42 protein-coding genes are annotated in these 54,419 nt (G+C 39.6%); 16 read left to right on the top strand and 26 right to left on the bottom strand.

The window, feature by feature from the left end:
- The 3 genes from MR764_RS18795 to MR764_RS18785 form a co-directional block, all read left to right on the top strand.
- A partial coding sequence (locus MR764_RS18795; protein ID WP_247981001.1) for a T9SS type A sorting domain-containing protein occupies nt 1-1,659 on the top strand: 1,659 nt, incomplete at its 5' end.
- Between the two features lie 245 nt (nt 1,660-1,904).
- On the top strand, nt 1,905-2,441 hold the full coding sequence (locus MR764_RS18790; RefSeq protein ID WP_247981000.1) for a glutathione peroxidase: 537 nt from the start codon (nt 1,905-1,907) through the stop codon (nt 2,439-2,441).
- A gap of 93 nt (nt 2,442-2,534) precedes the next feature.
- Nucleotides 2,535-3,518 (top strand): lipoate--protein ligase, encoded by a 984-nt coding sequence (locus tag MR764_RS18785; protein ID WP_247980999.1) that lies wholly within the window; start codon nt 2,535-2,537, stop codon nt 3,516-3,518.
- A 224-nt stretch (nt 3,519-3,742) separates the two neighbouring features.
- On the opposite strand, the gene MR764_RS18780 is transcribed toward MR764_RS18785, so the two are convergent.
- The 22 genes from MR764_RS18780 to mnmE all read right to left on the bottom strand — a co-directional run bounded on the left by MR764_RS18780 (nt 3,743) and on the right by mnmE (nt 31,022).
- Nucleotides 3,743-4,141, bottom strand: coding sequence for a hypothetical protein (locus tag MR764_RS18780; RefSeq protein ID WP_247980998.1), 399 nt, complete (start codon nt 4,139-4,141; stop codon nt 3,743-3,745).
- 331 nt (nt 4,142-4,472) lie between these two features.
- Nucleotides 4,473-5,564 (bottom strand): PD-(D/E)XK nuclease family protein, encoded by a 1,092-nt coding sequence (locus tag MR764_RS18775; protein WP_348773091.1) that lies wholly within the window; start codon nt 5,562-5,564, stop codon nt 4,473-4,475.
- 397 nt (nt 5,565-5,961) lie between these two features.
- Nucleotides 5,962-8,946, bottom strand: coding sequence for a type I restriction endonuclease (locus tag MR764_RS18770; RefSeq protein ID WP_247980996.1), 2,985 nt, complete (start codon nt 8,944-8,946; stop codon nt 5,962-5,964).
- A gap of 6 nt (nt 8,947-8,952) precedes the next feature.
- Nucleotides 8,953-11,571, bottom strand: a complete 2,619-nt coding sequence (locus tag MR764_RS18765; RefSeq protein WP_247980995.1) for a DUF262 domain-containing protein — start codon at nt 11,569-11,571, stop codon at nt 8,953-8,955.
- Nucleotides 11,564-13,546, bottom strand: a complete 1,983-nt coding sequence (locus tag MR764_RS18760) for a DUF262 domain-containing protein (protein ID WP_247980994.1) — start codon at nt 13,544-13,546, stop codon at nt 11,564-11,566. The genes MR764_RS18765 and MR764_RS18760 overlap by 8 nt, the downstream gene beginning before the upstream one ends.
- A gap of 105 nt (nt 13,547-13,651) precedes the next feature.
- A complete protein-coding gene (rmuC, locus tag MR764_RS18755; protein WP_247980993.1) occupies nt 13,652-15,283 on the bottom strand; it encodes a DNA recombination protein RmuC in 1,632 nt (543 codons plus the stop codon).
- A gap of 13 nt (nt 15,284-15,296) precedes the next feature.
- Entirely contained in the window at nt 15,297-15,524 is a 228-nt protein-coding gene (locus MR764_RS18750; protein ID WP_247980992.1) for a hypothetical protein, read from the bottom strand.
- Nucleotides 15,525-15,528: 4 nt separating this feature from the next.
- Nucleotides 15,529-16,878, bottom strand: a complete 1,350-nt coding sequence (locus tag MR764_RS18745) for a restriction endonuclease subunit S (RefSeq protein ID WP_247980991.1) — start codon at nt 16,876-16,878, stop codon at nt 15,529-15,531.
- A complete protein-coding gene (locus MR764_RS18740; protein WP_247980990.1) occupies nt 16,878-18,695 on the bottom strand; it encodes a class I SAM-dependent DNA methyltransferase in 1,818 nt (605 codons plus the stop codon). The genes MR764_RS18745 and MR764_RS18740 overlap by 1 nt, the downstream gene beginning before the upstream one ends.
- Before the next feature lie 73 nt (nt 18,696-18,768).
- Nucleotides 18,769-19,842, bottom strand: a complete 1,074-nt coding sequence (locus MR764_RS18735; protein ID WP_247980989.1) for a hypothetical protein — start codon at nt 19,840-19,842, stop codon at nt 18,769-18,771.
- A gap of 3 nt (nt 19,843-19,845) precedes the next feature.
- Nucleotides 19,846-21,360, bottom strand: a complete 1,515-nt coding sequence (locus MR764_RS18730) for an AAA family ATPase (protein ID WP_247980988.1) — start codon at nt 21,358-21,360, stop codon at nt 19,846-19,848.
- Nucleotides 21,361-21,390: 30 nt separating this feature from the next.
- On the bottom strand, nt 21,391-22,404 hold the full coding sequence (locus tag MR764_RS18725) for a WYL domain-containing protein (protein WP_247980987.1): 1,014 nt from the start codon (nt 22,402-22,404) through the stop codon (nt 21,391-21,393).
- Between the two features lie 8 nt (nt 22,405-22,412).
- Nucleotides 22,413-22,697: a helix-turn-helix transcriptional regulator gene (locus MR764_RS18720; protein ID WP_247980986.1), complete on the bottom strand. Its 285-nt coding sequence runs from the start codon at nt 22,695-22,697 to the stop codon at nt 22,413-22,415.
- A 713-nt stretch (nt 22,698-23,410) separates the two neighbouring features.
- Nucleotides 23,411-23,692 (bottom strand): hypothetical protein, encoded by a 282-nt coding sequence (locus MR764_RS18715; RefSeq protein ID WP_247980985.1) that lies wholly within the window; start codon nt 23,690-23,692, stop codon nt 23,411-23,413.
- 202 nt (nt 23,693-23,894) lie between these two features.
- The gene (locus MR764_RS18710; RefSeq protein ID WP_247980984.1) at nt 23,895-25,247 is read right to left on the bottom strand and encodes a replicative DNA helicase; all 1,353 of its coding nucleotides are present in this window, start codon (nt 25,245-25,247) and stop codon (nt 23,895-23,897) included.
- Entirely contained in the window at nt 25,244-25,855 is a 612-nt protein-coding gene (locus MR764_RS18705) for a hypothetical protein (RefSeq protein WP_247980983.1), read from the bottom strand. Before MR764_RS18705 ends, MR764_RS18710 begins: the two co-directional genes overlap by 4 nt.
- An 83-nt stretch (nt 25,856-25,938) precedes the next feature.
- On the bottom strand, nt 25,939-26,250 hold the full coding sequence (locus tag MR764_RS18700) for a hypothetical protein (RefSeq protein WP_247980982.1): 312 nt from the start codon (nt 26,248-26,250) through the stop codon (nt 25,939-25,941).
- A complete protein-coding gene (locus MR764_RS18695; protein ID WP_247980981.1) occupies nt 26,243-26,611 on the bottom strand; it encodes a helix-turn-helix domain-containing protein in 369 nt (122 codons plus the stop codon). The genes MR764_RS18700 and MR764_RS18695 overlap by 8 nt, the downstream gene beginning before the upstream one ends.
- Nucleotides 26,612-26,707: 96 nt before the next feature.
- Nucleotides 26,708-27,433 carry a hypothetical protein gene (locus MR764_RS18690; protein ID WP_247980980.1) on the bottom strand — a complete coding sequence of 242 codons (726 nt, stop codon included), beginning with the start codon at nt 27,431-27,433 and terminating at the stop codon, nt 26,708-26,710.
- A gap of 17 nt (nt 27,434-27,450) precedes the next feature.
- A complete protein-coding gene (locus MR764_RS18685; RefSeq protein ID WP_247980979.1) occupies nt 27,451-28,629 on the bottom strand; it encodes a site-specific integrase in 1,179 nt (392 codons plus the stop codon).
- Between the two features lie 6 nt (nt 28,630-28,635).
- Nucleotides 28,636-29,253: a helix-turn-helix domain-containing protein gene (locus MR764_RS18680; RefSeq protein WP_247980978.1), complete on the bottom strand. Its 618-nt coding sequence runs from the start codon at nt 29,251-29,253 to the stop codon at nt 28,636-28,638.
- Nucleotides 29,254-29,627: 374 nt separating this feature from the next.
- Nucleotides 29,628-31,022 (bottom strand): tRNA uridine-5-carboxymethylaminomethyl(34) synthesis GTPase MnmE, encoded by a 1,395-nt coding sequence (gene mnmE, locus MR764_RS18675; RefSeq protein ID WP_247980977.1) that lies wholly within the window; start codon nt 31,020-31,022, stop codon nt 29,628-29,630.
- A gap of 143 nt (nt 31,023-31,165) precedes the next feature.
- Here mnmE and glf point away from each other — a divergent pair, with 143 nt between their 5' ends.
- The 6 genes from glf (at nt 31,166) to MR764_RS18645 (ending at nt 38,113) form a co-directional block, all read left to right on the top strand.
- Nucleotides 31,166-32,275: a UDP-galactopyranose mutase gene (glf, locus tag MR764_RS18670; RefSeq protein WP_282189251.1), complete on the top strand. Its 1,110-nt coding sequence runs from the start codon at nt 31,166-31,168 to the stop codon at nt 32,273-32,275.
- Between the two features lie 32 nt (nt 32,276-32,307).
- Nucleotides 32,308-33,279: a hypothetical protein gene (locus tag MR764_RS18665; protein WP_247980975.1), complete on the top strand. Its 972-nt coding sequence runs from the start codon at nt 32,308-32,310 to the stop codon at nt 33,277-33,279.
- A 39-nt stretch (nt 33,280-33,318) separates the two neighbouring features.
- Nucleotides 33,319-34,056 carry an NAD-dependent deacylase gene (locus MR764_RS18660; protein WP_247980974.1) on the top strand — a complete coding sequence of 246 codons (738 nt, stop codon included), beginning with the start codon at nt 33,319-33,321 and terminating at the stop codon, nt 34,054-34,056.
- A gap of 169 nt (nt 34,057-34,225) precedes the next feature.
- Complete coding sequence (fabG, locus tag MR764_RS18655; protein ID WP_247980973.1) at nt 34,226-34,972, top strand: 3-oxoacyl-[acyl-carrier-protein] reductase; 747 nt, start codon at nt 34,226-34,228, stop codon at nt 34,970-34,972.
- Nucleotides 34,973-35,280: 308 nt separating this feature from the next.
- Nucleotides 35,281-36,165: a PfkB family carbohydrate kinase gene (locus tag MR764_RS18650; protein WP_247980972.1), complete on the top strand. Its 885-nt coding sequence runs from the start codon at nt 35,281-35,283 to the stop codon at nt 36,163-36,165.
- Between the two features lie 31 nt (nt 36,166-36,196).
- Complete coding sequence (locus MR764_RS18645; protein WP_247980971.1) at nt 36,197-38,113, top strand: SpoIIE family protein phosphatase; 1,917 nt, start codon at nt 36,197-36,199, stop codon at nt 38,111-38,113.
- A gap of 30 nt (nt 38,114-38,143) precedes the next feature.
- Here MR764_RS18645 and MR764_RS18640 read toward each other — a convergent pair whose 3' ends face one another.
- Nucleotides 38,144-40,666 carry an ATP-dependent Clp protease ATP-binding subunit gene (locus MR764_RS18640; RefSeq protein WP_247980970.1) on the bottom strand — a complete coding sequence of 841 codons (2,523 nt, stop codon included), beginning with the start codon at nt 40,664-40,666 and terminating at the stop codon, nt 38,144-38,146.
- Nucleotides 40,667-40,935: 269 nt separating this feature from the next.
- Between MR764_RS18640 and gyrA the strand changes: the two genes are divergently transcribed.
- The 3 genes from gyrA (at nt 40,936) to MR764_RS18625 (ending at nt 46,154) form a co-directional block, all read left to right on the top strand.
- Entirely contained in the window at nt 40,936-43,446 is a 2,511-nt protein-coding gene (gyrA, locus tag MR764_RS18635) for a DNA gyrase subunit A (protein WP_247980969.1), read from the top strand.
- Between the two features lie 87 nt (nt 43,447-43,533).
- Nucleotides 43,534-44,709 carry a tetratricopeptide repeat protein gene (locus MR764_RS18630; protein ID WP_247980968.1) on the top strand — a complete coding sequence of 392 codons (1,176 nt, stop codon included), beginning with the start codon at nt 43,534-43,536 and terminating at the stop codon, nt 44,707-44,709.
- Between the two features lie 263 nt (nt 44,710-44,972).
- A complete protein-coding gene (locus MR764_RS18625) occupies nt 44,973-46,154 on the top strand; it encodes a tetratricopeptide repeat protein (protein WP_247980967.1) in 1,182 nt (393 codons plus the stop codon).
- A 226-nt stretch (nt 46,155-46,380) separates the two neighbouring features.
- Here the strand turns inward: MR764_RS18625 and rny are convergent, their stop codons facing one another.
- From rny to MR764_RS18610, 3 genes are all read right to left on the bottom strand, one after another.
- A complete protein-coding gene (rny, locus tag MR764_RS18620; RefSeq protein ID WP_247980966.1) occupies nt 46,381-47,940 on the bottom strand; it encodes a ribonuclease Y in 1,560 nt (519 codons plus the stop codon).
- A 90-nt stretch (nt 47,941-48,030) separates the two neighbouring features.
- Nucleotides 48,031-48,333: a cell division protein ZapA gene (locus MR764_RS18615; RefSeq protein WP_247980965.1), complete on the bottom strand. Its 303-nt coding sequence runs from the start codon at nt 48,331-48,333 to the stop codon at nt 48,031-48,033.
- 6 nt (nt 48,334-48,339) lie between these two features.
- Complete coding sequence (locus MR764_RS18610) at nt 48,340-48,633, bottom strand: hypothetical protein (RefSeq protein WP_247980964.1); 294 nt, start codon at nt 48,631-48,633, stop codon at nt 48,340-48,342.
- Between the two features lie 211 nt (nt 48,634-48,844).
- On the opposite strand from MR764_RS18610, the gene MR764_RS18605 reads away from it, so the two are divergent.
- The 4 genes from MR764_RS18605 (at nt 48,845) to rplS (ending at nt 54,238) form a co-directional block, all read left to right on the top strand.
- A complete protein-coding gene (locus MR764_RS18605) occupies nt 48,845-50,542 on the top strand; it encodes a M23 family metallopeptidase (protein ID WP_247980963.1) in 1,698 nt (565 codons plus the stop codon).
- A 122-nt stretch (nt 50,543-50,664) separates the two neighbouring features.
- Nucleotides 50,665-51,849 carry an aminotransferase class V-fold PLP-dependent enzyme gene (locus MR764_RS18600; protein ID WP_247980962.1) on the top strand — a complete coding sequence of 395 codons (1,185 nt, stop codon included), beginning with the start codon at nt 50,665-50,667 and terminating at the stop codon, nt 51,847-51,849.
- Between the two features lie 124 nt (nt 51,850-51,973).
- On the top strand, nt 51,974-53,662 hold the full coding sequence (locus MR764_RS18595; protein ID WP_247980961.1) for a C69 family dipeptidase: 1,689 nt from the start codon (nt 51,974-51,976) through the stop codon (nt 53,660-53,662).
- A 228-nt stretch (nt 53,663-53,890) separates the two neighbouring features.
- On the top strand, nt 53,891-54,238 hold the full coding sequence (gene rplS, locus MR764_RS18590; RefSeq protein WP_247980960.1) for a 50S ribosomal protein L19: 348 nt from the start codon (nt 53,891-53,893) through the stop codon (nt 54,236-54,238).
- Nucleotides 54,239-54,419: the final 181 nt, after the last annotated feature.

Raw genomic sequence — 54,419 nt, 5'->3', positions numbered from 1 at the left:
GACACGATAGTTGCGATGCGTACCTTCAAGGTAACAGCAGCACCTGCTATATCAGCGACTCCACCTGAAGATCTGACTTTGGGCACCTGTCTGAGCCAGGATTCAGTGAATGCGGCTTACGATGCATGGGCAGCCAGCGGAGTAGTGGAAGGCGGTTGTGGTCTTGTTGTGGATATCGACAAGCCGGCAGCACCTGATGCCTGTGGCGGCGAAGTAGTAGTCACATGGACGATCAGCAGTGACTGTGCGGACACGATAGTTGCGATGCGTACCTTCAAGGTAACAGCAGCACCTGCTATATCAGCGACCCCACCTGAAGATCTGACCCTGGGCACCTGTCTGAGCCAGGATTCAGTGAATGCGGCTTACGATGCATGGGCAGCCAGCGGAGTAGTGGAAGGCGGTTGTGGTCTTGTTGTGGATATCGACAAGCCGGCAGCACCTGATGCCTGTGGCGGCGAAGTTGTAATCACATGGACGATCAGCAGTGACTGTGCGGACACGATAGTTGCGATGCGTACCTTCAAGGTAACTCCTGACTTAGAAGCACCGGTAATTGCAGCCCCTGATGATTATGATTTATGTAATGGTGAACTTCCAAAATTCATCGTTGCAGAATGGACTGATAATTGTCTTGGTGCAGGTGTTGATACAGCATGGATGCAACCTAGAGAAGATGATGATATCTGCACTGAAACAGCAGACTACTTCTTTATGGTCCAAGATTCTTGCGGAAACGTTGCAATGGATACAACAACGATTGTGAATCGTACTGACAAATATGAAAACTGCGAAACTGCGTTTGCTAAGATAGACGGAGAAGGGGCTAATTGCTTCCTGGATAACGGTTTTAATCGTTGGGGATGGTCTAATTACATTGAAACAGGAGGTCAGGATACATCTGTAACTTTGGCACTTTGGGCAGGAGCTGCACATTGTGAAACAGAAAAAGGTGCTTATGTTGGAACTGTAGAAGTAACTTACGATGCGGTTGGAAAAACAGTAACCGTTGAGTATCTGATTGCTGAAGGTTATGCGATGTCTGAAGCTCACACCTATGTTGGATGTGGTATGTTCCCATTGCAGAAAAAAGGAAAGACCTACGTTCCTACTGTAGCTCCGGGACAATTCACTGCTAATGCCGGATCGCTTGAGCATTCAAATAACATTATTGTTACTTTCTCTAATGTTGTTGAAGAGAACTTCTATGTAATCGCTCATGCAGTTACCTGTGAAGAAGTTTGTACATGCACAGCTGGACCTGGTGTTGATGATGGAAATACTTACAATGCAGTATTTGATAATATGAATTGTGAAGACACAAATGTATCTTCCACTTCAGAGGAAAATACTAAAAATAAGAAATCAGTTGATACCGTTTTGCCTCAGACAATTGAGTCTGCAATGAAAGTATATCCGAATCCATTTAGTGATCAGGTGAATATCGAATTTGTATCACCGGTAAGCGGTCATGCAGTTCTCGAAATTCACAACATAACTGGTCAGAGAGTAGCCACATTAATGGATAAATACATCGAAGCAGGTGTAGAGCAAAAGGTTAAATACAGACCTGAATCTGCAGCTTCCGGAATTTATCTCTATAAGCTGAATATCGATGGAAACATTAAAGTTGGAAAGATCATTTACCGAAATAAATAATACTCGTGAAACTTTAAATAGATCAATTATTGCTAATATTAAGAGTAGTTGATTTCGGGAGGTTCTACTTTAAAAAGTAAGATTAGAGGTTGCTCAGAGGAGCAGCCTCTTTTCTTTTATAACCGATCGAAAAATGTGATATACCTCTTGCAAACTTTTATTTCGGCAACTTGTTTTTTTAGGTGTATTCATTTTGCAATAATGTCTTATAACAGAGTGTATCATAAAAATTAGAAAATAAAAAAATGAAAAAGTCGATATTATTAAGCTTGTTTTTAGTAACGATGATTGTTTCTTATGGACAATCAGGCTTTTATAGTTTTACAGTGAAAGATATTGAAGGAAACGATTTCAAACTTTCCTCTTTAAAAGGGAAAAAAGTACTGGTGGTTAATACGGCATCTAAGTGCGGATTGACACCTCAGTATGAACAACTAGAAGCATTGTATAAAACATATGGAGGCGACAATTTTGTAATCATCGGATTTCCTGCCAATAATTTCGCGAACCAGGAGCCTGGCTCAAACGAAGAGATTGTAGAGTTCTGTGAAAAAAATTATGGTGTGACCTTTCCGATGATGGAAAAAGTTTCAGTGAAAGGAGAGGATATTTGTCCACTGTATAAATGGCTGACTCAAAAAAGTCAAAATGGAATAAAGGACTCTGAAGTGGCCTGGAATTTTCAGAAGTACCTGATCGATGAAGAGGGGAGACTGGTTGATGTGGTTGAGCCAAAAGTGAAACCTGATGACATCAGAATTGTTAGTTGGATTAAGAATTAACAGGAAGTTTGTCACAAACCAAATTCCATTCTGTCTGGTTATAAAAAAGATACCTTTTCAATAAATTCTTATTTTTGGCGAAATTTTTTGTCCATGTTGATTATTGATTCTCCATCAAACGATGCCTATTTTAATATCGCATCAGAAGAGTACTTACTTCACCGGTTCCCCGACGAAGAAATATTTTTATTGTATGTAAATGCTCCTTCGATTATTGTCGGAAGGTTTCAGAATACCTTGGCTGAAATCAATTTGGAGTATGTTACTGAAAACAAGATTAAGGTAGTGCGAAGAATGTCGGGTGGTGGAGCGGTTTATCACGATCTGGGAAATCTGAATTTTTCCTTTCACTCTCCGGCAGAATCTGATGATTTTCTGGATTTCTCAAAATTTACACAACCGGTGGTGGATCTTTTAACCGGATTGAATGTTCCGGCAAAGTTGGAAGGCAGAAACGACCTTGTCGTAGAAGGGAAAAAATTTAGCGGTAATGCCAAACTGGCCCGAAACGGAAAAATCATTCAGCACGGTACCATTTTACTGAATTCAGAAATGAGTGTTTTAAGTGAGGCGTTGAAAATTAATCCGTTAAAATTCAGGGATAAAGCAGTAAAATCGGTTCGGGCACGTGTAACCAATCTGATTGAATATCTGCCAAAAGAAACCACGGTTGAGTCGTTTAAACAATTGCTGATCAATCAAATTTTAAACGAAAACAAAGATGCCCGCATTCATCATTTAAATCAGGACGAGATTATCGGGATAGAAACTCTGGCGAGCGAAAAATACAGTACATGGAAATGGAATTTTGGAACTTCGCCGGCGTACGATTTCAATAAAGCAATAAAAGTGGCGGCCGGGTTTATCGAACTTCATCTGGATGTAAAAAAGGGTGTTATTCAGAACATTAAAATTTTTGGCGATTTCTTTGCTTCAAAGCCCATCGAAGAGCTCGAAGAAAGACTGGTTGGCGAAAAGCATGATCCCGAAAATATTCACAAGGTTCTGACTTCTCTAAAATTAACCGATTATTTTGGCAACGTTACCGCAGACGAAGTAATTGATCTTTTTCGGTAAAGCATTTTTTAGAAATCTGTTCAATGGTGACAGATTTGGAATTTTTACTTTCCGATACAGAAAGTAATATGATTTGAAATTCAGTGTTTTATGTCTTACGGGTACAAATAGGGTACATTAATCGGTAAAATGTGAAAACTTAGAACAGAAATAGCGGTGAAACAAGTGGATCTGCCAGAGAGGAAAGTGATTCATTACTTTCCTCTTCTTCGTGAAACTGTTCTTTATCTATTGGGTAATTTATCTCCGAATAAGATGGACTTGATTTCTTTGTCATTCTTCTCTGTACCCAAATAAAAGTAAAAGAGTTTGTCTTCTTCGGGGTAGAAAAAGGAATTTTTCAGTTTGAAGTACTTTTGAAATTTGGTGTACTTGAGGCATTCTTTTTCCTGATCGCGGGCATTGGCCAGTGCTTCAAAATCTTGTTCTTTGAGCCTGGCAAATTTTTCGGCTGTCAACTTTGCTAAGTTTTCCTCATTGTATTTTTCGAAATCGAGAAGCTTGATGTGCGGACTAGATGTTTGCGATAATTCAAGCGCCAGTTTATTCAGCAATGGAATGTCCAAAGAATCAGTATTCAGGAGCATATTCAGTTGGTCGGCAATTTCAATTAAGTTTTTCATTGGATGCGTTTTTAATGTATTTTTGTAATGTTTGTTTTATCTGAGTATGGTTTTCGAGAGTAGATATTGTGAAGTAAGGATGACACCTTTGGGTTCGTATATTCCATGGGGTACGATTCCAAAACCTTTCGAAGACAGTTAACCTTGTTGAAAGTGTGTCAGCTATCTAAAGCTTACAGGCGAGGTTTGTCGAATTTGTTTGATTAGAAGGTTTTCAAGGCTATCGAGCGCCGGTAGGAAATTATAGACTCGTGCCTTCTTCATAACATTCCCTTAAAATTACACAGAATGGTCCGACCTAATTCTTTTACAATATGCTTGAACGCGTGTTTTAGTCTGAATTTCTCAGCTTTTCCAAAAATCGTTTTACGAATTCAATTACGGCAGTATCAACATCACTCATCGATTGATAAATTTTTCCTATCTCAAATTTCTTTAGAAAACCGCTTCCCCGGTAATGTTCCTGTTCAAATTCGCTCAAAAAATTGATTGCTTTTAGTTTTTCTTCCAGCGGTTTCCTTCCTTCTTTTGTCGGTTTACTTTGATTCCAAAAGAGGACATTTGCACTGCCATCCATTTCAAACCAAATATCCAATTTCAGGCTATTGTTTTTCACCATATAGTTATCATACAGGTAATAGTTATCTTTATGCCTACATGGTATTTTAAAAGGTGAGAAATCAGTAATTGCGTTTGCGAATACATCTCTTCGATATGCTGTAATTTTATCCCTCATTTCTGAGATGCTATTAACTGCTTCCATTCCGTTGTTCGTGCTCAGGAATTGATAAAATTGTTCCATTATATTGGTTTTCATATTTTTGTTTGCTAAGTGTTTTATTAGGCTGATATACTGAAATAAAAATGAACTGGCAGCCCTATTGTCAGTCCTATTCAAACATGGCGCAAGCCACCCTGCACCCAAGTCTGATTCAGTGTTTGTAAATGCGCCAATGTTTTTGACCAGATGCATTCGGTTATCCAGAGTAGCTGGAGCCTTTTTGTTGCCGTCCACGGATAAATAAACCATTGCCTGGACACTGTATTTACAATTCTCTGCATAATCAAAATACCTATCAAGCTGGTTATACATGTCCGGAGCATTAGTTATCTTGTTTTCAATGATAATAGACTGTTTGGACTTCTCATCTCTAATCCAAATATCTATTCTGCCGGTTTCTCTTATTACAATCGCGTGTTCGAAATCCTTATTGGCTATCGCCGTTTGATAATGTTGATTGAGAAACTGAATAAACAATTGAAGGAAACCATCTTTCTGATGGTGTAAACCACTAGGGTCCACCAATGACGCTAATATGTCGGAATGAAAATTCTCCAAATAACTATTGTAAGAAGAAATGGTAAATAAGTTATACGCAACTTGTTTTTTTTGACGCTGGGTAGTATTGTAGTTTTTTACGATTTCTTGAACATTCTTATTGTTGAGTAATTCAATTCAATTATATCCATGCTTTTCCATATTACTTTTGTGATTTCCTTTATGTGGTTGCAATTTTACGCTACTGCTCATAAGAACCACAAATTATCCTTTTCCAAATTGAGGGATGCGTTGCCGTCGAAGTGGGGAGCGATTTAGGCTACCATCTCTGGGTATTTGATTGTTACGGGTAAATTTTGCTGGCGTACTAACTTCCAATACATGCGGCAAAACTGGTACACTTGGTCGATTAGCTGTCTGATTATTTTGATGTCCTTCGCTGTTCCTTGTCGGTGCAATCGATGTTTATTTTGATGTTGAAGTATCGTTTTGTGTTGGTCCTAGTTTTCGGTTTTTTAGTTCATGGTACTAATTGGTTTATTTATATTGTAATCCCTCTTACCTTTCTGTCATACAGTTCATTAAACCAGAGTCTTTTGAACATGGTATTTGCACGGTCTTCGGAAAGTTTGTTGTAAAATTCCAATTTTGTATTGATGAAGTTTAGCAGTTCGCTGTCGATTTCTTCATTGAATTTCTCCTGAATATTGTCTTTCGAGTTATATGGATTAAAGAAACTCATCAATTCGTCGTTTGAGTAGATACTTTCTTTCATTCGCTCGAAATCCACACGGTCTTCATCGGTCAGGTCGAGGCCAAAAGTTTCGTTTAAAACCTTAATAATGTTAGTCAATAAATCCAGTTCATCTTCGGGAGACTTGCCTCCTCCTCCTGGTTTCATTCCCTCCATGCTTCCGTCGGCAGATGTCAATTCAAGGTCGGTTGTATATTTATGCTGGATTTTATAGCTGTGCAGTTCTACTTCACCCAAAACGTCCAACGGCAAGTTCGATTTGATGTAAGGGAGTTTCTTTATTAAAGCTGTCAGGAAAACGTAATACTTTTCCAGCTCAATATCTGTAAAGGTTATTATACCCCTTAGAAAACGGTATAGCTTGACAAAAGACTTGGCATCGGCTTTGAACCCGTTTTGCTGGTCTTCATTTAATTGTCCTTCATACCTTCGGCAGACTTCATTTAGAATAGGCTGAAGTTTCTCGTAATTATCGCCTTTTCGGAAAAAGATATTTGCAACGGCATCTATTTCATTTTGGTACAACAGGTTGTAACCATCTATTTTATTCTGAACATCATAAAGCGCGTTAGGGTTGGTTTGATGCTCTTCTTCCATGTAGTTTTTCCCGTAGAACTGCTGAAAATCTTCCTGCACCATTTCGGGGTCATTCACAAAATCGAGCACCATGGTTGAGTCTTTTCCGCGTGTTGTCCTGTTTAAACGGCTTAGCGTTTGGACAGTACTTGTCCCGCCCAACTTTTTATCAACAAACATAGTGTGTAACAATGGCTCATCGAAACCTGTCTGGAATTTGTTCGCCACAATCAGGATGCGGTATTTGGGTAGTTTAAGCGCTTCAGGGATGCTTATTTTCCCCTGAAGGTTATTCATGTTTACCTCGGTATAATCCATGCCGGTTTCATCGTCGCGAACAGTGCCGGAGAAAGCTACCAAAGCACCATATGGCAATTTCATTTCACGCATGATGTCGTCGAATTTGCGTTTAAACCGAACGGCGTGGAGGCGGGAACGTGTGATCAGCATAGCCCTTGCTTTTCCCTGAATTTCATTTTGCGTTTGAGAAACAAAATGCTCAATCATAATCCGGGCTTTCTTTTCGACAGCATGGTCTTGCAAATCGACATAGGAACCCAGTAAACGGACTGTTTTTTTCTTCTCGTATTCCTTGTCAGGTATTTCGCTGCGCTTTACAATTTTGTAGTAACGTTTAAACGATGTATAGTTTTTTAGAACATCGAGGATAAAGCCTTCCTTAATGGCTTGTTCCATCGAGTAGATGTCGAATGGTTCTTTCGTTCCATTTTCTTGCACCGTTCCAAATAGCTCAATGGTTTTTGGTTTGGGTGTAGCAGTGAAGGCAAAAAAGGAAATGTTTTTTTGAACTCCTTTGCTTTTAATTTCTTCTTCAATAATATCAGAAAGTGATTTTTCTTCGCTTTCAATCTTTTCGGCCACTTCAAGCGACAGCGCTTTTCGCATGTGTCCGGCGGCATCGCCAGATTGCGAACTGTGTGCCTCATCGATAATAACGGCGTAATTTCGATTCGGTAGTTTGGCTATGGTCTCGGAAATTATCGGAAATTTCTGAAGTGTGGTTACTATAATACGTTTCCCATCAAGAATAGCCTGTTTGAGGTCCTGACTCGTTTTACGTTCATCGATATACGCCACAACGCCTGGGGTATCGTCCAATTGACGGATGTTTTCCTGAATTTGCTTATCCAATACCCGACGATCGGTTACAACAATTGTGGAGTCGAATAGCGCTTTGTCGTCGGTATAGTTTTGATAAAAGCCCGATAAACGATAAGCCAGCCATGTAATACTGTTTGATTTCCCTGAACCGGCAGAATGTTGCCCCAGATAGCGGCCTCCGATACCCTCCAAACGAACAGCATCTAGCATGCGGTTAACAATGCGCCTTTGGTGGAAACGCGGAAACAGCAACTTGGTAGAAGATTTTTCTTTTAAAGAGCCCGTTTTATCGTCAAAGTATGTTTCCTTATCCGTCTGCAGACTGATAAAGTTCTGAATCAAATCCAACAGGGAATCTTTTCGCAACACATCTTCCCATAAATAGGCGGTAGCAAAACCATTTTCGTTTATATTTTCCAACTCCTGGTTAAATGGTAGAAAGAAAGTTGATTCACCTTTTAGCTGAGTTGTCATAAATACCTTTTCGGTGCCCACTGCAAAATGTACCAAACAACGCTGAAACTCCAGGAATGCTTCTCCTTTGGGATTCCGGTCTTTCATGTATTGCTTGATAGCATTGTGATGGTTTTGACCCGTTAAAGCATTCTTCAGCTCTATGGTAACTACCGGAATACCATTAATGAAAAGAACAATATCAATTTCATTGGTAGTTCTGTTCGAGTATTGCAATTGACGGACAATAGTCAGTCGATTCTTTTTATACCACTCCTCATGTTCGAGTGTTTTATTGTTGGCCGGTTGAAAATAGACTAAATCCAGCGCCTGCCCACGGTCTTTGATTTTGTGGTGCAACACATGCAAGGTTTTGTGCATGCTTAAATTACGTGCAACATTACTCACAATTTGGTTATCGACGTTTGCCCCGTATTGTTCTTCGAGTGCTTTGTATTTTTCGGGCTGCGTTTCTTTTATAAAAGCAATAATTTCTCCCGGAATAACACATAATTCTTTGTTGTAATCGGCAGGGGATATGGTGCGATATTCCTGTACTTCGTTTACCAGGTAGTTTTCGATATGTGCTTCAAAGTCTATTTCTTTTGTTCCTGTTGCCATTTTGTACTATTTAATCAGTTCTTGTTCACATGCGACTTGGCTTATTTCGTTGGTAAGTATATCAAGCCTAGTGATGATTTCCTCATCTGTTGGTACCGATATCCAGTATCCCTGCAAATCTTGATTGTCCTTCCAGGTAAAACCATTTCTTTCCAATGCCTCTCTAACAAAAGACGGATAATGCTGTTTCTCTCTCTTCATTTTATCTATATTGATAAAAGCTATTTCATAAGGAAAGGGCATAAAAGTATCTCCAGGTAACAGATTGTTGTGATCGAAGTGCAAATGCAGTTCATATTTAGAAGAATTGATATTAGCCTCCAGTCTAGCATAAGCATGGTGGCTGGCACTTCTAACATATTCGTAGTTGCCAATTCTAAACGGAGAAATATCCAAGTCTTTTGAATTAAGCAACTTCCGGATTTTCTGGTCTAAACAGTACGAGAAGAGTTCCGAATGGTAGTGATTTGTAGCCGAACTGCCCAGCAAGCGTATATTATTTTCACTCCAGTACCGGATCATTCGCTGTCTGCAAGCCGTTATGGCCTCTGGTGTTTTAATTAATTGGTATTTCCATCCGGGTTTGTCATAGCCATCACATATTTTTTGCATATCCGCTTCAATGCTGCTGATGTCTAGTTTGTCGAGTAAGCTTTTAATTGCTTTTAGCCTCTCAGTACTCCTGAAAACCTTTTTCTTCCATGAACTATCAGAATCACTTATGGTTCCAAAAGAAAAATTACTGTTGACCCAAAACAAATATCCCAGGGTACTATTTTCAACATCTTCAGTCAACAATGCTCGTTCAAATTTTGTGCTTTTGGGTTTTTCCAGTTTCAATTGAAAAATAGTCGCCATCTTTTCTGCATAATTTTCAAAATTGCCCATTGCCATTGGTTTTGAATCTAACTCTGCCAATTCCAGCAAAAATTTAATCTGCCCCTTGAAATACGGATGGTTCTCAAATTTCAGGAATAAACACTCCCAATTTCTATCTTCTAAAATATATTGGGCTTTAAATATTTCTTCTGCTCTTTGATAGCCGTCAAATCCGGTAAGAGTCACTTTATCATCAATCAAATATTCATATATATTTTGGCTTTGATCAGTCAGTCTGTTAATGGTAGTTATCGTTCTTTTGAAAAGAGGTACACTATCGATGGTCGAGTTTTCCACTAGATTTCGAATAACACGCATCCAACTTCTCAAAGCTCGAAGTTCGAGTTCCGATCCTAACTGATTTGTTTTTTGCAGAAAGACATGCAATGCGTAAAATAAGACCTTATCAGAATAATTTGTATTGTTGTCTATAAAACGCTTGAAAATAGATCCACGGCCTATACCACTGAAAAGGGAAATCACTTCATCTCCATGACTAAGGATTTCATCAATGTAATCGATTTTAAAACTTTGCTTACTCAGGTTTTGAATTGATGAAAATAATTCGTTCAAATTTTCCTGTGTTAGCAGGTTGTTTTCGACGTAAAATGAATTGGGGATATACTCATATTCGTTTGTCTCTTTGACTTTATCTGTTGCCAATTTTGATGCAATCTTGTCATGCGATTTTGCTCGTTCAATTTTCTCCGGCGTATCTCTTTTATTATCAGATTCGGGGGTAAATTCATTTTGTTGAACCAGAAAAATTTGCATCATGTTCCTGATGTAGCGCATTACCTCTTCATCAATCAACATATTGTCGTCATCCTTATTCGCCCAAAATAGGTCGGTCCAGGTGGTGTCCATCAACTCAACCCAACTTTTTCCTCCAAATTTCTCAAGCTGTATTTGATTACCCTGCAAATACTCGATCAACCAGGCTTTAAAATTTTCAAAAGGGGTTAACGCCACCCCGCGTGCATTCATTCTTACATACAATTCATCGGTCAGTTTTAAATTATCTAAGTCTAGAAATTCAAACGATATAGCCCGTTCATCAACCAAACGGCTCCAGTACTTAGCGCTGTTTTCGCCTCTAAAAATTTCATCCATTTGATCAAGCATGCGAAGCATCCCTCTTACAGTCGGGTCGTTTCTCCAATAGTCGTAAAACCACGATGCTTCATTTTTTATTTTTGCAGAAATGGTCTTGCCTTTCAAGAGGTGTAGCTCCGATTTGTTTTCTACGAGGGCTTCACAGAAATCTTTTGATGTGGGGCGAATTCGATAACTGAATTTCTTCAGGATGGTTGAATTTTCTTCACTTTCGGGCATCAAGTACCAGTGTAACAGAAAAAGGGTGGTTAGTCGTTGTTGTCCATCTAAAGGGATAAATGTAGTTGACTCATTTCCATTTTGTCCAATCTTTGGTTCTTTTAACTCGCACACGACGTCTAATTCCATGTTTCTTGAATAGGTTCTCACGGCTTCGAGCATGCTTTTTACAGCTTCCTTACTCTCAGCCAGCTTTGCAGCATTTTGTTTGCCATTTAATTTGCCGTAAACAAAATTGAGGTGTAAGCGAGCCTGCTCATTATCCAGTACCTCCTTAATTTGATAAATAAAATTTTTACGGATTTCAGCAGATTGCGGATTCTTCCGTCCTTGGGCATAATCGCGCTGTATAATTGGAACTTCAATACGATGCTGATTGATTAAATCCCAAAACGTATAGTTACTAGACATGGTACACCTCTTCTTCCTCGAAATATCGTTTTAACGTATTTTTAATAACTCCCAGGTAATTTGTTCTATCCTTATAGCCCCACAAATCCCATTGCTCAACTTCTCGTGTATGGTATTTCAGAAATACCTGGACAGTTGCAGGCGGAATGTACCGCTTTTCTTTTGATTCAGTTTTGTTGCTTGAAGCAGTCCAAGGTTGCTCGTCGACTCCGAGGATATAGTCGCGTTTTTGTTTAAAGGGTCGTTTGCCCAGACCGCTATTTGTAGAGCCATCTAACAGCGCCAAATTTCCCAGTTTATGTACATCCAAAAATTCTTTAGTGAACGTCATGACTTCATTTCGAATGTTTTTCAGTTCATCATTTAAAGTTTCTGAGTCTGCTATGTTTCTTAACTCCTCAGATAGCTTAGCCAGTTTGGGGGCGATATCTTTGTTGTAATCACTCTTTTTCTCTTCTAATGCTGATAGCTCGCCGATGTGCTCGAATGTTTGATTGTGTTTTTCTCTTTCCTGTTTGAGATTGTTTAATTGTTTTGTTCTGGTTTCAATCTCCTCGTAAATAGTAGCCACGTCGCTTATAAAAGCCTGTAATTCACCAACACTCTCGATATCATCAGCATTTTGAGCATGAATGTGCTCAATCGTCCAACGCGTGCTTTTAAACGCTTTGAATGGGAACCGAAATCCCGGAACATTCCGTTGGTATTGCTCAATATTAAAAAGTAAGAGAACATTCTTCACTTCATCGTAGTCATCTTCGAAGGTAATTAGCTCGAGATCGTGACTTGCTCTATTTTGTTTTTCTTTTTTAAATTTCTTTCGAATGATATCATACAGTTTTTTGTCAAATGCCGATTTTGATATACGTTTTCCATCGCTATTCACCTGACTCAAATCGATGAGTTCCTTTATTGTTGCAAACCGTCGGTCGATGATGTAACCGATGAGGTGATACCAAGACCGGTTATTGTACCATTCGCGAAGTTTTAAAAAATGGTTTTTTACCAGTTTCCAATCCAGCCGGCTTGCATCATTTGCATACCATCGGTACGTATACAACTTGTCTTTTTCGCTTGAGGGTTTTTGTGTCACAATATCGAACAAGAAGTCGATGCGCGTCTGGTATTTACTTGCATCGGTACTGTTGTTAATGAAAAACCAAAAATCGTCGTTCTGAAGTGTTTGTTCTATCTCGTCCCATTCGTTTGCAAAGGTGTTTTGCTGCAACTCTTGTATTTCTTTGTTTGGATGTTGATGGTTATTAATGAACAGGGCCTTAATGAGTTCGGCGTTTGTAAGCCCAATTTTACCGCTATTCAGGTTTCTGAATACCTTTTTCGCATCTGCCTCACTGGCATCGATGTACCAAATAAAATGGGTATCGTTCAATAATTTGGTTACAAAATCCGCGTTGAAATCATCATTCTTGTCAGCGAACCATGCTTTGATGGTTAGGTACGCAGCAAAAAAATGGTAGTTGTCGATGTTATCGAAATCGGTTTTATCGAACGTCGTTTTCCATTTCTTCAATATAATTTGATTCAATTCTTTGACAGCCTGTTCATAATTTTTGCCGTTGAAACTGAAAGGGAAGGAGAGTTCACCAATTTTTTCGTTGATGGACTTCAAAAATTCGGCGCTACTTTCCCGGGTTTGATAACTTATCTGGTATAGCTCTTTGCCCAAGGTTTTCAGTATCAAAAAAATGGTTGTCAGTCGCTGTTGACCATCAATCACTTCGAAACAATTGCTCGCTTCCGCACCGAAGTGTTTTTCCCTTCTCTCTTCATCCATTATTTTTACAGCCAGTGGTTGTAGACAGTAAAAATTCTCTTTGCTTCTATCGTATGCAGTGAGATCGTTCAGCAGGTCGAGTATTTGCACCGATGTCCACTTATAGCCACGTTGGTACTCATCGATGTAAAAGTGGTGTGCATTAAGCTCGCAAACCGGTTTAGTTTTGAAGTTAGTCATTGGTTGTTATGTGGTGATATTGGTTGTTTTTCAAATCTAATGTATCTATTTCAGGTTATAAATTAGATATACGACAATGCTAAACCTGATCATAGTTTCCATGCGCTAATTGTTTTCCGGGTCAATATCCATTTGATTTCCTTCCATTAATTCAGCAGGGAAGGTTTTCTTTGATTTAACTTTTAATGCTTTTAGCTTTTCAGCCTGGCGAATGAGATTATCATTGCCGGTTGCCAATTGTTTGGTAGCATCTGTGTAGGCTGATTGAGCCTTTACAATACTATCTCCAACCTTTTTAAAGTTCTCGGCGAAACCAACAAACTTATTGTATAATTTCTCACCACGTTCTACAATTGCCTGAGCATTTTTACTCTGGTGGTCTCTGTCCCAAAGGTTGGATATTAGTTTCAATGCAGCAATCAGGTTGGTCGGACTGATTAAGATAATTCGCTTTTCATAAGCGAAGCTCCATAAGTTCGGTTCTTCCTTTACGGCTACCATGTAAGCCGGTTCGTTGGGTATGAACATCATTACAAAGTCCAGGGACTTATCGAAATTCTCGTAGCCGCGCTTGCTCAAACCAACAATGTGGTTTTTTATATCTTGCACGTGCTGTTTAATATATCTGCTTTGTGTGTCGGCATCGTCAGCAGCTAAATAGTTGGTGTAAGCGATTAAGGATACTTTAGAGTCAATAATTACTTTGCGTTGGTCGGGGTATTGAATAATGGCATCCGGGCGCATTTTCTTTCCATCTTCTCCAATCAAATAACTGCCCTTATCGTCTTTGAGGTAATTTTCGAGGAAATATTCTCGGTCTTTGGTTAAACCCGATTGTTCGAGAATGCTTTCCAGAATCATTTCTCCCCAGCCTCCCTGTGCTTTAGGGTCGGCTTTTAAAGCGCGTGTGAGGTCGCTGGCTTCCTTGCTCAATTTCTCATTCAAACCAACCAGCTCTTTCACTTTTTCACCCAGTGAGAACCGTTCTTTGGCTTCCTTGTCGTACACTTCGTCCACTTTCTTTTTAAAGGAATCGAGGTTTTCTCCAAGTGGTTTTAACAGGGCTTCTAAGTTGGATTTGTTCGTATTGGTAAACTTCTCGGTTTTCTCTTCCAGAATTTTATTGGCAATGATTTCAAAATCGCTGTTGAATTTTTTGCCGATTTCTTCAATCTCCTTTTTCTGGTTATCCAATTTTTCTTCCAGGGCTTCATTGTTAGCCGACAGGGTAGCTACATTCTTATTAGCCTCGTTAAATTCAGTTGTTTTTTGTTCGAGTAGTTCTTCTGTTTTCGATAGCTTTAGGTTCAGTTTTTCAAGTTCCTTCGAGAGCCCGTCTTTTTCAATAGTCGCTTGCGCGAACTTAGAGTCAGCTTCCGTTTTCTGCTGTTTGGTTGTCTCCAATGTATCAGTAGCTCGCGTTAAATCCTGCTTTGCCTGTTTCGCGTTGTTTTTTGCTGTTTCCAGTTCGGCTTTTAAGGTGGCAACTTGCCCGGTAAAGGCACGCAATTCATCTTCTTTTTGTTGAATGCTTGCTTTGGTTGTGGTCAGTTCATCATTCAATCGGGAGCTTTTATCGGTTTCGGCCAATAGCTTTGACGATGCCTCGTTAAAATCAGTCTGTAATTTTTCAAATACCGATTTTTGCACAGAGGAAGTACCAAATTTTTGTTTGGCAATTAACCAGCCAATTAACCCACCAATAATTAATCCTATTCCGATAAAAGCAATTTCCATGTCTGTTGTTGTGTTAGATGATTGTTTTTACATATTTCGCCAGCTTTTTGCCCTTGCTGAGTTCGGTTGCGTATGATTTGTTGATGCCCGATGCTTCGATGATTTCGGCTGCAGTAAATCCTGCTCCATCTATTTGGCTGGCATATTTAATCCCGAATAAATGAATCATGGTTACCTGTTCTTTGCCCGGGGCGTTGTGATACATGTCTGCTAATATTTCTCCGAGTTGTTTTGCTGTCATCGTCTTAGTTTGTTTTAGTTGTTTCCCAATCCCGTACATCAATTTTACCGGTTACGGCTTCCGAAATGAGGGATTGACGGTAGAGTGTGAGTTTTTCTATTGACTGGCTCAGTTTATTTGTAACCTGTTCTGCATTTTGTTCTTTCTTGTCGAGATAATCAACGATTTGGTTTTGTTCAGTTATTGACGGAAAGACAATGAATGTGTTAGTAAGAAAATCTAATTCGACACTTTCAACAGTAGCACCTTGCTTAACAATCTCATTAAGTAGATTTAGTTCATTTCCTTTAACGAAATAAAACAAGTAATTAGAAGATACTCTGCCCCTCGAAGTAAATGCTTTGATGTCTTGATTAACGGCGACAGGTGTTCCAGTTATTGCGATTGGAATTGTACGCTGAAGTATTCCAGAGCGAACTACCATTAAAAGATTGCCTTCATCAATTAAGTTCGTTGCAGAGTTTGCCAAACCTTCATCTGTGATAAAGTCTTCGGTAGTGGTAATTAGGTCAACTTTCATGTCTTTGGGAGAAACCCATGGAATTGTTCCATTCCAAAAATCATCTACCTGTTTATTTGGTGTTCCACCACCAGTTATTTTAAATAAATGCTTCAGTTTAACCACTTTCCAATGCGTCGGAATCTCACCCAGCCACTCAATGCCGCTATCCTTCATGGGGACATTGGGATTTAAGCCTTTGGTGACGGCCTCGTTAATAATTGCCTGGCGTTGCAGTTTGAGCTTTTCAATAAGTTGCTCTTTTTTCTCAATCAGCGCATCGATTTGAGCGGTTTTGTGGTCGAGAAAAGAGATAATTTTATTTTGTTCTTGAATAGCAGGAATCGGAAATCCGAACCTATCGAATACATTTTGATATAAATGTAAAATTGTGGCGCCTGTACTATTGAAATCAAAAAAATCTGAAAACACGTTTGAAATCAAAATGTAATACAGATACCTTGATTGTAATTCTTTTAAGAGAGGTCTAACAACAAAAATACCGCTATTTAAACACGTGTACTTTGGCAAAGAATCGATATGTGCTACTTTACCAATTGTTCCATCTTTTGTAATTAGTAGGTCATCTTTTTTTATTTGAATAAAGGGGTCTTCATCGTACCTTTCTTTATCAATTGAATAGCAATTTTCCCAATTAATTTTCCCCTTCTCAAAATCAGTCCCAGTTACCAAATAAGCATATCCCTCGTCAAGAAACTCGTCAGATTTCAATCCTTTCCACCCTATCCTTCCTTTAACATAGGTGGCATATTTGATTTGTGACATAGCCCACTCTTCAGGAATATTTCCAATCCACTGAACTCCGCTAGCCTTATATTTCTCGTATCGTTTCATTAGGCCAGTAAGTCTTTTAAGAGGTCAACAATTCCTTTTTCACCGGTTTCCGGTTTACCATATTCAAGGATTTTAATGTCTTCGGCAATGATTTCGGAGCTATCCAAGCCTTTGTACTGGTAGAAATACTTGGTGAAGTTTATCTCGTAACCAATCCGGGTTTTATCGATGTCAATCCACGCATCGGGTACATGGGGCAGTACTTCTGCGTTAAAGTAGTCGTCAATATCAGCAGTTAAAGGCACGTTTTCCTTGTCGCGTTTTTTGCTGTCAGGTTTTGGGTTATCATTTCTATCGGTTTGCACACGGCCTTTTTTGTCGCGCAGCGGTTGTTCAATGGTTAGCTGGTAGTAACCAAAGTGGTCGTTATCGAATATTTTACAGTATTCGCCTTCTTCAAACTGCTCGTACAGTTCGGTAATTTGTGCGATGTACTGGTCGTCGATTTGGTTTCGTTTGTTGCCCAAACTCTTTTTCATGGGGTTGGCAAAAATGTGCTCCACCTTTTTGCTGCCGTTGGTGCCTTTTTCAATGTTGGCCGCTGCATTGATCAACTGCACCTTTCCTTTGCGTCTGGCCTCTTTTTTATTGGTAATAAACCAAATGTAGGTGTTAATGCCCGTGTTGTAGAAAAGGTCTTTTGGCAGTGCTACAATACATTCGAGCCAGTCGTTCTCGATGATCCACTTACGAATTTCACTTTCTCCACTTCCTGCATCGCCTGTAAACAGGGGCGAGCCATTGGTAACTACCCCGATGCGGCTGCCTTCGCGTTCCATTTTAGAAATCATGTGCTGAAGGAACAGGAGCTGGCCATCGCTGGTGCGTGGTAGCCCGGCATAAAACCGTCCGGCAGGGTTTAAGGCTTCATTGCGGATAAATTTCTCGTCCTTTTTCCAGGTTACGCCATAAGGAGGATTCGCCATCATGTAATGGAAATGCTTGCCCACAAACTGGTCTTCAGAAAAAGAGTTACCATGTTTGATGTTATTGGCATCTTCGCCGGTTATCAGGGCTTCCGATTTGGCAATGGCAAAGGATTGCTCGTTAATTTCCTGCCCGTATGTTTTAATCACAGGTTTATGGTCGCTGTCGCCAAACAGGGCATCTTCGATGTATTTTTTACCCAGGTTTACCATACCGCCGGTACCACAAGCCGGGTCGTAAATGGTACGGATGATTCCGGGCTGGCTAAGTTCAGCAATTTCGGGTGCAAAAATGATGGCGTTCATCAAGGCAATTACATCGCGTGGGGTAAAGTGTTCCCCGGCAGTTTCGTTGCTTTGTTCGTTCGATATACGGATGAGTTCCTCAAACACATAACCCATGCCGTGATTGTCAATCTTGTCGGTATTTAGGTTTACCCGACAGATGGCGTCAATCATTTCATAGAGCAGCTTGTTTTTAATCAAGCGAGCAACGATTTTATCGAACTGAAAGTTATCGAGGATGTCACGTACATCGGGGTTAAAACCATTCAGGTAGTTATTGAAGTTAATCTCGATGTTGCGCGGGTCGTCTTTCAATGAATTGAGGGTGTGCTTCGAGGTATTGTAAAACTTCAAACCTCCGGCAGCTTTACGCAAAATGGGGTCGAGTTTATCCTCAACTACTTTATCGTGAAAGTTGCTGTACGCATCGCGAACCTTTTGGTTAACGGGTTCCAGGATGCAATCGAGTCGGCGAATCACCACAAAGGGGAGGAGTACGTCGCCAATTTCGTTCTTTTTAAAGGCATCACGCAAAACGTCATCTGTAATTCTCCAGATGAATCCTACTTCGACTTTTGAATTGTTATTAATTAATTCGTTGCTCATATCTTGTTTTTCTTTTCTCTTTTATTGACAGCTCAAAGATAGTTTTAATGTGTGCAGTAGAGGTGCATAGGTTTTAGGTAAATTTTAAAAAATAGGAATCACCGTTTTCAATACCAAATATCCTATCTGGATGAGTTTGCTTTACAATGTCAATTACCTTTGTCTGAATATTATTGATAACAGAGGGTATTAATTCCTTTCTGGCTTCATCATGCATGATTGAATATAGGTGTATTGCATCACCTCTATTTGTAAAAGTTCCATTGTCGTCAAAATATGACAAGCCTGCTCCGCTTTCGATATATTGATAATTGGTAAGAATATATCTATCGTGCCTTGCTTTTCGCGATTGTGGAGAAATAACAAGCCATAGCTTGTACCTTTCATGTCCTAACAATTCGTTTAAAAATTCTGAACACAAATCATATAATGGCTGAAATCCATTACCCTTTTCTTTTTGAAATTCATGACTATAGAACGGAAATGACAGCTTAATATCATCTCTGTCATCGACATACGTATTAATTAGAATGTTGACCTTATTCTGAATCTTCTCTAAAAGAGTCCTCATTAGTGGTTTAAAATTATTTTCAATGTACTCATTTATTTTCCAGTCATTTCGGTCTGGTTTAAATAGGTAAGGTTCATTTATTATTAATTCAAAGAATGGTAAGATAAACGGTTTGAAGTCTTGGTATTGATTAAAAGTAGTACCAATTGTGAGAATTTTACTTGCTCGAAAAAATTCCTTTTTAAAGTTTAACTTCAGATATGTTTCTGTCTCTTCACCAACACCTGCCATTAATAAACCAGTTTTTGATTTAGCCTTATTCACCTGTTCGCAGTCATAAGAAAAAAGAACAGTCCTCTTGTCTTCGAAATGATGATGGAGGTTTGTTCTAAATGGCGGATTAAGAAAATCTTGTTCTTCTGTTCTGTAATTAATTACAAAATTACCGGAGGTTAAATCTGGTGCTATTGTTTCAAACAATTGATTTTGAACTGCAACTTCCTCTGTTTCGCAAAGTGTGATTGTAGATTCTTGTGAGATTAGCATATATAATCCTTGGTATTCCTTAGTTGTTCTATCCATGTTGAAAATCTCTGCAAGATTATCAACATCAGTGTATAAAGAAATTCGCTCCATGTGCTATCTCCTTTTTAAAAGTTGTACAGCATGTTGCGACGCCACATCAAAAAAACCAGTTCCAAAATTCTCCTGAAATATACCATCTTGCCTGTAGTTCATTTGATATGGCCCCTTTTCTTTGTCGAAATAGTAAACAGTAAATGGTTGCTCTTTTTTATCATCATTAGAGTTTAATTCTTTTACAAGAAGTTGGGATTTACGGAGAATGTATTCAGAATGAGTTTCAATTAAAAATCTTATAGCATATTGATAATTAACCTCATAAACCAACTTTGCCAACTTACTTTGTAATGATGGATGAAGATTTATTTCAGGTTCCTCAATTATTATTAATCGTTCTGTATGGCCGTTTTCTTCGTTATGAATTACACTTGCTAATTGAAGGATAAGTTTCATTGCCTGGATTGAGCCCATTCCTTTATCAGCAATATTTATTTTTAATTTGGGATTATCAACTTCATCTTTAATCAGAAGCTGATATGCCTCACCTTCATAAGAAATTATTTCATAGTCTTTTCCAATTTCAAACTGATCCATCCAGTATTGTACAAAATCAATTACCTTTTTATCCTTTTCATGGTTAGAAGAAAGCTTTAATTGATAAAAATTATGTACGGCTTGTGCAAGAGAGTTTGACTTATCTTTGATTGACAGCAGTGCCGTTTGTTTTTGAGAATCAGCACCAAAATAGGTCAAATTCATTCTGTTAACATGATAAAGAAAAACGTCTAATTCATTAGCAATTGTGGCCTCATCATTTAACAAGCTTCTGATTGCAGCCAATTCGGTTCTTGGCGTTTTGTTATCATTTTTACGAACTCTGTTTAACCGATATACCTGGTTAAGTAATTCGTCCAGTGAAGCTATTTCACTTCCTGAGTGCGACAAAGAATAGGAAATACTATAGTCTTTGGTCGAGACAGGATTGATTCTTTTGTATCCGCTTATTCTTTTTTGCAAAGCAGTTATCTCATCATTTTTCGATAACCAGTTACGCAAATCTGTCTTTTGGTCAATTGTGGACAATTCCTGTTGAAGGAAAATAAGTTCTTTATTTGCGGTTTTAAGACTTTCATCTTCTTCATAATCATCATCGAACTCCCTGTTTATCGTAACAAGAGTTCTACCTGTAAAATTGAAACTCAACTCAATTCCTTTAATGGAAGATTGTAGACTTAATGATACTACTTTTGCTACTGTATCATTTTCATTGCCGGTAACAACCAGTATACAATCGAAATTTCGTATTCTAAAATAAAACTCAATGGAGTCATTATCTGCCTGCTGACACAAAGTACGCTTAAATGAAACAACGTTAGCTTCATTTAATACATTCCCATCAAATCGGAATATGCCGGCTTGCCTGTTTTTTATGTAGTCAATAATCAATAAAATTGCTTTTACCAGCGTGGACTTACCTGCATTATTGCGCCCCACCATAAAGGTTATCTCTCCCAAATCGAGAGGTTCCAAATATTTAAACCGTCTAAAATTTTTAAATCCTATATTTTCCATTATCAAAATTCATTTAAACCTGTGCAGTGTTTATACACAGGTGGTATATTTTAGATTTAATACTTTAATTCTGTTTGTGATGGCTGCTCGAAGAGCCTCTGGCTCTGCTACTTCAATTTTCTCTCCGAAGGAAAGAATCGTTGATTCCAATTCGTAATTCAGTTGAAGTTTTAATTCAATCCGGGTTCCTTCCTCATCCTTTTTTATTTTCTGTGAACCATGCATGGGTTTAGACGTGATGTAAGGTAACAGGTCATCATCGGCCTTTAAAACTACCTTTTGGGGTTCCTGCGCTTCATCTACTGATACTCCAATAACGTCGTCGAAATAGTCTGAAAAGTCGATTTTTGTATTTGTGATGTATTTTGTTTTGCTTTCGTTGATTTTCTGAATGCGGTCAAGCGCCAGGTTTGTGATGCTTCCATATTCGTTATTCAACCCAAATAAAAACCAGCGGTTGTTGTACTGTTTCAGGTGGTAGGGATGAATTTCAAATAATAACTCTCTATCTGTTTTAAATGGTTTGTAAGTTATTAGCAGCACCTTTTTGCTGACGATGGCGTTGTAAATATTGCCAATGTACTCGCGCCCGGTTAAAAACGGGTTTTCTTCAAAACTCAGTATGTTGTCATCAGTTTTGAGATTAAAGGTGTGTTCCAGGCGGGCTGTTAATTCCTCTACCCAATCAAATTGAGGCATCCCTTTAAAACGGGAAAGCGTTAATAAGGATTCCTTTAATTGTTGGGCTTCCTGCTCGTTTAAAGGTTGACTATTGATCGAAAAGTTCATGTCGGTATAGCGATAGAACGCTTTTCTGCCATCTTTAAAGGATTCGACAGGAGCGTCAAAACCTTTTGAATCCTGCATGAACTTTATGTCTTCATATATCTGACGACGTTTTACCCCTGAGGATTTTGGGTCAACATCCAATAAAGCGTCATTACATGCGTCAATTAAATCCTCGATGTAATATTTTCTACCCGGATTCCGAAAACATCTATCCAAAGCCTGGTATCGTATAGTCGCGTTTTTGTTGGTTGACACGTTTTCTTTTATTTATTGCTCAGATTTTGCTCTACAAATTGCAGGGCTTTCATCGCTGTTTCTTCATCTTTAATCAGTTCATATACCTGCCCGGCCAACCAGAAGGTTAGTAATTCATCTTTATCAACCTCAAGCAATTCAGCCAATTGGATTACTTGCTCTCGTTTTGCCTTACGCTCGCCCCGTTCAATTTTGCTAAACATGGGTGTGTCAATTTCCAGTTCAGCAGCCAGTTGGCGTTGGAGGAGGGCTTTTTCTTCCCGTAATTCTCGTATTCTTTTTCCCAAAAACATAATAGTAGGGTTTAATGACTTGTCAGATTTTGGCTAATTTAATGAAGAAAAGCTAAACATAACCAAGAAAAAATAGGAGAGTTATCAACATCGGAGAGGGGAAGTATAGGAAACGTAGTAAATGGAATAGTTTACAGTATTCAGTCACAGTTTACAGTTGGCTGAATAAACCCCACGTTTCCGCTAATTCCTGTTTCCCATTTGACGGTTTTGTATAGTTGTTATGCTCATGTTCAAGCAAGCCATTGTCTTTGAATTGACCGATGTATTTTTCCGCGGTCTTTTCTTTAATATCCAAATCCAGTGCAACTGACAAGTAGCCTTGTCGGTTAAGGTATGGCATTAAACGACATCAGGATAGTTCGTTAGGTGGTGTTTTATTTTTGAAATAGACTTGGCCCCACTAATTTTCCGTAAATGATGCAAAAGTGTACGTAAACTTTCATTCTCTGCATTATTAAGGCAAAAATCAATAATTGATATATTTAGCGAATTTTGTACGTGTCTGAATACCAGCGTTATACATTGTTGTGTAGAATGGTCTCTTGTTAGCTGAAATTGTACTTGCAGAGAAGATATGAACTCTGAATATATAATGTTTATAGGGTATTCGGGAGATTTTTACGTAGTTATACGGACTTTTTCCGTATTTTAGACTGAGGTGTATTGCCTAAAGGTGTGTAATGTTTGTATTGAATTTTTCCTCGGTAAATCTATATACCCGTCTTCTCTGGATCCTTCGAAGATTGTTCTTCTCTTAATCTTGTGTAGGATATTTCCTCGTCGTCCAGCATTAATCCTTCCGAAGTTTTCACGTATGTTTTCGGTGACTCCTTCTTGAGTATTTCCAGGAACTGTTCCAAGATCCTTATATCCTTCTCTACGTCCTTCTTCTCGTGCGGCTGTGTCGTTGTTTCTACTCCGTATTCTGCCAGTTCGATTAACAGATTCAATCGTTTGTCTAATAGCTTATCTATGTTCTCCTTGGCTACCATATGTAATTTCATTTTACTGAGAAACAAATGTATCATTTTCTGGCGTAGCTTTAAACGAGGTGCCTTTATAAGTTAAAAGGTTATTCCATCCTCGAATTATGCCCCGACAACAAAGAAAGCACATAAAATGCTTTCCTTGCCGTTGTTTTATTGTTGCATTGTTTGCTCTTTTTGATTCCTTATTTTCTGTTTGTTTGAATCCTCAAAAAGGACTATCGCTTATTTTGGATGAGATACTATTGTCGGGATGAGGCATATTGAAATTCATGGGGCTTTCTGAAAACCGGGTCATTTGACCATCGTGATATACGTTAAAGTCACCAAGTTTTCCCCGGCGATGTTTGGCAATAGTTGTCCTGATTGCTTCGCCATCAGGCGAAAGAAAGATCACTAAATCTGCATCCTGTTCTATCGCTCCGGATTCTCGCAAATTTGCCAGCGTTGGCGTTTTTCCTTCGGCATCCCGGTTTAACTGTGAAAGTGCTAGAATCGGGATGTTTTCGGACAATGCAATGGTTTTTAGTGTTCTGCTAATTTCTGACACCTCTAATTCTCTGTTTGCTTTGCTCGACTGTGATCTGACTAACTGCAAGTAATCAACCATTACAAAGTCACAGCAGCCTTGCTTACGGTTCTGGTGGATCGCAGTCCTGATTTGTTGTACCGTCATTCCTGCTGCATCTCGGAAGATGATCGGTAAATTTTCGAGTCTCGAAACTGCAAGATTAATCTTCTGCCAATCCGATATATCTAGCTCTCCGTCCCGAATGCCTGATCTGTAAACTTCACTTTCAGATGAAAGTAAAATCCGGGCTAAATCTTCTTTGTTCATTTCGAGTGAAAAGATGTTTACCCAAGACCCGGCCTTAGCTGCTTCGAGTGCGAAATGAAGCGCAAAGGATGTTTTCCCGACGCCGGGACGTGCTGCTAAAACAATCATGTTGCCTGGTCTCCATCCTCCGGTTGTATAATCCAAGCTTTTAAATCCTGTTATGATTCCCGGTGGTTGACCGGCTGCTGTTGCTGTACAGTCTGCCTCAATATCCCTAACCGTATCCTTTAAAACTTCCGAAATATGTTTTCCAGAGTCAGCAATCGTAAAAATGTTATCAAGCCTTTCCCCGGCTTGCTTCCAAGTCTGACTGATCGTTTCCACATCTTCACCAGAATAGGCCTGATCGATAATCTCTGTTGCTTTGCGAATCATTTCGCGTTTGACATACATTTCCGCAATGATCCTGGCATGGTGCTCAATGTTCGCTGCTGAAGCTACGTTCCGGGTTAGTCCTGTTATATATCCCGGTGTTAGAGTATCCAATCTCCCACTTTCTTTTATCGCCAGGGTAACGGTGAGCAGATCGACAGGCTTTTTATCAGCCTTGAGTCTCAGGATAGTTTCAAAAATGATCTTGTGTTTATCCTGATAAAAGCTGTTGGGCTGCAAAATACTTTCAACCGCTGTGAATGCTTCGGCTTCCAACATTAATGCCCCTAATACGGCGGCTTCAACTTCAATTGCTTGAGGTGGAATATGTTCTAATTCTGAATTTTTCATTTCTCTACTCCTCTTAGTGGCGGTAATGTCGTGTAACTGTTTGTTTTTTGATTCTTTTTCCAGGTTGCCAACCTTCGGGAAATGCCGAAAGAACTCTGCTTCTCAAATCTCATCTTACGGTCATTTTCTCCATGCTCAGTCCAGTACGAATAGAAGTTATTCATCATCTCTTTTCCATACATATCAAAAAAAGGATTTAGAGAGTTCGCAAAATCCCTTTTGCGTTCCTCTATATTCTTTCTTTTATTCTTATATTCTTTAGCTGTGGTCGTTTGCTGGTCGCTTGACTGACCGTATGCTGGTCGTTCTGTTGGTCGTTCAGGTTCTCTTTCGCCTTGGTATTGACTCCATTTACAGATAGTTACTATGCTAAATCTGTTGGTCGTTTTGATGGTCAGTTCGTTGGTCGATTTTAGGCGATTTAATGAAGTCCTGATTTGTCGCTCAGATAGTTTCAATTCATCGGCTAATTGCTTGCGTCCAATGATTAATTGACCGGGAAGTAGATCGATACCTTTCCACTTTTGGGGCTCGAAATTGGCCTGTAAAAGTAGGTGTGTGAATACCCGGAATGTGTTAGGCTCCGTGTACCATTCCCAGTCAATCATTTTGCGACTTATTTTAATCCACCCGTGCATTGTACTGAAATAATCAACGTTATTTTTTCTTCGATGTACCATCTCTGTTTGCTCTAGTTCATTAAATACCTTTCAACGAGAAATGGGTTTTTTTCTAATTTTCTCAGCAACGTTTTAATTTTCTCTTCAGGACCAGTCATTTTTAATACATGACCTCCAAATGGAACCTTTTCTTTTAATTGAGTGACTTCTTCCATGTAAATCATTCCTGTATCCCTGTTCATCCAAAGCCCATAGATGATACAATCCTTTGAATTGTCTCTTTTCCTTGCTGATTTATTTTTGTTTAGATAGGAATGCTTACTTTTGATTCGATCGTTAATGCCGTAGCCTGTGGAGCGTGCGGCTTTTTTTATACTATCCATTCCTGCGCCCTCCTTTCTTTCTGGTGGCTAAAAAGTTTTCGGCTTCGGCTTCTATTTCAGCGTTTGACAGCTTGCGGCCTGACCTTACCCAATCAAGTATGATTTGCTTATCAAACAAAACACGTTTGCCTTGCTTGCATCCTCCTGGAATAAGTCCTTTTGAATAATTGGAATAAACTGTTGGTTTGGATAAATGAAGTAACTCAGCGAGTTCGTCAACTGTGATTAATTCTTGTAAAGGTTGTACTTGGGGAATTTGATGAGTTTTTTCTAGCTGTTGTTGCTCTTGATTTTTAAACTCTGCCAAAGCAACTTTTACTATCTCTTTTAAATCTTCGGGTGTTGATAATATTAACTCCATGCTCAAAACTTTTTTAAATGTTCTGAGTCAAAAGTAATGGGGAGGTCTGGGGGGAATTGGGGAGGTTTTTAATAAATAAAAATCCGTAACATGTTGTCAGTTAATTTTTAATGTGGTTTGGAATGAAGTTTTTGGGGAGGTTGCTGGGGAGGAGGATTCATTTTTTAGCACTTTTAATACTTCATCTATTTTTTTCGCTTCTGTCAACTCCCTTTCTTTTCTTTTTGATTTGTATTTTTCAACGAGTTCAACAGTTAATTTTTTGCCTTTAAATAAAAGCCTTTCAGAAATCCACGTGTTGAAACTTTTAATATTTTCTTTTGATACTATTTTTTCAAGCTCTGCAATAAAATATCCAAAATCTTGAACAGATCCTAAAATAAAGTCAAGTTTTAATTCTGGTGGAGTATCACTTGTTCCGAAGCAAAAGTAGTAATCAGGCAGGGTAGTTTTTTTGAACATTGTCCCATTGGTTGACATGAAGAAGATTTGCAATTCATTTTCGATATCATAACCAAATGTTTTCACCAAGTCATAACCTTCTGATGAATCAGGGGATTTTTTATCGTTTGATTTTCCAGTGTTATTATTTGCTTTCTTTTCAGTGTTTGCAGAACCTACATTCAGAATAAGGATTTCATCTCTAGTATCACTTATTAGTAAGTCATATTCTCTTAACATTTCTTGACTTGCGCCCAAATCGCGAACTTTTTTTCTATTTCCCTTTAGAAACTCTAATCTTTTTTTTGGGTTATTTATGTATTCTTCACATTCAAGTGGTCGAAGTTCTCCATTTAACCACGTAATTTCATCTTCTCTCATAAGGTTAATCTATATACTTAAAAATCCAGTATTATTTTATTTGTTGCTTCTCTCTTTGCTTTATCAACTATGTTTGCGTAAACCTGTGTAGTTTTCAGGTCTTTATGCCCTAGCATTTTTGAAACAGTATAAATATCAGTTCCATTGAATAGCTGTAATGTGGCGTATGTGTGTCGAAAACAATGGAAGGTAATATCTTTAGTTATCCCAGCGGCGCCAATCCATTGGGAAAGATGTTTATTTGCATAAGCCGAATATTTCAAACCCTCAAAAACTTTGTCTACAGAGTCCCCTGGACTACCGCAAATGCTATAAGCCTGTTCCGAGATTGGTAAAACCTCAACACCTTTGGTTTTCTTTTGTAAGAAGTTCAAAAAGTAGCCCTGTCCTTCGATGTATTCTATTTCTCTCCAAACCATTTTTTGAATATCAGAGAACCGAAGCCCGGTAAGTGATGAGAAGAGGGCGGCACGTTTTAACAATGGGTCGTTACAAGGCGTTTTTACGAGTCTATTTAGTTCGTCAATGGTTAGGTATTCCCGTCTGGTTTCGGCTGCCTTGATAGGTTGTAGTTTACTGTTGAGGTCGGTTTGTAGAATACCGTCTTTGTAGGCTTGTTTTAATGCTGCCTTTACCTTATTGAAGTAGGAGACAGCAGAATTTGTTGATAAGGTTGTTTTTTCGCTTCTAGTGCTTTTAGTGGTCAGTAGGTATTCTTTGAAGTCCTCCAAAAAACGTTCGTTGAGGTCGGCAAACTTTAATTTTCCGTTGGTAAACGCTTCGAGGTAATTAAGGGTTGACAGCCAACTGTTCCGGTTTGATTCTTTTTTCTTATCAGTTAATTTTTTGAAATAGTCAATAAAAGATTGTTCTCCCAATTCTCTCTTACGAAGCTGCTCTTTTTCGTATTCGTTGTAGATTTCCGGTTTATTTAAAAAGTTTTCCCTTTTCTGCCTTATACTATCGGCAATCTTTAGTGTATCTGTATTGTGTTGTTTGTCAATAGGGTTGAGAACAACCTTTTTTTCTTTTCCGTTTCTACCAGTGGTTGTTTCCTTAAAGATATAAAGTCCTAAAAACTCCCTTCGTGTTGGTTCGCCTGTTTCAGGATGCGGGATTGGTGGGTAAAAGTCGAGGTACAGGCTTTTACGTCCTTTGCTGATTTCCTTTTGCCTTAATGTAACTTTTGTTGTCATTGTGTGTTACTGTTTAATTATGAATAGTTCGTCAAAGTGCTGTTTGGAAATCTGTACAAACTTTCCTTTTCGCTCTTTAGGAATTGCGTTTTCATGAACCCGGTTATAAACCTGATCGCGTGATAGGTTATATTTTTCCTGTACCTCTTTTACTGTGTACCATTCGGTAATAGTTGAAACATCATCCCGCTTCTTTTTAAAGTAGCTATCAATATGCTTTTTTGAAACGTGAGTTTTGCCACCTATTTTGGTTTTCGGGATATTGTTTTCACGAATGATTTTAAAAACCCATGTAGTCCCAATGTTGTATTTTTCTTGAACTTCTTCAATGGTATAAAACTCTGTTATAGGTTTGCGTTCGGTAGGAGTGGGGCGTTCGTAGGCTTCGTTTTGCCTGAAAATACTTAGCAGATCTTCTTTTAAGAATAATACTTTGTTATTGCTGAAACGAGTTCCTTTTATTGTCCCGTCGTCTAACCATCTGTAAACGGTTCTTCTGCTTATGCCTAGAAATAAGGCTGTTTCTGATACGGTTAATGTGTCTTTGTCCTTTATTGAGGGTACTAGCTTTTGTTTTGTTTCCTTTGATTTCTTCGTTTCAGTATTCGACTGATTTATTTTCACTTGTCGCTTGTTTTGCTTGTAAGCTGCATTATTGCAAATTTTTGAGCAATACCGGGTTTTTGTGGTTTGGGCTGTAAACTCATTACCGCAATATTCGCAAATCCGTTGTATCGTAAAATTACTACTCATAATTTCGCCTTTTTTGTGTCAGAGTATGACATAGTGTGACATAGTGTGTCATAATGTGACAAGTATACACTATATAGGTACAAAAAATCCTCAATCTTTCGATGAGGTACAACGAAGGTACAAAAAGGAACAAAACAAGCAAGTAATATCACAAACATTTACGAATTGAAGAAGAATGAAAAGTTCTTAAAATATGGGTATATAGGAGTTTGTTGATTGTTTCGTATTTGCTTGTTTTGTGGTGGTTACTTTCCGATACAGAAATTCTTAAAGATATGCCCCAGTACTTCGTAATTGCTGATTTCACCGGTAATCTCTGATAGATAGTGCAAACATTCGCGAATATCCTGTGAAAGAAAATCCCCGGTAATTCCGGTATCCAAACCATCTAAAACACGCAGAATTGCTTCGTGGGCATGTTTTAGTATCTCATAATGCCGGGCGTTGGTAACAATTACATCCTGTTCAACGGTGTCGATGTTGATGGAACGGACCATGTGATCGATTAGCTCGTCCAGGTTTTCCTTTTGTTTGGCTGCAACAAAAACGATTTTCTCGTGATCAGCTAAATCCACAACTTCCAAAAGTTGCATGGTATCGCGAAGTCCCGAATCGATTTTATTGGCAACGATTATTAAGGTTTGTCCGGGTGAAATTCGCTCTCTGATTTTGTCAATCCGGCTTTTTACCAGCGGAAAAGGATTGTTGGTATCCACTACAAGTAAAACTACGGTTGCTTGTTCCAGCTTGCTGTAGCTTCTCTCAATTCCCAGATTCTCGATGTGATCGCTGGTTTCACGGATGCCCGCTGTATCAAAAAAGCGAAACGCGGTTCCGTGAATGTTTACTACATCTTCAATCACATCACGCGTAGTTCCGTGGATATCGGAAACAATCGCCTTGTCTTCGTTCAGTAAGGCATTTAGTAGGGTAGACTTACCAACATTTGTTTCTCCGACAATAGCTACAGGAATTCCATTTTTGATGGCATTCCCAAGTTGAAAGGAGTTTTTCAGTTTGCGAAGGAGGCGTTCTATTCTTTCGGTCAGATTGCGAAGTTCTCTTCTGTCGGCAAACTCCACATCTTCTTCGCTAAAGTCGAGCTCGAGTTCCACCATAGCTGTAAAATGCAAAAGTTGTTCGCGCAAAGCGCCAATTTCTTTAGAAAAGCCACCACGCATTTGGTTGATGGCAAGTTTGTGGGCCGCAGCATTCGACGAGGCGATTACATCGGCAACGGCTTCCGCCTGCGAAAGGTCCATTTTTCCATTCAAAAATGCACGTTGTGTAAACTCGCCAGGCAAAGCCATGCGGGCTCCGTTGCCAATCAATACTTCCAGAATTTTTTGCTGAATAAACGTTGATCCGTGGCAGGAGATTTCCACAATATCTTCTCCCGTAAAAGAGTGCGGTGCTTTGAACAAGGCAACAACAACTTCATCAATAATTTCCTGTTCGTTAATAAACTGACCGAAATGAAGCGTATTGGGAAGTTGCTCAGCTAGCTTTTTATTCTTATTTGGGCTGCGAAACGATTTATCAGCAATAGCGATGGCTTCACTTCCCGAGAGTCGGATTACCGCAATGGCTCCCATTCCCGGCGAAGTAGAAATGGCACATATGGTGGATTGATCAAGCATGAATTATTCTAAAAATGTTGGCACAAATATATGGATAATAAAAGTGTTCGGGCGTTGTTGATATATGTTGTCATAATTTATAGTTTTTAATCTAGTAATTTCCTGCCTCATTTATTACATTTGAAACCTCAATATAAAATAAAATGCCTAAATGCACTTATGATTTCCTAATTGTTGGAGCTGGATTATTCGGATCTGTTTTTGCTGCAGAAATGAAGAAAAGAGGAAAAAAATGTTTGGTAATTGATAAACGAAAACATGTTGCCGGAAACATTTACACCGAAAAACGAGAGGATATAAATGTTCATGTTTATGGAGCCCATGTTTTTCATACCAGCAATAAACGAGTTTGGGATTACGTAAACAACTTGGTGGAGTTTAACCGATACACGAATTCACCGGTAGCCAATTATAAAGGTCGGCTTTATAATCTTCCCTTTAACATGAATACTTTTTACCAGTTATGGGGAGTATGTACGCCCGAACAAGCTAAGCACAAAATTGCAGAACAACGAAATGCCTATAAACACATTCAAAACCCTAAAAACCTGGAAGAACAGGCCCTGGTTTTGGGCGGTAAAGACATTTACGAGAAACTGATAAAAGGATATACCGAAAAACAGTGGGGGCGGCCTGCGACACAAATTCCGGCTTTTATTATCCGCAGACTTCCTTTTCGTTTCACCTTTGACAATAACTATTTTAACGATTTATATCAGGGAATTCCGATTGGTGGTTACACTAATTTAGTGAAGAAACTGTTGGAAGGAATAGAAGTTAGAACAGAGGTTAATTATTTTGAGGAAAGGACGAATCTGCATGCACTAGCAGATAAAGTTGTATTTACCGGAAAAATTGATGAGTTTTTTGATTATCAGTTTGGAAAATTGGAATACAGAAGTCTGCATTTTGAGCATGAAGTACTGCAAACTGAAAATTTTCAGGGGAATGCAGTTGTTAATTATACAGAAAGAGAAGTGCCGTTTACACGTATATTAGAGCACAAACATTTTGAATTCGGACAACAGGATAAAACTATCATTACACGAGAATATCCACATGAATTCTCACAAGATAAAGAACCTTATTATCCAATAAACGATGCGAAGAATCAAGCTATATATGAAATGTATTTAAAATTGTCAAAAGAGAATAACAATATAATTTTTGGTGGCCGTTTAGCAGAGTACAAGTACTACGACATGCACCAGGTAATTGAAAAAGCCTTAGACAAAGCACAACAAGTTATTTAATAAAATATATAGCTCGACAAAACACTATTTTTATGAAACTAACATCTAACTCGAAAATTTATATTGCCTGTAAGCCGCAGGTTGCTAGCGGAGGTCCTGAGCTTCTTCATCAGTTAGTAGCCAAATTAAATCAATCAGGGCATAATGCCCGAATGTTTTATTTGAAGAAAATGAATGATCCTATTCATCCCAATTATAAAAAATACATCAGTGATTATGTGTTTGAAATTGAGGATGATGCAAGCAATGTGCTTATCGTGCCAGAGACACGTACATTTGAGTTATATAAATACCGAAACATTCAAAAGATTATTTGGTGGCAAAGTGTAGATAACTATTATATATCGAGAAATCGGTTTAAAAACCGGGTATTTGCAGCTTTAGGAATAAAGAAGTTTTTTAAGATTGAAAATCCAAAGTATCACAACGGAATTACCGATCACCTGGTACAATCGAAATATGCCGAGATTCACCTAAAAAGAAACAATATTGAAAGGTGTTCATACCTCACAGATTACATTCGAGAAGATTTTATTTCAAAATCAAAAGCAATATCAGCCGAAGAGAAAGAAAATATTGTGCTTTACAACCCACGAAAAGGCAAGGAATTCACCAAAAAAATTATTGATTCTCACCCCGAAATTAAATGGGTTCCGCTAATAAATCTAACGCCTGCGCAGGTAGCTGATCGAATTGCCTCTGCCAAAGTTTATATCGATTTTGGCAATCATCCCGGAAGAGACCGTTTCCCACGCGAAGCAGCTGTTCTGCATAATTGTGTAGTAACCGGAAAACTTGGAGCGGCAGAAAATGCGGTGGATATTCCGATTGATGATGAGTTTAAATTCGAGGATGACGAACGGTTAATTAAACAAATTGGAAATAAAATCAAAGAATGCATTGATAATTACGATGTTAAGATAAAACAATTCGAACCGTACCGGAAATCGATTGAAAAGCAGGAAAAAATTTTTGAAGAAGAAATTAGAAATTTTTTCTCCTAATGACGACATTTAAATATATTTATTGAAATTCATTGGGTCATGGACTTGCTTCTGAAAGAATCAGCTAAAATAATTAAGAAATCAAACTACACAATTGCTTTTACTGGTGCCGGAATATCGGTCGAGAGCGGGGTGCCGCCGTTCAGGGGGGAACACGGTTTGTGGAACAAATACAATCCGGAAGTGCTGGATTTGGGGTATTACCTCGATCACGCGGATGAATGCTGGGTGTACATCCGGGAAATATTCTACGATTTTTTTGCCGATGCAAAACCCAATCCTGCTCATTTGGTTTTGGCCGAAATGGAACAGAAAGGGCTTTTACAGGCCGTTATTACGCAAAATATTGATAACCTGCATTACGAAGCGGGAAATAAAATGGTGCATGAGTTTCATGGCAATTCGAAAAAGTTGAAATGTTTGAAATGCGAAGCCGTGTACGACGTGAGTGAAGTGGATTTAAAGTCGCTGCCGCCCAAATGCAAAAACGACGGTGAAATACTGAAACCTGATTTCATCTTTTTTGGGGAAGGAATTCCTCACGAGGCATATTCCAATTCATTTGCAGCCGCTGAAAAAGCCGAGGTCTGTTTAATTATCGGATCTACAGGAGAAGTAACTCCGGCTTCGTATGTGCCCCGAATTGCCAAACAGAGCGGCGCAACCATTATTGAGATTAATCCCGAGGAATCGAGTTTTACGTCGCAGATCACCGACATTCATTTAAAAGGAAAAGCATCGGAGGTTATGACGAAACTGGCAGCCGAGTTGTTTTGAACTTTTCAACCAATGGTTTGAAGTTTAATCGGCATTCCGGATTTGTTGCCAGTAAAACAACATATTAATTAGGCTGCGTTTCTTTTCCGATGAAGAAAAATTATATTTGCCTCGCAGTTTTTACCTGCAAATGTTGTTATACGAATAACAGAACAAAACATATTTTAAAATGAAACTACTTGAAGGAAAGACCGCGATTGTTACCGGCGCTTCACGCGGAATCGGAAAAGCAATTGCCGTAAAATTTGCACAAGAAGGTTGTAACATTGCCTTCACTGATCTTTTTGAAGACGAAAATATGAAAGCAACTGAAGCTGAATTAAAAGCTTTGGGGGTGGAGGCAAAAGGTTATGCTTCGGATGCCAGCAAGTTTGACGATACAGACAGAGTGGTGAACCAGATTGTAAGCGATTTCGGAAGAATTGATGTATTGGTGAACAACGCCGGAATTACAAAAGATACGCTGTTGATGCGAATGACAGAAGAACAGTGGGATGCGGTAATTAACGTGAACCTTAAATCGGTATTCAATTTCACAAAAGCTGCTCAAAAAACCATGTTGAAGCAACGCAGCGGCTCCATTGTAAATTTAAGTTCTGTAGTAGGTGTTAGTGGAAATGCCGGCCAGTCCAACTATTCTGCATCAAAAGCGGGTATTATTGGTTTTACCAAATCTATAGCGCGCGAACTGGGCTCAAGAGGAATTCGTTCGAATGCCATCGCACCTGGTTTTATCATTACCGAAATGACCGGCAAAATACCGGAAGAAGCCCGCAAGGCATGGGAAGAATCAATCCCGATGAAACGTGGCGGAACACCGGAAGAAGTGGCCGGAGTTGCTACTTTCCTGGCTTCTGATCTTTCGTCGTATGTTAGCGGACAGGTGATCACTGTTTGCGGTGCGATGAATACCTAATCAGGCTGTCACGAACAGGAAGTTGATTTCAGACTACAACTTCTTGGAAAAATATTTTAGCTGTCAGATATTCTCTGGCAGCTTTTCTTTTTTTCAGGAAGTCAATTTTTGAAAATATCCAATTCTCAATTTTGAATGTAAAATATCCAACAAAATCCGGAAAGTTGGATATTGGGAATTCCACAACGGATATTCTGCTTTAAAAATTAGTACCGGATAGGAGTATACATCTTTGCTTTCATTTCTGTTGGTAATTTCTTGATCTCAAGAATGTTTCATAAGAATGAAGGCAGTTTAATTTCGAACGGATGAAATTCAGAGGACTTTTTGTTGGCTTAACAACGATCGACATTCAGTATTTTGTGGATGTGTTTCCCGGGGCTAACAAAAAAGTGAAAACCGGTAGCCCCGAAATAATGGTTGGTGGCCCGGCAGCAAATGCGGCCGTTGCTTTTTCGGCGTTGAATAAGGGCGTATATTTTATTAGCGCAGCAGGGAAGCATGGTTTTTCTGATTTTATAACACAGGATTTTCAGAATCATAATTTGGAATTCATTGATCTTTTAGATGATAAAAGCTATCAGCCGGTTATTGCATCGGTAGTTACTGCAGAGAATGGCGACCGGAATATTTTTACGCATCATCCCAAAACGATTCATCCTTGTATTGCGCCGAAACAAATCCTGGATGAAATAAAGCCGGAAATAATACTGTTGGATGGTTTTTATCCGGAGTTCAGTGTTGCTTTGGCCAGGGAAGCAAAACAACGTAAAATTCCTGTAGTGCTCGATTGCGGTAGCTGGAAGCCACAGTTTCAGGAACTTCTTTCGTTAGCTGATATTGCCATTTGTTCTTCCGATTTTTATCCGCCCTTGTGTTCATCGGTTAACGAAGTGTTTAATTTTCTCGAAAAATGCGGAATTGGCGCATTTGCAATTTCCCGGGGAGCCGAAAGTATTTTGGTCAGCCATGCTGGTAACAAAGGAGAAATTGCGGTTGATAATATTATTTCGGTTGATACGCTTGGAGCCGGTGATATTTTACATGGGGCATTTTGTTATTACTATCTTTTTGAACATCAGTTTAATCTTGCTTTGACGAAAGCAGCAAAGCTTGCGTCCTTCAGCTGTAAATATCGGGGAACCCGAGAATGGCTTTCTGATTTGGATGTTTATCTAACAAAAAATAACTAAATTGTAATTTGGAAGATGAAAATCAGTTACCATGTTAGATAAATCGTTGGCGTATCGCTTAAGCATTTATATATCCCTTGCGGTTGTAACCGTGTTTATTGCCTTTATTGTGATTTACTTTCTTTTCAATATGAAAATAATTGAAGAGAATATTGATAATAAGGCGATTAGTGCCAGTGCTGAAGTTATGACTGATATAAAAAAGTATGTGATTACGACCAAAGAATTGACGCAGAATGTGGCTGATCAGGTTATTTTTTATGATCAAAAAGATTATGTACAACCATTTATCGATCACTTGTTAAGAAAGTATCCGTTTATTAATGCCTTTCACATCAATATCGACTCATCATTAAATCTTAGATATCATAATTATTTCAGTTACCGGGAGAATGATTCCACCTATTTTTATCAGGGAAATGAAAGGTTTAGGAATTGTGTCAGTGAGCATACAAATTATAAAATGCTGATTGACGGGAAAAAGCAAAACTGGTCGGAACCGATTCTTTGCAAACGCAACAATCATGTTGTTGTGTCTTATTATACGCCAATTTTCTCAACCGTAAACAATAAAACCACCGAAGTAGGCGAAATTGTTTGTGAGTTGTCCTTACTCGAATTGAACGAGTCCATCAATAAGATAAAAATAGGAAAGAACGGCTATTCCATTTTGATGTCGAAAGACGGAACCTATATTGCGCATCCGAAAAAAGAATGGATACTTCAACGCAATGTAAAGGATCTTCCCCCGGAAGTTTACAAGGAAAGAAAAATTAAATATGACGATTTTCTGAGTAACAATAATTCAGGATCAGTGATTGCCTATCCCGAAATATTGAATTATGAAAAAAGCTTTGTTTACTATTCGCGGATGGAAGAAAACGGTTGGATACTTTTGCTGGTTATTCCTTATAAAGAACTGTTTGAACCCCTGTATGTGCCCATTTTAAAGATGCTTTTCTTCTCGGTTCTGGGAATCCTGGTAATCTATATCCTTGTTACTTATATTTCGAATAAACAAATTCAACCACTTAGCAGCCTCACTTCCCAGTTAACAAAGTTTACCAATATTTCGAGTAATTCTTATGCCGGCGAGGAATCGATGAACGAAATTAAACAGGTTGCCGACAGTTTAAACCTTATGAAATTAGGCTACGAACAGTATCTGCTTCGGATTTCGAAAGAAGAAAAACGTAACAAGGCACAACAAGCCGATTTGATGCAGGCCGCTGAAATTCAAAAGAGTTTAATAAAGGTTGATTTTCCTGCGTTTCCCAAAATTCCGGAGATTGATTTATTTGCTTCGTACAATCCGGCAAAAATCGTTAGTGGCGATTTGTTTGATTATTTTTTTAAAGACGAAGAGCATCTGGTGTTAACGATGGGAGATGTGTCGGGGAAAGGAGTTCCTGCTGCTTTGTTTATGAGCGTTGCTCAAACGGTAATAAAGACGATCGCTTCTGATTTGTCGATTAAAAGAAGTTCTGAACTTGTATACCGGATCAATAGTGAACTGCATTCAAACAATATGCATCAGTTTTTTCTGACCTTATTTCTTGGAGTATTGAACATTCGCACGGGTAAACTTGTGTATTGCAATGCAGCGCATAATTCCACCTATATCATAAAAGCCAGTGGTACGATCGATGTGGTATCTGATTCGCATGGATTGCCGTTGGGATTGTATCGCGATAAGGCTTATCGCGAGGGGCGTTATCAATTGGAAAAGGGAGACACCATTATCTTATATACTGATGGAGTTACAGAGCTTCATGATACGAATAATCTTTTATATGGACATGAACGACTGAAAGAAAATCTGAGAAGCCTGGTAGGACTCGAACCTCAGGAAATGGTAACGCGAATCGAAAAAAGCCTGCGTCAGTTTGCAGGAGATGCCGAGCAGAGTGATGATATCAGTATACTGGCGTTTCGATATAACGGATAAAATAAAAGGCCGGTAATCCGGCCTTTTATTTTATTCTTTCAATGCTTTATTATTCGATAATATCCGCATCTGTAAGCGGTCTTTCTTTTTGTCGTAGCCAACCGAAATGGTATCGCCGTCGGTGATCGAAGCTTTGATAATAATCTCCGCCATTTCATCTTCCAGGTATTTCTGAATCGCTCTTTTTAACGGACGCGCTCCAAATTGCGGGTCATATCCTTTTTCTGCGATAAAGTCTTTAGCTGCAGGTGAAATCTTCAATTTGTAATTCAACGCTTCAACTCGCTTGTACAAACCATCAATTTCGATGTCGATAATTTGATGAATGTGTTTTTTCTCGAGTTGATTAAACATGATTACGTCATCAATACGGTTGAGGAACTCAGGCGCAAAAGCTTTTTTCAAGGCCTTTTGTACGATGTATTTTGCATGCTCGTTTTCCTGTTCCGGTGTTTGGTTGGTTGCAAAACCAACACCTCTCCCAAACTCTTTCAACTGGCGCGAACCGATATTGGAAGTCATAATGACAATCGTATTTTTGAAATCGATGTTACGTCCCAAACTATCGGTAAGTCTTCCTTCGTCCAATAACTGAAGCAGTAAATGGAATACATCGGGATGTGCTTTCTCGATTTCGTCGAGCAATACTACCGAATACGGTTTTCTTCTGACTTTCTCTGTTAATTGTCCGCCTTCTTCGTAACCAACATATCCGGGAGGAGCACCAACCAATCTCGATACGGCAAATTTTTCCATGTACTCACTCATGTCAACCCGAATGAGCGAATCAAGTGAATCAAAAAGATAGGTTGCCAGAACTTTTGCCAGCTGGGTTTTACCTACACCGGTAGGGCCTAAGAAAATGAACGAACCAATCGGGCGGTTGGGATCTTTCAAGCCGGCACGGTTGCGCTGTATCGCTTTTACAATTTTTTCTATCGCTTCGTCCTGGCCAATGACTTTCCCTTTCAGGTCATGACCCATGCTCATTAATCGTTTCCCTTCGGCCTGTGCAATACGCTGAACGGGAACTCCGGACATCATGGCAACTACTTCGGCCACCTTGTGCTCGTCTACGATTTCACGATGATTGATCAGCTCTTTTTCCCAACGTTCTTTTTCCTGATCAAGCAAAGTCAACAGGTTTTTCTCTTTATCCCTGAAATTGGCAGCCAGTTCAAAATTTTGACTTTTAACTGCAGCAATCTTTTCTTCCTTGGTCTTTTCGATTTTTTCCTCCAGCTTAACGATCTTTTCGGGTACGTTTATATTTGAAATATGAACGCGTGATCCGGCTTCATCCAAAGCATCGATGGCTTTGTCAGGAAGATACCGATCGGTAATGTAGCGGGCCGTGAGTTTTACACAGCTATCGATCGCTTCTTTGGTATAAATTACGTTGTGGTGATCTTCGTACCGCTGCTTAATATTGTTGAGAATTTCAATTGTTTCATCAATAGAAGTAGGATCGACCATAACCTTCTGGAACCTTCTTTCCAGCGCTCCGTCTTTTTCGATCTGCTGACGGTATTCGTCAAGCGTAGTTGCACCAATACATTGAATGTCGCCTCGTGCCAGTGCCGGTTTTAACATGTTGGCGGCATCAAGCGAACCGGTAGCTCCACCTGCACCAACAATGGTATGAATCTCGTCGATAAACAGGATTACGTTATTAACTTTAGCCAGTTCATTCAAGATGGCTTTCATTCTTTCCTCAAACTGTCCGCGGTATTTTGTTCCGGCAACAATCGAAGCTATATCCAGACTAACAACACGTTTGTCAAATAAAATCCGGGAAACCTTTTTGCCGATGATCCTGAGCGCCAGTCCCTCTGCAATGGCCGACTTCCCGACACCCGGTTCTCCAATCAATATGGGATTGTTCTTTTTCCTCCGGCTTAATATCTGGGGCAGACGTTCAATTTCTTTTTCCCGCCCCACAATTGGATCCAGACTGCCTTCTTCTGCCAGCTTGGTAATGTCGATTCCAAAATTGTCGAGCACAGGCGTGTCTGATTTTGCTCCGGCGCCTTTTTTACCGGATTGCGGTCCCGATGGATTTTTGGCAAATCCTTCCGGTCCTTCGTCCTCGCCTTCCGGAAAATCCGACTTTGCTTCCGGATATTTGTAATCCTGAAGTTGCGATTTAACCATGTAATAATTAACTCCCATCTCTATTAATAGTTGAGTTACCAAACAATTACTGTCTTTCAGAATAGCCAGCAAAAGATGCCCACTGTTGGCAGTGACACTTTTAAATGAGCGGGCTTCGAGATAAATCAGTTTCAACGTTTTTTCGGTGGATTTAAGCATAACAATGTCTGCTTTCCCATTTATTTCTTTATCTGTTCTGATTTTCTTTTCAACAAGTTGCTTGATCTCTGCCAGATCGATACCCAGGTTTTCCAGAATATCAGTGGCAGTGCCTTCACCATCTCTTAGAATTCCAAGAAAAAGGTGCTCTTGTCCAATGTAATCATTTCCCAAACGGATAGCTTCTTCCCGGCTGTAACCTATTATGTCCTTTATCCTTGGTGAAAATTGTGAATCCATATAATTATTCTGTGTTTTACTTCGTTTCAACAAATTCTGTTCCCAAAAGGTTGAAAGCCTAAATTACTCAAAAATTCAAAGGCGATGTTACCGAAATGGCAGAAGTTATTAAATCCTCTGGTTTAATGTATGAATTTATGACAGTTGCGTTGTTGATATCTTCTGTTTTTTGGTTTCGGAAAAGGCACAACTGCAGACCCTAAAAACCAATGATTTTACTATTTTTGTGGGTCTTTTAAAAATGATAATAAGGAAAAAAAGGAGATATAATGTCAGAAGGAGAAAAGATTATCAGAATAAACATTGAGGAGCAGATGAAGTCTGCTTACATCGATTATTCAATGTCTGTGATTGTATCCCGTGCATTGCCTGATGTGCGAGATGGTTTTAAACCGGTGCACCGCCGTGTTTTGTTCGGGATGCACGAATTAGGAACTTTGTCAAACAGGCCGTATAAGAAGTCTGCTAGAATTGTAGGGGAGGTGCTTGGTAAGTATCACCCACACGGAGACTCATCAGTATATTTTACCATGGTGCGTATGGCCCAGAACTGGTCATTGCGTTATCCGCTGGTTGACGGACAGGGAAACTTTGGATCGGTAGACGGCGACAGCCCTGCGGCGATGCGTTATACCGAGGCAAGAATGTCCAGAATTGCAGAAGAAACATTGGCCGACCTGGAAAAAAACACGGTTGATTTCCAGCCCAACTTTGATGAATCGCTGAGTGAACCGAAAGTATTACCAACAAAAATCCCGCAACTGTTAATCAACGGAGCGTCGGGTATTGCAGTAGGTATGGCCACCAATATGCCGCCCCATAACCTGAGCGACACGATAGATGCGACAATTGCCTATATCGACAACCGCGACATCACCATCGATGAGTTGGTCGAAATTATTAAAGCGCCTGACTTTCCAACCGGAGGTATCATTTACGGATATCAGGGCGTAAAAGATGCTTATGAAACCGGTCGTGGTCGTATTATTGTTCGCGGTAAGGCGCATATTGAAAATGAAGGAGGTCGCGAGAAAATTGTGGTGACCGAAATTCCTTACATGGTGAACCGGGCCGAAATGATTCAAAAAACGGCTGATCTGGTAAACGATAAAAAGATCGAAGGCATCTCGAATGTTAACGACGAGTCGGACAGAGAAGGAATGCGTGTGGTTTACGACCTGAAACGTGATGCAATGAGCAACGTAGTGTTAAATAAACTCTACAAATATACGCAGTTGCAAACCAGTTTCAGTGTAAATAACATTGCTTTGGTTCACGGTCGTCCCAAAACGCTGAATCTGAAGGAACTGATCGTTCACTTTGTCGATCACCGTCACGAGGTAGTTACCCGGCGTACTCAATACGAACTGGAACAGGCCGAAAAACGCGCGCATATCCTCGAAGGACTAATTATTGCAAGCGACAACATCGACGAAGTGATTGCCATTATTCGTAGTTCTTCAACACCGGAAGAAGCACGTATCCGATTGATGGAACGTTTCGAGTTAAGCGAAATTCAGTCTCGTGCGATCGTTGAAATGCGACTGCGTCAGTTAACAGGTCTGGAACAAGACAAGTTGCATAAAGAGTACGAAGAGATAATGGCTCAGATCGAATACCTGAAAAAGGTTTTGGCTGATATAAATATGAGGATGGATATCATCAAGGAAGAGCTGAGGGAAATGAAACAAAAGTATGGCGATGATCGTCGTACCGAGGTAATTCCAAATGCTGAAGAATTCAATCCTGAAGATTTTTATGCCGATGAAGATATGGTGATCACCATTTCTCACCTGGGATACATTAAGCGTACTCCTCTTACTGAGTTCCGTACACAGGGAAGAGGAGGGATTGGTTCAAAAGGAAGTACTACCCGCGATGAAGATTTCCTTGAACATCTTTTTATTGCATCGATGCACAATACGCTCTTACTGTTTACCGCAAAAGGAAAGTGTTATTGGTTGAAGGTTTACCAGATTCCGGAAGGGACAAGAGCTTCTAAAGGACGTGCCATCCAGAATATTCTGAACATTGAGCCCGATGATAAAGTGTTGACATTTATTAATGTGAAGACACTTACCGACCAGGAATTCATCAATAATAATTATATCATTTTAGCAACCAAGAAGGGGATTATCAAGAAAACTACGCTGGAAGCTTATTCCCGCCCACGTCAGAACGGTGTAAACGCAATTACTATTAAAGACGGTGACCAGTTGCTTGAAGCTCGATTGACAAACGGCAGCAGCGAAATGATGCTGGCGGTTCGTTCAGGTAAAGCCATCCGTTTCAACGAAAGCATTGTTAGGCCAATCGGAAGAACTGCCTCAGGAGTACGTGGTGTAAGCCTTGGTAGCGATAGTGATGAAGTGATTGGTATGATTTGTGTACAGGATGAGAACGAAGATATCCTGGTAATATCCGAAAACGGATACGGAAAACGTTCTAAAATTGATGATTACAGGGTAACAAACAGAGGTGGAAAAGGAGTAAAAACCATCAATGTTACCGAGAAAACAGGCGAGCTGATTGCCATTAAAAATGTTTCAGACCAAAATGACCTGATGATCATTACCCAAAACGGTATTACTATTCGCGTTGCTGTGAGTTCGATCTCTGTGTTGGGTAGAGCAACGCAGGGCGTTCGGGTAATTAACTTAAGAGGTGATGACAGGATTGCTTCTGTGGCACGTGTTGCGGTCGACGAAACCAATGGAAATGGTGATGAAGATGCCGGAGAATCAATTGAAAATGAAGACAATAACCTGGATCAGGAATAGTTTTTGATTCTTAAAGCATAAACTTGCTTAAACAGTGAAAACATCTATTTTTAAGAAATATTTAAGTAACAACAAAATTCTGAAGTGATGAAAAAAACAATTATTCTACTTGCCTTGGTACTTTCTGTTTCAGGAGCATTTGCTCAGAAAGGCAAAGTGACAAGTGCACAGACCTTTAAAGATAGCGGTAAATTGGACAAAGCGCTGGAGGCTATTAACCAGGCAATAGATCCATCGGACGAAAAGACGGAGAAATCTATTCCATGGCCAAAAACATGGGAAGTACGTGGTGAAATCTACCAGGCAATTGCTCAAAGTAAAGATGCAAATATTAAAAAGCTCGCTGATGATCCGTTGGCGATAGCTTTGGAGTCGTATAAAAAGGCTTTGTCGTTGGATGAAAAAGGAAAAGCGAGTAACGGTGTAAAAATCAAATTAACATTGTTAACTAACGACCTTACCAATCAGGCTGTTGAGCAGTTTGGTGCAAATGACTATGAAGGCGCATTAAAGTCGTTCGAACAGATTCTGGAAGTTCAGAACCTCGATATCGTTAAAGCTGATAATCCGGATGCCATTGACACTGTTATCATTTTCAATGCAGGGTTGGCAGCCTACAATGCTAAAAACTTTGATAAAGCCGTTAAGTACTATGGCGAAGTGGCTCAATACGGTTATAACGGGGCAAAAACCTACAGTTTAATTACCGATTCATACATGCAAATGCAGGATACTGTAAACGCGTTAAAAACAGTTCAGGAAGGATTTTTGAAATATCCTGAAGACAACACTATTTTGACGACCATGGTTGACCTGTACATGAAAATGAATAAAAACGAAGAGGCTTTGAAATACCTTGAAATGGCTATTGAACAGGATCCGTCGAATGTAACTTACTATTTTGCAAAAGGCGCTTTGCTTGAAAAATTTGGTCAGGAAGAAAAAGCAGTTGACGCTTATATGAAAGCGACAGAGGTTGATGCAAGTTTCTTTAATGCCTATTACAACTTAGGTGCCTTGTATTACAACAAAGGAGTAAAACAAATTGAGGTAGCAAATGCTGTTCCTGCCAACGATAATGCCAAGTACCAGGAGGAGTTAAAAAAAGCAGATGTTTGGTTCGAAAAAGCGCTTCCTTACATGGAAAAATGCCAGGAGTTAAATGCTGAAGACATCAATACGCTGGAATCGTTGAAAAACTTATACTACAGAATGAAAGCGATGGATAAATACAATGCTGTTCTTGAGAAATTAGGTCAGTAAGAATTATCCCAATAAAGATTTAGGAAAACCGCTCCGGATAGGGGCGGTTTTTTTATGCTTTGAACTTTGCGAAAATTTGATAAAGAAACTGTTCAGACAAGCTGTTGTCAATGGCAGTGAGCGTTCTGGCGGAGATTCAATTTGAAATGAAGAAGATAATTTGGATCCTGAGTAATTTATTGATTTCCAAGGCATGTGTTTGCTTTAAAACTAATAATATCTATTTTTAAGTAACTTTTAAGCATCAAAAAAATACTTATGTTATGAAAAAATCACTTATCCTACTGGCCTTGATATTATATTTTTCCAGTGCTTTTGCACAAAAGGGAAAAGTAACAAGTGCCCAAACCCTTAAAGATGGCGGCAAATTGGATAAAGCGCTGGAAGCGATTGATGAAGCGCTTGATCCCTCAAACGAAAAGGCGGAGAACTCTATTTCATGGCCAAAAACCTGGGAGGTTCGTGGTGAAATTTATCAGGCAATTGCCCAGAGTAAGGATCCTGCCATTAAGAAACTGGCCGACGATCCGTTAACAACTGCTCTGGAATCGTATAAAAAAGCATTGGAGCTTGATGACAAAGGAAAGAGTAGTAACAGTGTTAAAATAAAATTGACGCTGTTGACCAACGACCTGCAGACTAAAGCTTATGAGCAATATAGCGGTAAAGATTATAAAGGAGCATTAAAGTCGTTTGAGCAGATATTGGATATTCAAAATATTGATATTGTAAAAGCAGACAATCCAGAGGCCATTGATACAACTGTTATCTATAACGCAGGTTTGGTTGCGTATTTTGGTGAAAATTTTGAAAAAGCGGTTAAATATTATTCAGAGGCGGCAAAGTATGATTATAACGGCGCAAAAACTTACGGTTTGATAGCCGATTCATACATGCAGATGCAGGACACGGTGAACGCTTTAAAAACAGTTCAGGAAGGATTTGTGAAATATCCTGATGACAACGATATTTTAACGGCTATGGTTGAGTTGTACATGAAACTTGGGAAAAACGAAGATGCTTTAAAATACCTCGAAATGGCGATTGCTCAAGATCCTACAAATGTAAGATTATACTTTGCTAAAGGCGCGCTGTTGGAAAAATTCAAAGAAGAAAGCAAAGCAGTCGATGCATACCTTAAAGCTGCAGAGGTCGATCCAACTTTTTTTAATGCCTACTATAACCTCGGCGCATTGTATTTCAACAGGGGGGTAAATCAATTCCAGATTGCAACAGATGTTCCGGCGGGCGACAATGTTAAATACGAGGCAGAAATGAAGAAGGGTGATGAATGGCTCAAAAAGGCCTTGCCTTATTTCGAAAAATGCAACGAGCTTAATCCCGACGAAGTTGGTACGCTTGAATCATTAAAACAGATTTATTATCGTAGTGGAGAGATGGATAAATACAATGCAATTCTTCAAAAACTAGGGCAAAAAGAATAATAGCTATTGTGAAAGCCGTTCTGTAAGGAATGGCTTTTTTGGGCTTGCTCCAAAGCGCCAAAATTGAACGAAGCCTTTTGTCTTTTCCAATTTCTTTTCAACGAAAATTTTAGCCAATAAGATAAATAATTAGAAGGCGTTGAAAACGACAATATTCTCTTGGAATGATACAAAAAAGCCTCCTGTCAAACGACAGGAGGCTTTGCTATCTCAATTTTCCTTTTTTTTATTTTGCGTAGCTCACAGCGCGTGTTTCGCGAATTACTGTGATCTTGATCTGTCCCGGATAAGTCATCTCGTCCTGGATACGTTTTGAGATATCGTACGAGAGCTGTTCGGTTTCCTGGTCGTTCATCTTGTCGGCGCCAACAATTACGCGCAACTCGCGACCTGCCTGAATTGCATAGGTTTTCATTACTCCCGGATAAGAAAGCGCCAGATCTTCCAGATCCTTCAGTCGTTTGATGTACGATTCCACCACTTCGCGACGAGCTCCCGGACGGGCACCTGAAATCGCGTCGCAAACCTGAACGATAGGAGCGAGAAGGCTCTGCATTTCCACTTCGTCGTGGTGTGCACCAATTGCATTGGCAATATCCGGTTTTTCCTTGTATTTCTCCGCCAGCTTCATCCCCAGCACCGCGTGTGGCAATTCCGGTTCATCATCCGGTACTTTACCAATGTCGTGAAGTAAACCGGCACGTTTTGCTTTTTTCGGGTTCAATCCTAACTCTGATGCCATAATTGCACTCAGGTTAGCTACTTCGCGCGAGTGCTGCAACAGGTTCTGTCCGTAGGATGAGCGGTATTTCATTTTACCGATCAAACGAATCAATTCCGGGTGTAACCCGTGGATTCCAAGGTCGATAGCCGTACGTTTTCCGGTTTCGATTACTTCTTCTTCCACTTGTTTTTTCACTTTCTGAACCACTTCCTCGATACGTGCCGGGTGAATACGTCCGTCGGTTACCAACTGGTGTAAAGCCAGACGGGCAATTTCACGGCGTACCGGATCAAATGCAGAAAGAACAATCGCTTCAGGAGTATCGTCCACAACAATTTCAACACCGGTTGCAGCTTCCAGGGCCCGAATGTTGCGGCCTTCACGACCGATAATTCGTCCTTTGATTTCGTCGCTTTCGATGTGGAAAATTGTCACTGAATTTTCGATAGCTGTTTCAGTCGCCACACGCTGGATGGATTTCACCACAATCTTTTTCGCCTCTTTGTTGGCGGTTTGTTTGGCTTCTTCCATTATCTCGTTGATGTAGGCCACTGCATCCGATTTGGCTTCTTCTTTGAGCGATTCTACCAACTGCGATTTTGCATCTTCTGCCGACAGTCCCGAAACCTGTTCCAGTTTTTCGAGTGTTTGCTTGTGGATTTTTTCCAGCTCTTCGCTTTTGTGTTCTACCCTTTGTAACTGGGCATTCAGATTTTCACGAATAACTTCTATCTCCCTTTTTTCGGTTTCAAAATCCTTAACTTTTTTGTTGATTTCATCACGACGCTGATTTAAGGTATTCTCGCGTTGCTTGTGCTTGTTTTCAAGATTTGCAAGGGTTGAATTTTTTTCGTTGATGTATTTCTCGTGTTCCGATTTTAATTGAAGGAATTTTTCCTTGGCCTGTAAAATCTTATCTTTTTTGATCACTTCCGCTTCGGCCATGCCTTCAGCAATGATCTTCCGTTTCTTCGCTTTTAGGGCTTTGTTCCATGCGAAGTAGGCTAATCCGCCACCTCCAACAAATCCTACAGCTACTGCAAATATTAAATTTATATCCATGAACTGTTAATTTTAATACTAAAAAACCCGTACAGAACCTTTTCTATTGTGAAAAGGGCCAATACGGGCTTTGATAAATACTTTATATTTCTATTTCCTATTCTGCTCTTTCAAGAAATCAGAAACGTCGTCATTTAAATCTTTAATATCATCGATGAATTGAGAATAATCCTGGCGTTCCTGTAAATTACTGTAATTCAGTGCGGCCTGAAAAGCAGTCATCGCCATTATATCTTGTTGGTCGTTGTGCTGAAACCGTTTTCGAAATTCGGCAATGGTTTCGTTCACAAATTTTGCAGCTTTTCGATATCTCTCTTCATCTTTCCGATTGATGGTCAACGGATAATTCCTTCCATCAATCTTAATATTTATTCTAAAGTCGTTCTCTTTCACAATACATTACCTGTTTAGTAATGCGATACATTTATCAATTTCCCGTATCAATAAGTTAATTTTCTGTTTTGCCTCCCCGTTTTCCTGCTTTCCGGATAACAATTGGTTGGCAATTTTCAGTTGCTCGTTTTTTCGACCGATTTCCAACTTTTCATGCTCTAGTTCTCCGATTTTGTCTTGGAGTTTCGAAATTTCGCTGTGCAACAATTGGTTTTCATTTTCCAAATGTTTGAAATTGCTAAATAATTGCTGCACATTCGTTTTTAATTCTTTTAGAAGCAAACGATCTTCTTCGGTCATTTTAGCTGCATTTCAAAGGCAAAGTTAACTTTTTTTCAATATTAAGAAAGTAAAACTACCTGTTTGGAGGTAAATAATGCTAACACCTCTGTGTTAATGAGATAAATGCACTGAACAGTAACAATCTGCTAATAAAATGGCTAGTGCACCTTTGTTTCGCAAAAGGCACATGCGAAAAAAGTTAAATTTGTACGCCAACTAAATAATTTCGATGAAAGCAATATTACTGATTTTCGCGGTTCTGTCTGGTTTTGGAATAAGTGCGCAGGAAAAATATTTTAGCGATCCGTTAAAAATACCCCTGTTGTTGAGTGGCAGTTTTGCTGAACTGCGAGCCAATCATTTCCACTCCGGAATCGATATTAAAACAAATGGCGGAACCGGTTTGCCAGTTTATGCTGTGGCCGATGGATATATTTCGCGTATTTCTGTTTCTCCTTCAGGATTTGGGAACGCACTTTACATCGTTCACCCCAATGGCACTACATCGGTTTACGGCCACCTGGAGCGTTTCTCTCCCGCAATAAAAAAATATGTAACCGACCAACAATACGAACAACTTTCGTTTCGGGTCGACTTACAAGTGCCGTCGTTTTTATTTCCTGTAAAAAGAGGAGACGAAATCGCTAAAAGCGGGAATAGCGGCAGTTCGGGCGGACCACATTTGCACTTTGAGATTCGGGATACAAAATCAGAAGAACCTTTAAATCCGCTCGATTACGGATTTTCGGTAGCGGATAATACTCCTCCGAAATTGTATTCGTTGCTGGTGGTTCCGCTTTCCGATACTTCTCACGTGAATTATCAGCCCGTTTCGGCCAGTTATCCGGTGGTTTTTGTTGAAGGAAAATACCATGTGAAAGGCGATCCGGTAATTCCGGTTTATGGGCCGGTGGGTTTTGCCATTGAGGCCAACGATTATCTGGATGGAAGTTACAATAAATGCGGCATAAATAAACTCAGTCTTTCGGTTGACGGAATGACGAGCTTTGCCTTTCTGCTCGATCGCTTTTCGTTTGATCATTCGCGATACATAAATAGTCACATCGTGTACGGCGAATATATTGAATCGGGGAGGCGCTTTATCAAAACCTGGGTTGATCCCGGAAATCAATTGCCTATATATACGTATGATTTTTCGAACGGAGTTTTAGCTGAAAAAAGCGGTCGCCACAGTATTCGGATGGAACTTTCAGATTCGTATGGAAATTCTTCTTCGTTGCAGTTTAATGTGGAAGTAAAATTCAAAAAAGTGAACTCGGCGATTCCTGCAGAAGCCCTTGTAATGAAATACAACAAGGAGAATTCGTTCAAATCAGGCAATTGTGAATTGGAAATACCAAAGGGGGCGCTTTATTCCGATTTCGAATTTACTTACCGTGAAGAACCAACTACTTTGGCTTTTTATTCTGACTTTCACAAATTAGCGGACAATAAAATTCCGCTTCATGTTCCGGCTGAAATAAAAATTAAGGCACGCAACCTTCCTGTGGAACTCGAACAGAAAGCACTGATCGTTAGCTTGAATTCAAAAAGCGGACAACCATCGGCGGTTGGCGGCAGCTTTAAAAACGGATGTGTAGAAGGCAGTATTCGTAGCCTGGGAGTATATGCCGTTATGGTTGATACCATTCCTCCGGTAATTAAGTCACTTAGCATTGCCGGTGGCAGTTTAACTGAATCGCCACGCGTTCGTTTCAAAATCAGTGACGATCTTTCCGGCATAAAAAGCATCGAAGGTAAACTGGATGGAAAATGGGCTTTGTTTGAATACGATGCCAAAAGCAATCTGATCACTCATTATTTTGATAAATCACGTTTTGAATTTGGGAAACAGCACGAATTGGTGTTGGAAGTTGTTGATTATGCCGAAAATGTTTCGGTTTATAAAGCCGGTTTCTGGAAGTAAACCTAGCCGTTATTTTTTAAAATTCAGAAAAGTTCGTTTTTCGGAAACTTAAAAACAGATTTTCGTCATTATTAATGGCTCTGAATCCACCTAACTTCGGGGAAAACTAATTTACCTGAGTTATGAAATCAGATCCTGCAAAGAGAATTTACGACGTTCAGCAATTTGGCGAGTTTGGCGGTGTCAATCCATCCATAACCGATTCTTCTACCTATACTTTTTTGGAAGGCGAAACCATGGAAGAAACTTTCCAGGGACATATGGAAGGCTGTTTTTTGTATTCGCGGCACTGGAATCCCAGTAATAAATATTTGGCAGATGCTTTGGCTGCGATGGAAAAAACCGAATCGGCCTGGGTAACCTCTTCCGGAATGGCGGCCATAACCTGTTCCTTACTTCAGTTGTGCCACTCGGGCGATCACATTGTAACCAGTGTTACGACTTACGGAGGAACTTATGCCTTTCTGAAAAACTGGTTGCCGAAATACAACATCGAAGTAAGTTTTGTTGACATTACCAACCTCGAACAGGTGAAAAATGCCATAAAATTCAATACAAAAGTCATCTACACCGAAACAGTCACCAATCCATTGCTTCAGGTTTCTGATATTCCGGAGTTGGCCAAAATTGCCCATGAAGCCGGAGCAAAACTGATGGTAGACAATACTTTTACTCCCATGATATTTTCACCTGCAGAGCTGGGAGCCGATTTTGTCGTTTACAGCATGACCAAGTTTATCAACGGAAAAAACGATTGCGTGGCCGGAGCCATTTGCGGTTCGAAAGAATTTATCAATCAGCTTTCGAATGTAAACGACGGAACGGCCATGTTGCTGGGCCCCGTGCTCGATCCTTTGCGCTCGTCAGGCATTTTGAAAAATATTCATACCCTTCATCTTCGGATGAAACAGCACAGTTCCAATGCATTGTACGTAGCACTGGAGCTGGAAAAAACAGGTTTGTCGTTGAAATATCCCGGACTGCAAAGTCATCCGCAACACGAACTTCACACCCGTTTAATGAACAGTCAGTTTGGTTACGGTGGTATACTTGCGATTGACTTTGGAACCGAGAAAAACGCGAACCAGATCATGTATAAAATGCAACAGGAAAACGTAGGTTACCTGGCCGTTTCGCTGGGATACTTCAGAACTTTGTTCAGCTGTTCCGGTCATAGTACCTCTTCCGAAATCCCGCCAGAAGTGCAACATGAAATGGGTCTGTCTGACGGATTGGTAAGACTCTCAATCGGACTGGATAACAACATCGAAGAAGTGGTTGAGAAAATAAAAAGATGCATCAACTAAAGGATTTGCTTGCGTGTTTTTTAATTCGAAAAGTAAAGGTAAATTTCCCGGTATGTAAAATATCATAAGTAGGGAAGTTGATTTCATTATCTTTGTCTCTTTCGCAACATAAATAGTAGTAATAATGAAGAAAATTTCAATGATAGGAATGCTAATATTTGCATTTCTGATTATTAACCAGCAGGTATCAAACGGGTGTACCAATTTTTTAATTACTAAAGGTGCTTCAGTCGACGGATCGGTAATGATCACATACGCAGCCGATTCGCATACTTTGTATGGTGAGTTGTATTATCAGCCGGCAGAAGATCATCCTGAAGGCGCCATGCGTAAAATTTACGAGTGGGACACCGGTACATATCTGGGAGAGATTCGGCAACCGGCACATACCTACAGTGTGATTGGCAACATGAATGAGTTTCAGTTGGCCATTGGCGAAACAACTTTTGGCGGCCGACCGGAACTGGGAAGTCAGGCAGGCGCAATTATGGATTACGGCAGTTTGATTTATGTGGCGTTACAGCGCGCCAAAACGGCTCGCGAAGCCATCGGGGTGATGACTGATCTTGTAGAAGAGTATGGTTATTACAGTTCCGGTGAATCGTTTTCCATTTCTGATCCGAACGAAGCCTGGATACTGGAACTGATCGGTAAAGGAGAAGGTGAAAAAGGTGCGGTTTGGGTAGCCATGCGTATTCCTGACGGATACATCAGTGGCCATGCCAACCAGGCACGTATCACTACTTTCCCGCTCGATGATAAGGAAAATTGTCTTTATGCCAAAGATGTAATTTCTTTTGCCCGTGAGAAAGGATGGTTTGATGGAGCCAACAAAGACTTCAGTTTTTCTGATGTGTATGCTCCGGTTGATTTTGGCGGCGCTCGTTTTTGTGACGCGCGCGTTTGGGCCGGTTTTAACAAAGTAGCTTCGGGAATGGAAAAATATACCGAATATGCCAAGGGAATAGTTGAACACGGTGGACAGCACAATTTCCCTTCAAACCGTATTCCGTTGTGGGTGAAACCGGATAAAAAATTGACAGTTCAGGATGTAATGGGAATGATGCGTGATCATTTTGAAGGAACAGAACTGGATATGACACAGGATCTTGGTGCAGGGCCTTACAAACTGCCTTACCGATGGAGAGGATTAACCTGGGAAGTGGATTCCGTTGAATATTGTAACGAAAGAGCCATTTCAACTCAGCAAACCGGTTTTTCATTTGTTGCCCAGAGCCGTAGATGGTTACCCGATCCGATTGGTGGAATTCTTTGGTTTGGTGTTGATGATGCCTACAGCACCTGTTATGCACCAATGTATTGCGGAATTACTGAAATTCCCGAATGCTTTGCGGTAGGAAACGGAGACTTGCTGACTTTCAGTGAAAGTTCTGCGTTCTGGACGTTTAGCCAGGTGGCAAATTACGCCTATCTGCGTTACGACGATATGATCAAAGATATTCAGAAAGTTCAGAACGAACTGGAAACGAAATTTGTAAACTATGTTCAGGTGATTGACAAAGCAGCTGAAACCTTATACACATCAAAAGGTGATGCGGAAGCCCGTCGTTTTATTTCAGAGTTCTCGGTAAACGAGGCCAATAATATGACCACCCGTTGGAAAGAACTTCGGAATTACCTGGTGGTAAAATACACCGATGGAAACATTAAGAAAGAAAAAGACGGTGAATTTTTACGTACCGAAACCGGTATGCCGGCTTCTCCTATTTTTGCCGGTTACCCTGAGTGGTGGTACAAAGCCATCGTGAATGCAACAGGCGATCATTTTAAAGTTTTGGGGCCAAGTCATTAATTGTTCGTGCTAAAATAGATAAGAAAAAGGCCTCGGTTTTGAGGCCTTTTTTTGTATCTTGAAGTATATTGTGTTTTTATGTCTGAATATCAGTTCTCTAAAAATGGATTTTGACATAAAAATATGTTTGTTGAAATAAAAAGAAATACTATTTTTGCAGCCGATTTAATGCAATCTCTGGTTCGTGTTTGAACGAATTACATTGCCAACTTATAAAAAATACAAGAAATGGATTTAATTAGAGCAGTAGAAAAAGAATTTGCAGTAGCTACGGAGCATCCAAAGTTTGGTGCAGGGGATACTATTACCGTAAGTTACAAGATCGCTGAAGGTGGTAAAGAAAGGATTCAGAATTTCCGTGGTGTGGTTATTCAGATTCGCGGAAGAGAGACTACCAAAACTTTCACCATTCGCAAAATGTCAGGAAACATTGGCGTCGAAAGAATTTTCCCCTTGTTCTCTCCGTTCATCGATTCAATTGAAGTGAACAAACGCGGTAGCGTTCGTCGTAAAAGAATTTTCTATTTACGCAGCCTTACCGGTAAAAAAGCCCGTATCAAAGAAAAAAGATTCTAACGGTAGTAAGATATTTAAAAAAGGCCTCTGGTTCAGAGGCCTTTTTTTTGCTTTAAATGTCTCGTCCTGAAATAGCGTTACACAAAAAGTAGCGTTATGAAAGAAATCAATCATTCACAGTACGTTAAGCGTACACAGAAGGACTATTCGATGTCCTTTAAATTGCAAGTTGTCACTGAGA

It is taken from the genome of Maribellus sp. YY47 (assembly GCF_023111095.1).
Classification (GTDB): Bacteria; Bacteroidota; Bacteroidia; order Bacteroidales; family Prolixibacteraceae; genus Draconibacterium.
Note: the sequence above shows the minus strand (reverse complement) of the source record. Positions and strands in the feature narration are given on the sequence as shown.

What these genes read in the sequence shown, in the direction of transcription:
- rplS (WP_247980960.1), top strand. Translation starts at nt 53,891, where the DNA reads ATGGATTTAATTAGAGCAGTAGAAAAAGAATTTGCAGTAGCTACGGAG.
- MR764_RS18690 (WP_247980980.1), bottom strand. Translation starts at nt 27,433, where the DNA reads ATGAGAGAAGATGAAATTACGTGGTTAAATGGAGAACTTCGACCACTT.
- MR764_RS18780 (WP_247980998.1), bottom strand. Translation starts at nt 4,141, where the DNA reads ATGAAAAACTTAATTGAAATTGCCGACCAACTGAATATGCTCCTGAAT.
- MR764_RS18715 (WP_247980985.1), bottom strand. Translation starts at nt 23,692, where the DNA reads ATGGTAGCCAAGGAGAACATAGATAAGCTATTAGACAAACGATTGAAT.
- MR764_RS18605 (WP_247980963.1), top strand. Translation starts at nt 48,845, where the DNA reads ATGAAAGCAATATTACTGATTTTCGCGGTTCTGTCTGGTTTTGGAATA.
- MR764_RS18705 (WP_247980983.1), bottom strand. Translation starts at nt 25,855, where the DNA reads ATGATTGACTGGGAATGGTACACGGAGCCTAACACATTCCGGGTATTC.
- gyrA (WP_247980969.1), top strand. Translation starts at nt 40,936, where the DNA reads ATGTCAGAAGGAGAAAAGATTATCAGAATAAACATTGAGGAGCAGATG.
- rmuC (WP_247980993.1), bottom strand. Translation starts at nt 15,283, where the DNA reads ATGGAAATTGCTTTTATCGGAATAGGATTAATTATTGGTGGGTTAATT.
- MR764_RS18770 (WP_247980996.1), bottom strand. Translation starts at nt 8,946, where the DNA reads ATGGCAACAGGAACAAAAGAAATAGACTTTGAAGCACATATCGAAAAC.
- MR764_RS18700 (WP_247980982.1), bottom strand. Translation starts at nt 26,250, where the DNA reads ATGGATAGTATAAAAAAAGCCGCACGCTCCACAGGCTACGGCATTAAC.
- MR764_RS18660 (WP_247980974.1), top strand. Translation starts at nt 33,319, where the DNA reads ATGGACTTGCTTCTGAAAGAATCAGCTAAAATAATTAAGAAATCAAAC.
- MR764_RS18790 (WP_247981000.1), top strand. Translation starts at nt 1,905, where the DNA reads ATGAAAAAGTCGATATTATTAAGCTTGTTTTTAGTAACGATGATTGTT.
- MR764_RS18600 (WP_247980962.1), top strand. Translation starts at nt 50,665, where the DNA reads ATGAAATCAGATCCTGCAAAGAGAATTTACGACGTTCAGCAATTTGGC.
- MR764_RS18710 (WP_247980984.1), bottom strand. Translation starts at nt 25,247, where the DNA reads ATGAAAAATTCAGAATTAGAACATATTCCACCTCAAGCAATTGAAGTT.
- MR764_RS18625 (WP_247980967.1), top strand. Translation starts at nt 44,973, where the DNA reads ATGAAAAAATCACTTATCCTACTGGCCTTGATATTATATTTTTCCAGT.
- MR764_RS18650 (WP_247980972.1), top strand. Translation starts at nt 35,281, where the DNA reads ATGAAATTCAGAGGACTTTTTGTTGGCTTAACAACGATCGACATTCAG.
- rny (WP_247980966.1), bottom strand. Translation starts at nt 47,940, where the DNA reads ATGGATATAAATTTAATATTTGCAGTAGCTGTAGGATTTGTTGGAGGT.
- MR764_RS18785 (WP_247980999.1), top strand. Translation starts at nt 2,535, where the DNA reads ATGTTGATTATTGATTCTCCATCAAACGATGCCTATTTTAATATCGCA.
- MR764_RS18750 (WP_247980992.1), bottom strand. Translation starts at nt 15,524, where the DNA reads ATGACAGCAAAACAACTCGGAGAAATATTAGCAGACATGTATCACAAC.
- MR764_RS18645 (WP_247980971.1), top strand. Translation starts at nt 36,197, where the DNA reads ATGTTAGATAAATCGTTGGCGTATCGCTTAAGCATTTATATATCCCTT.
- MR764_RS18765 (WP_247980995.1), bottom strand. Translation starts at nt 11,571, where the DNA reads ATGTCTAGTAACTATACGTTTTGGGATTTAATCAATCAGCATCGTATT.
- fabG (WP_247980973.1), top strand. Translation starts at nt 34,226, where the DNA reads ATGAAACTACTTGAAGGAAAGACCGCGATTGTTACCGGCGCTTCACGC.
- MR764_RS18760 (WP_247980994.1), bottom strand. Translation starts at nt 13,546, where the DNA reads ATGACTAACTTCAAAACTAAACCGGTTTGCGAGCTTAATGCACACCAC.
- MR764_RS18665 (WP_247980975.1), top strand. Translation starts at nt 32,308, where the DNA reads ATGAAACTAACATCTAACTCGAAAATTTATATTGCCTGTAAGCCGCAG.
- MR764_RS18735 (WP_247980989.1), bottom strand. Translation starts at nt 19,842, where the DNA reads ATGGAGCGAATTTCTTTATACACTGATGTTGATAATCTTGCAGAGATT.
- MR764_RS18745 (WP_247980991.1), bottom strand. Translation starts at nt 16,878, where the DNA reads ATGAAACGATACGAGAAATATAAGGCTAGCGGAGTTCAGTGGATTGGA.
- MR764_RS18610 (WP_247980964.1), bottom strand. Translation starts at nt 48,633, where the DNA reads ATGACCGAAGAAGATCGTTTGCTTCTAAAAGAATTAAAAACGAATGTG.
- MR764_RS18595 (WP_247980961.1), top strand. Translation starts at nt 51,974, where the DNA reads ATGAAGAAAATTTCAATGATAGGAATGCTAATATTTGCATTTCTGATT.
- glf (WP_282189251.1), top strand. Translation starts at nt 31,166, where the DNA reads ATGCCTAAATGCACTTATGATTTCCTAATTGTTGGAGCTGGATTATTC.
- MR764_RS18685 (WP_247980979.1), bottom strand. Translation starts at nt 28,629, where the DNA reads ATGACAACAAAAGTTACATTAAGGCAAAAGGAAATCAGCAAAGGACGT.
- MR764_RS18730 (WP_247980988.1), bottom strand. Translation starts at nt 21,360, where the DNA reads ATGGAAAATATAGGATTTAAAAATTTTAGACGGTTTAAATATTTGGAA.
- MR764_RS18630 (WP_247980968.1), top strand. Translation starts at nt 43,534, where the DNA reads ATGAAAAAAACAATTATTCTACTTGCCTTGGTACTTTCTGTTTCAGGA.
- MR764_RS18695 (WP_247980981.1), bottom strand. Translation starts at nt 26,611, where the DNA reads ATGGAGTTAATATTATCAACACCCGAAGATTTAAAAGAGATAGTAAAA.
- MR764_RS18640 (WP_247980970.1), bottom strand. Translation starts at nt 40,666, where the DNA reads ATGGATTCACAATTTTCACCAAGGATAAAGGACATAATAGGTTACAGC.
- mnmE (WP_247980977.1), bottom strand. Translation starts at nt 31,022, where the DNA reads ATGCTTGATCAATCCACCATATGTGCCATTTCTACTTCGCCGGGAATG.
- MR764_RS18740 (WP_247980990.1), bottom strand. Translation starts at nt 18,695, where the DNA reads ATGAGCAACGAATTAATTAATAACAATTCAAAAGTCGAAGTAGGATTC.
- MR764_RS18720 (WP_247980986.1), bottom strand. Translation starts at nt 22,697, where the DNA reads ATGTTTTTGGGAAAAAGAATACGAGAATTACGGGAAGAAAAAGCCCTC.